This window comes from [Flexibacter] sp. ATCC 35208 (assembly GCF_001975825.1).
Taxonomy (GTDB): Bacteria; Bacteroidota; Bacteroidia; order Chitinophagales; family Chitinophagaceae; genus Chitinophaga.
In genome coordinates this window covers 1-51,839 of record NZ_MTKN01000057.1, presented here as the reverse complement: position 1 = coordinate 51,839, position 51,839 = coordinate 1, and the positions used below count along the sequence as shown (strand labels likewise).

Genomic DNA, 51,839 nt, shown 5'->3' with positions numbered 1-51,839 from the left:
GGCTTTCTTCCTACTCGATTGTAGCCTATATACAGGCCCGCTGTTCTATACTGTCAATTGTGCCTGTGGCAACTCGCACGCACCGCCTGCACAGGCGATCGCACCCAGGGTATTCACATCCACATAATCAGGTAATTCTTCTTTGTATTTGCTCCAGTCGATCATCTTTGCATTCTTCACGATCGTCATGTAGCGATAATAACGATGCACATCTTTCAATGCATAAGTCATCTTTTTCAGATCTTTCTTAAAGTAGTTCTTCGCAAACTTTTTTGCACGTCTGATCCAGTCTTTCTGGTAGAAGATCTTTTCACGGCTTCCTTCCAGCGGCAGGTTCCTGTCCAGCACATACATACATGCTTTCCACAGATCCTGGTCAAATGCATGCAGACCATCCACGATCAGACCTGATGCCATGATCACACCATCTCCATACATTTTGATCAGCTCCTCCGGTGTAAACACTTCTGAATAAGGTGCCTGATTGTATTCCAGTGAACCAGACATACCCAGCAGAGAAATACCTGCAAAGTATTGACGGTTGGCATAGATATAATCAGTTACATCTTCCCAGTTATCTACTGAAATTGTATTGGATACATTGTGTCTTACAGATGGTATTACACATCTTTCTATATTGGTACCCGGATACACCCAGTTTTCCATAATAAACTTCACGATCTCCAGGTGTTTCACACCATATACATCATGCTTGCTCATGGCCTTTGGTTCTGCTTCCATTGCAAAGCCGATAGCATAGTCACGACCATTGAAATCCCACACACTTTTCTCTACCAGTTCCGGATTCTGTGACTTGAAATACTCTACACCATATTCATCCGGATTCACCTGTACATAACGGATCCAGCGTTTGCCTTCCACCGGTTTTACGCCTGATGAGGAACCGAGTATGATAGCACCATTACCATCAGGTTTACTGAGGGTAGTACGTGCTGCATAATTGATACCTAATACAGCAGCCAGTTCCTTGTTGATATCTTTGATAAGTTGTACCCCCTCTGCCAATGTTTCTTTGTTCAGCAGTACATCAGGATTATCTAACCAACCTGATATAGCACAACCTAATAAGGCTTCGTTTTTAAAGATCTCTTCTGTTACACCACCTACGTAATCGAAGGTAGTATAACCTGCCTGCAATGTACCTAAGATAGCGAGTGCTTTACACATGCGCAGGAACGTCTTCTTATCTTTGCACATCGCACCGTTACCCGTTGTCAGGTTGCATCCCTGCCAGCCGGATACCCATCCATCTTCTGTTTTCAGCTTAGGCACCATCCCTACTTCCACACATGGGTTGTACAGAATTTCAAGATCATCCAGCCATACAAAACCGGGTTCACCATATTCTTTTACTGATTCCATAATGGACTGAAACTCTTCGTAAGTAGTTGCTGATTTCAGGAGAGCGACTGAGTTATTAGAGCGTGCACGTTGGGGTTGTGTGATATACCAGTTACCAGTTTTGGCATTCAGCATTTCTTCATCATCTTTGCTGAAGATACAGATGGTAGCGCTTCTTCTTACACCACCAGCCAGTACTGCATTTGAAGCATGCATCACGATGTCGTATGCAAGAATGCTTCTCATGGTACCACCCTGTGATTTCAGCCACTGTTCGATGATATCTTCTATTTTCTGAATCGCTGTTTTCAACGGATCAGAACCCGGCGCTTTGAACCCGGAAGAGATGTACGCACCCTTTGGTCTGATGAGGGAATAGTCCAGTCTTACTTCATATCCCCAATAGGTCTGGAACTTTTTGTCTGCCCTGAAATAGGATGCCAGCAATACGCCAATCGCATCTGCCCAACCTTCTATACTGTCTTCAATAATAAAGGTCTTGGTTCCTTTGTCACGTGCCTGTAATTCAGGGAGTTTTGCAATATGCTGCTGCTGTACTGAAAAACCCACTCCACAACCGCTCAACAGCCACCACATGGACTCTCTGAAGAATTCAGCCCTGTCGCAATAAGAGGTCAGACAGTTATACATCTTGGAGTTGTGACGCAGGATGGGGAACCCGCCAAATTGTAATGCCCGCTGAGAACCTAATACCAGTTTATCAACATAAGCATCTTCTGCAAAATCCATGTACTCCGACAACACCTTGTTATCAAGCAGGTGTGCGTATTTGTCACGGTGCATTTTCATGACCCGCTCCCGGATGGCTTCTTCCCAGGTTTCCTTCCTGCTTAATTCAGGACGGTACTTTAAATAGCCGGTCTGTAGCTTAAATTCTGATAAAAAGTTCTGCATGCTCTAAAAGTCTTGATTTTTAATGCCTAACAATGGTATTGGCTAGGAATAAACAGCGAAGTTTGGTGTTATGATAACACTACAAAGGTATTCGATTGGGGAGGATGGAGGGGAGAAAGTTAAACACATGTGTGCATAACTAATTGCCGCCTGAAATATAGTATTACTATATCGCTTTAAGGGTATCAAAAGGTCATCAAAAGAGCACCTTTTTATCCCCGGGATATTGAGGTACCCTTTGAGTGACGAATTGGTAGCGAAGCCGTACTATGGTCGTGCACTGGATTTCTTCAAGAGATTTATTTTTGTCCCCGGACTTAATTCAATTTATCTTCACATATAAAATTCACACTATTAGTACCAGACTTACCAAAGAAGAACGCTGGCCCTTATTCCGCGCGGCGCTTACCACCTCCCCGCTCATTGCGATGCTGCTGGTGACCCCCGTATTCCTGGTCAGAAATGTGAATATCAGTCATATGTGGCTCGCCTTTCCCGGTGCCACCGTCGGCATTTTTATGGCCTGGCTGTTTCATATTCTGCTCATCGGAAGAACACGCCTGCATAAAACCCGTTTTTTCATTTCTACATTCTTCATGATCTCCGTTACGAGTATTACCTATCTCGTAAGCAGGAGACATAATATGAATATATTTATATCCGAAACTTCTTTTTTCCTTTACAGGGTGGTCAATATCATTGCTGTCAATTCCATGGTATATATTATTTCCGTGGTTATATTATTAAACAGGACCAAAAAGAAACTGGACATTGAAAATGAACACCTAAAATTCGCTAACCTCCAATCCAGGTACGAACTACTGGTCAACCAGCTGAACCCTCACTTTCTTTTTAATGCCATTGGCACTGCCAAAGCCCTGATCCGGAAAGATCCCGCTATCGCAGATGAATACCTGGTGAAGTTATCCAGTTTTCTGCGCCTGGGATTAGAGAATAAACGATTTGATACCATCACCGTAGCAGAAGAACTGGCCCTCTGTAAGGACTATATCTCCCTGCAACAGATGCGGTTCGATACTGCCTTACAGTTCGATGCACAGATTGATAAAAAATTCTCTGACTATTATGTACCTTACTTCGCCATCCTTATTCTCGTGGAAAACGCAGTGAAACATAATGCCATGACAGAAGAAGAACCACTGAGAATAGCTGTCACCAATAATGATACTATGCTGCAGGTAACTAATAATATACAACCACGATTCCTACTGGAAGCGTCTTCCAGAACAGGGCTGCAAAACCTGGAAGAAAGATATCGTCTGCTATATAATGAAACCATCACGGTCGATAACGACGGGGAAACATTTAGTGTAAGTATAAAAATGATTCGCAAATGAATGTAGTGATCATTGAAGATGAAAAGAACCTGGCAGAAGAATTACAGCACTATATTCTCAGCGCACGTAAAGAATGGACCGTCGTAAAAATTCTCCCTTCTGTAAAACAAGCCCTGGCCTGGTTTGAAACCAATACCTGCCAGCTGGTCTTCAGTGATATTCAACTAGGTGACGGGCTGAGTTTTGAAATCTTCCATCATTTAAAACTCAATGTACCTGTCATCTTCTGCACCGCCTTTAATGAATACGCTATTCAGGCTTTTAAAAATAATGGTATTGATTATATCCTGAAACCTTATGGACAGACCCTGATCAATGATGCCATCGCGCATTATGAAAGCCTGCGGCAGAGTATTTCGCCGGATTATCACACCATTATTCAATTACTGCAAAAGCCTACCGCCACCTCCCGGCTGCTGGTGAGTCTGCGGGACAAGATCATTCCCATCAAAACGGAAGATATCGCCCTGTTCTATATCCACCATGGCCAGGTATCCCTCATCGATTTTGAACAACATAAATATATGATCAGTCAGCCGCTGGATGAACTGGAAGCAACTGTAGGACCCGGCTTTTACCGGGCAGATAGGCAGCACCTGGTGAACAGAAAGGCCATCCGCGATGTTTCTCAATCTTTGGGCAGGAAGCTTTTATTAAATCTCCTCGTGGAATACAATGAAGCTGTGATGATCAGGAAAGAGAAGGCTACAGAGTTCCTGGAATGGCTCATAAAAGACTAATCCATCCCCCAATTTGTCTAATTCAGCAAACCAGATTTTTACAGTTGCTAATTGTTTTGAATATTTGTTGTCGTAAACAATTGCCTGATGCGCCGGATTTTAATCATTTTTCTCATTAGTTGTAGTCTGACAGCAGGAGCCCAGAGCACCTTATCCTTTCGCTCGCTCAATGAAGTCTTTGTATACGCTGATGCGCATAGCGTCACTTTCAAAAACGCTACCCAACAGGTGCTGATGAATAAATATCAGACCCTGGCGGCAAAACTGGACAGATGGAAGCTCAAAGGTGATGCAAACCTCACAAGCACTGACAATACCAAACTAGGTGTCACCTTTATTCCTGCTGAGATCTTCGGAGGCCCTGCCGGTACCTACAGACAGGTGACCTTTGGACAGCAATATGTAACCAGCGCGAACTTTGCCCCGCAGATAGACATCCTCAATCCCTTTTCCATGGCGCAGGTCAGAACGGCCCGTGCCAGCGAACAGGTGACAAATGCCACGAACCTGCTCAATAAGAAAAGTTTGTACGAAAGTGTGGCCGGTGCATATTATAACATCCTCTCTTATCAGTGGCAGATAAAGGTTACGAAGAACAGCCTTGATAATGCAGATACGCTCACTGCCATCATGGTGAACAAACAACAGGAAGGCATTGCCAGACAGCAGGATGTGAACAATGCAAAAGCAAACCAGCTATCCATACAGGATAAACTGCAACAACTGGAAGTGAACCTGGAAGAACAATACAGCAGCCTGAAACTACTCTGTGATATGGATCCTGATACCCCCATCACTATTGAGGAAACCGCTGATCAGGGTAATTTCGATGCGAGCCTGACCGCTACCGGTTACCTCACCCAATTACAATCTGAGTGGCAGTTAAAATATCAGGAAGCAGACCTGCGTGCCAATAAACGCTGGTTCCTGCCTACGGTGACCCTCTTTAGCAGCCTGGGGTGGCAGCAGAACACCAACAACCATCCTTTTGATGGCAGCAGATGGATCAACAGTAGCTATGTAGGTGTGAAGGTGGCCATACCTATCCTCCCTGATGTAGGCAAGGTGGCAGCTGTGCGCTATGATCGTATCAATGTTGCTGTAGCGAAGAATAATTTTGAACATGCAGCCCGTCAGGATAGTGTGAACAACCAGCAATTGCAGCTCGAATATCAGAAGGCTTTCAAAAGCGCCCGGCTGGCGGGTGAAATCGCTGCGCTAAAAGAAGATTCCTACTACAAAAACCTGAATATCTATAAAGAAGGGATTCTCTCCGCCACGGACCTGTTCACCGCCTTTAACGACTGGTTGAACAACAGTCTGAATGCTGTATCCCAACAGGCTAACAGCGACTATGCAAAATCAAAGATCATGATTAATAATATTGTCAAATGAACATACAGCAAACTATTGGGATCTTCACTGCATGCCTGATCTTTTCTGCCTGTGGTCAGAAAACGGCGCCTGTCAAACCTGTGCACAAAGACCTGACTGAAATGGTATTTGCCTCCGGTGTGCTGGAAGCCGATGATCAGAACAACCTCACTGCACAAACAGATGGTTACCTCATCAAACTGGATTTTAAAGAAGGAGACATGGTCAATGCCGGTCAGCTACTGGCAGTCATTGACAACAGCCAGAACATCATCAATGCACAAAGCGCCGGCGCCCTCCACAACATTGCAAGAGAGAATACCCTGCCTACAGCGCCTGCTTTGCAACAGATCAGTGCCAATATCACTGCTGCCAGAGAAAAACTCCGTCTGGACCAGTTGCAGGCAGACAGGTACAAACGTCTCATGGAAAGCAACAGCGTATCTAAACTGGAATATGAAAATACCCAGCTCACCCTCGCTACTTCTCAGGCCAACCTGAAAGCACTGGAAGACCAGTATAATACACAGCTGGTAACTGCGAGACAACAGGAAGTTACACAGCGCTCCATGAGTGACGTGAACCGGGTGATCAAAGAACAGAACCTGATCAAAGCGGTGATCAGCGGACAGATATACGAGAAGAAAAAACAACTGGGTGATTATGTACGTAAAGGTGATGTGATCGCCGTGATCGCGAACCCACAGCTCATATACGCCCGCCTGAATGTGGATGAAACCAATATGGCAAAAGTAAAAGTAGGTGAAGAAGCCGCTATCCAGTTGAATACCAACAAAGGACATATTTACAAAGGCACTGTACACGAGATCCTGCCATCCTTTGAAACTTCCAGCCAGTCATTCATCGTAAAGGCATACTTTACAGACAGTCTTGATTTCAGGATCACCGGCACACAACTGGAAGCCAACATCATTGTCGGCGAAAAGAAAAATGCACTGGTTATACCCCGCAGCTATTTATCTTATGGCAATAAGGTCACGCTGAAAGGGAAAGGAGCTATCGTAGTTCAGACCGGCATCATATCCAACGACTGGGTAGAAGTGACCGGCGGCCTGACAGAAAATGATGAACTGGTACCTGAAAAAAAATAAGTGATGAGATACCGTCATAATATCAATTCTGAAATCTCCATGACCTACATCGTCACTAAGAAAAAGTTGACGTTGGTAGCGGCATTGGGTGTTACGATCGGGATTGCGATCTACATCTTCATGAACTCGATGATGGTGGGATTTGATAAGAAATCGACAGAGCTGGTATTCAGAAGTACGGCACATATCCGGGTGTATAAAGATGAGGTGATGAGTCTGCCTTTATTGCCAGAGAAGGGCAGCAACTTACCTGTGATCATCAATCCCAGTGTAGTGCCGGAGAGTGACAAGATCGTAGACCCTGAGAAAATTATATCCCTGCTCAGACAGCAGCCGGATGTAACGATGGTAACACCTCAGGTTACTGTCAGTGTATTTTACAATAACGGCAAATCCCAGATCACAGGTAGTTCCTATGGCGTAAGGATTGCAGAGGCAGATAAGATGTTCAATATTGGTACTACTGTGGTGGAAGGGTCTATCCAGGACCTGAAGAATACCCCCAATGGTATACTGCTGGGAGTGGGCATTGCAGCAAAGATGAGTGTGCGGCCGGGCGATAACATTACCATTACCTCTTCCCGGAATGTGACCAAGGTGATGAAGGTAGTGGGGCTTTTCCAGTCAAACAATTCCCAGATCGATAAGACCAAGTCTTACATTAATATCAGCGCCGCCCAGCAACTCCTGCAGGAAGGGGCCGGGTATGTAAGCGATATCAATGTTTCGGTCACTAACCCGGACAATGCCGCTAATTATTCAGCGAAGTTCTCTGACCTCACAGGGTATAAGGCAGAAGACTGGAAAGCTGCCAATGCCACACTGGTAGCGGCATCCAATATGCGCCGGATCATGATCACGGTCATTGCGCTCTCCATCCTGCTGGTGGCAGGGTTTGGTATTTACAATATCCTGAATATGACTATCACCCAGAAGATCAATGATATAGCTATTCTGAAAGCCATGGGTTTCCGGGGCAGGGATGTGGTACGCATATTTGTACAACAGGCTATGATCATTGGCATGATCGGTATTCTGATAGGTGTATTGCTGGCGGTATTGCTGGTATTCCAGTTGTCCAGGACCTATGTGGGCGGGGATATTGGTTATTTCCCCATTCGCTTTGAATGGCCCGTATTTTTCAGGGGGCTGATATTCGGACTGATCGTGACCCTGGGTGCCGGGTATATTCCGGCAAAGAAGGCGGCAAACGTAGACCCGGTATCTATTTTCAGGCGGTAAAAATTACGACTATGCAAAGAGAGCTCATGCTGGAAGCAGAAAATATCGGGAAGTATTTTTATGACCCGGTAAAATTTAGGGTGCTGAATGATATTTCTTTTAAAGTATATAGAGGAGAATTTGTAACATTGGTAGGAAAATCGGGGAGTGGAAAGTCCACTTTGCTGTATATTTTGAGCACGATGGATACTGATTATGAGGGTAAATTGCACATCCATGGGGAGGAAACCACCGGCCAAAGGCAAAATAACCTGGCCGCCCTGCGGAACGAGAAGATTGGATTTGTGTTTCAGTTCCATTATCTTTTACCCGAATTTAGCTGTCTGAAAAATGTGATGATACCGGCATTGCGGTTAGGAAAGTATTCCAGGCAGGAAATAGAGGATAGGGCTTACCAGAAACTGACCCTGCTGGGACTACAGGATCAGGCACTGAAACCTGCCTCCAAGTTATCAGGAGGCCAACAACAAAGGGTCGCCATTGCCAGGGCCCTGATCAATGATCCCCTGATTATAATGGGGGATGAGCCGACTGGAAACCTTGATTCAAAGAATTCACAAATCGTATTTGATACATTTAAACAACTGGCGCACGAATATAACCAGACGATCATAGCAGTAACGCACGACAATGATTTCGCAGAACGCTCTGACCGTACCATTGAGATGCAGGATGGCGCAATCATTTCTACCGCGAAGGAGTTTGGAAAATAGGAACTGCAACAGGAAGCCTTGTAAAAATAAAACCCGATAGGTAGTACTTCCGGACGCGGAAGCACTGCCACATAAATGAATATGAGTAAGCCTCTTATCATTACCTGTTGTGTGTTATTGTCATGTTTAGGAGCGATTGCACAGGCAAAATTTACTATCAGCGGAACCATCAGATCAAAAAAAACCGGGGAAACCATTATTGGTGCTACTGTGCACGTAGCGGGTCAATCCATCGGAACTGTCAGCAATGAGTATGGTTTTTATTCCCTCACGCTGCCCACAGGGACCTATACCATAGAATTCAGTACGGTGGGGTTGCAACCGGTACAGGAGGAGATTGCGCTGACACAGCATACGATCAGGAATATTGCGCTGGACGATGCTGCACAATCATTGAAGTCGGTGACGATTACGGCCAACACGAAGCAACGTAATCTAAGTACCCCCCAAATGGGTATGGAACAACTGACGACAAAGGAGATGAAGAATATTCCGGTATTGCTGGGAGAAAAGGATGTGTTGAAAACGATCCAGTTACTACCGGGTATTAAATCAGCCGGCGATGGCAACAGTGGGTTCTATGTACGGGGTGGTGGGGCAGACCAGAACCTGATTTTATTGGATGAAGCACCCGTGTACAATGCTTCACATCTGTTTGGTTTCTTTTCTACATTTAATTCTGATGCCATCAAAGATGTGACGGTATACAAGGGAGGCATGCCTGCTCAATACGGTGGCCGACTTTCGTCTGTACTGGATATTAAGATGAATGACGGCAATAACCAGGATTATAATGTAAGTGGCGGCATCGGGTTGATCTCTTCCAAAATAAATATCGAAGGACCTTTGCAAAAGGATAAGTCTTCTTTTCTGGTGTCTGCCAGAAGAACATATGTGGATCTTTTCCTTCGTTTATCAAATGACTCCTCTATCAGGAATAACAGCCTTTATTTTTATGACCTCAATGCCAAGCTGAATTACCAGCTGGGTAAAAGGGACCGTTTGTTTGCTTCCGGGTATTTCGGGGCGGATAACCTGGTCGTGGGAAATAACTTTGGATTGAAATGGGGAAATAGCACTGGTACCCTGAGATGGAACCATATTTACAGTAGCAAAATGTTCTCCAACACCTCCCTGATCTTTAGTAATTACAATTATAAGATCAATGTAAAGAGTGGGGCGAACGATGTGAATATCTTCTCGCAGATCCGTGACTGGAACCTGAAGGAAGAATTACAATATTATATCAGCCAGCGACATAACCTGCGTATTGGTTTCAATACCATTTATCATACTATGCGACCGGGAGAGATCACGTCTTCACAGTTATCTAATTTTAATTCATCCCGTTTGCAACAGCGGTATTCATGGGAGAATGCTGTGTATGTATCTGATGTGTGGAAAGCAACGGATAAATTAGATTTGTCTTATGGCGCACGCCTTACGGCATTCAGTATACTGGGTGCCGGTGATTTTTTTAATATAGATGCAGATGGGAATATACTGGATACACTGCATTATAAGAGTGGCGAGTTTGTAAAGACCTATATTAACCTGGAACCCCGGCTGGCAGCCAGTTATAAGCTCACGGATATTTCTTCAGTAAAAGCTTCTTATGCACGGAATGTGCAGAACCTGCACCTGATTTCAAACAGTACATCTTCCAGCCCTACAGATCGTTGGGTAGCGAGTACGAACATTATCAAACCGGAAATATCAGACCAGGTATCGTTGGGTTATTATAAAAACCTGGCGGGGAATAAGTATGAGTTGACAGTAGAAACCTATTATAAGACCATGCAGCACCAGATCGATTACCGGGATGGGGCAGATGTGCTGAATAATGATGCGATAGAAACACAATTGTTATTTGGGAAAGGCCGTGCGTATGGTATAGAGTGGCTGTTAAAAAAGAAGGCAGGCAGACTGACCGGATGGGTGAGTTATACATTGTCAAAGACACAAAGGAAGATAGATGGGATCAACAATGGGGAATGGTATAATGCGCGGCAGGACAGAACCCATGACATTGCAGTAGTGGGCATGTACCAGTTGAATGAGAAATGGTCCCTGAGTGCGAACTGGGTGTATTATACAGGAGATGCGGTAACTTTCCCCAGTGGTAAATACCTGATCAACAATACAGTGTATTATTACTATACAGAGCGGAATGGCTATCGTATGCCGGCTTATCACAGGTTGGATCTGGGAGCGACAAAACAGTTGCGCAAGCGGGGCAGGTATTCTTCAGAGCTGGCTTTCAGTTTGTATAATGCGTATGGCAGGGAGAATGCGTATACTATTACCTTCAGGCAAAGTAAGGACGATCCGAATAAGACAGAAGCCGTGAGGACGTCATTGTTCAGGTTTGTACCTTCTATTTCATACAACTTTAAATTCTAGTGGAGATGAAACAGTTGTTGTATATCGCGATCATAATTGTTTTTGGCGCCTGTCAGAAGGTGATAGATATTGATTTGAATAATGCAGCGAAGAAATATGTGATAGAGGGGGTGGTGACGGATGATGTGAATGGAGTGAGTGTGAAGATATCACAGACGATGGACTTTAATGAGGATAATACCTTTGAAGGAGTAAGTGGAGCTACGGTGACCATTACTGCTGATAATGCGACGGAGTATGAGTTGCAGGAAACAGCTACGGCCGGGGTGTATACAACCACGGGGTTCAAAGGAAAGGTGGGACATAGTTATAGTATGTATGTACAGATAGGTACGGATACATTTACGGCGGTATCCACAATGCCGCGGGAGGTGTATTTTGATAGTCTGGCTTTGGTAGATAGGGTGGTGTTTGGCGAGACCAGAAGGGTGCCGGCAGTGTATTATTCAGATCCGGAAGGGAAAGGGAATTCCTATCATTTTGTGGAGTGGCACAATGGGGTGCAGGAGAGTACCATATTTGTGAGGAATGATGAGAATACGGATGGGAAGAGTTTGAGTATACAACTGGTATCATTTAGTAGTGATAGTGATGATGATGATAAGCAGATAAAGGCAGGGGATACGGTCTCGGTGGAGATGCAGTGTATAGATCCTGTGGTGTATAAATACTGGTATAGTCTGGATGCGGGTGCAACAGGAGAGGGGCAGAGTGCTACGCCGGCGAACCCGGTGACGAATATAGTAGGGGGAGCGTTGGGGTATTTTAGTGCGCATAGTGTGCAGACGAGGACGATAGTGGCGGAGTAGAAAAAACCTTTCTCTCTTCCAATCAAATCCAGCCATTCGCTAACTGCAAAAAAATAAAACACTCGCTTGCAATCAAATCCGCTCATTCTGCGCCAGCCCCAAAGTAAATACCCCTTGCCTGCCGCCGCAGGCCGGAAAAATCTAACATGACTTTTATCATCCCCTCATAATGTAGATTTAGTAGCTTTGACCCGTAATAACTCATCGCGCCAATGAACGATTTTCTAGCAGCCAGATCACAAATGGCTTTATCGTTAGGTTTTCATATTGTCTTCTCCTGTATAGGCATGGTCATGCCATTCTTTATGGCCGTCGCTCACTTCCTTTACATCCGCACAGGCAATGATGTCTATAAGAATATCACCCGTGCATGGAGTAAGGGTGTCGCCATCTTCTTCGCCACTGGCGCTGTATCCGGTACCGTACTCTCTTTCGAACTCGGCCTTCTCTGGCCTGAATTCATGAAGCACGCCGGCCCGATCTTCGGCATGCCCTTCTCCTTAGAAGGTACCGCCTTTTTCATCGAAGCGATCGCCCTCGGTTTCTTCCTCTATGGCTGGGGACGATTCAATCCCTGGTTTCACTGGATCACCGGCGTAGTTGTAGGTATCAGCGGGTTAGTATCCGGTATACTGGTAGTTGCTGCCAATGCCTGGATGAACAGTCCGGCAGGATTCGATTTCGTAAATGGACAATACCTGAATATAGATCCGATCAAAGCAATGTTCAATGACGCCTGGTTTTCACAGGCTCTGCACATGTGTATTGCGGCATTTGCTGCTACCGGTTTTGCCGTAGCAGGTATCCATGCCCTCATGATCTTACGAAGAAGGAACATCGCCTTTCATACCACCGCTTTCAGAATACCTGCTTTATTCGCCTGCATAGCAGCCCTGCTGCAACCCCTGAGCGGAGATATCTCTGCAAAAGACGTTGCACACAGACAGCCTGCAAAACTGGCGGCTATGGAAGCACATTTTAAGACCGAAGCAGCTTCTCCGCTGGTAATCGGGGGTATTCCTGACCCAGTGGCAAAAGAGGTGAAATATGGGCTTGAAATACCCGGTTTACTGAGCTTTATGGTGTATGGTGATTTCCATACCCCTGTAACAGGGTTGGATCAGATACCTGAAAATGATCAGCCCCCGATTGCCATTACGCACTACGCCTTCCAGATCATGGTGGGATTGGGGATGGTGATGCTGTTGATTGCTGTTTGTTATTTCGTAGCCATCATTAAGAAGAAGAGCTGGCTCAGAATGCCATGGCTGCTACGGCTGTTCGTCATCGCCACACCGATGGGATTTATTGCCGTAGAAGCCGGTTGGACAGTGACAGAAGTCGGCAGACAACCATGGATCATCAATGGTGTGATGCGCACGGCTGATGCAGTTACCCCTATGCCGGGGATTGCGTATTCCTTCTACATCTTTACAGCTGTGTACATTTCATTGTCCCTGATCGTGACATTCCTGTTGTACAGACAGATCCGGATGGTACCTGAGATTTATGATATTCAAACGCCTGCTTTATGATATTTGTAGTAATGGCTTATTTATGGGCTGCCATCCTGTTGTATATATTGTTGGGAGGAGCTGATTTTGGTGCTGGGATCATAGAATTATTTACTTCGGAAAAGAACAAGGCATATACCCGCAATACCATGTACCAGGCCATCGGGCCTATCTGGGAAGCCAACCATATGTGGCTGATCATTGCCATCGTGGTATTGTTTGTAGGTTTTCCGGAAATCTATACGACAGTCTCCACACACCTGCATATACCACTGGTGATCATGCTGTTTGGCATCATTGCCCGTGGTACCGCCTTTACCTTCAGAAACTACGATGCTGTGAAGGATAATATGCAGAAGGTGTACAACCGCATCTTTGTATATTCCAGTTTTGTCACGCCTTTCTTTTTGGGGGTGATCGCGGGTAGTGCGGTATCTGGTAGGATAGATCCGGGGGCGAATGATTTTCTGAATGCGTATGTATATACCTGGTTCAATTGGTTCTCCGTTACAGTTGGATTTTTTACCGTAGCGATCTGTGGTTATCTCGCGGCTATATTCATCATAGGCGAAACTGATGACGATAAAAGTCGTGTACGTTTTATTAGAAAGGCCAAACAGATGAATGTAGCGGCAGCGGTATTTGGGGCATTGGTATTCTGGGCGGCACATGCAGAGAACATCCCTTTGGATAAATGGATGTTTGATAATCCAACCGGGATCATTGCCATTATCGCGGCGGTATTATCTCTTGTGCTATTATGGTATTTGTTGCTGCAAAAAGGTAAGGTTATCATCATTCGTGTACTGGCAGGTTTTCAGGTCACGATGATCTTACTGGCGATAACGATCCGACACTATCCGAATATTGTGATCTTAAAAGGAGGGAAGTATTTGTCTTTGCTGGAGCATGCAGGACAGGAGAAAACGATTCATTCACTGGGTATGGCGCTGTTGTTGGGAAGTATATTGATATTGCCTGCGTTATTTTATTTGTTGTATAGTTTCAGGAAGGGGGAAGCGATAGAACATTAAAAACTAAAAACGGGTGTATCAAAAGTTAGATACACCCATTTTTAGTTTGGATACCTGATGGCGCCAGATTCCAATTTATTCGATTCTCAGGAGTTTCATTTATTTTTGGTACATCCACATCTTTTTTATTTTGAAGTATCACTGACATTACAACCAGGATATTTCTTCCTTAACCGATCCAGCTCCAATTTCAATTGATCAGTATTTACATTGTTAGTTTTCTCTACATTGATCTTTGCATCAGGCAGTTTTAACCGGCCTATTGCCGCTTTTACTGCTACTTTATTACTTTTCTGAATATTGACCTTTATCGTTTGATCACCGCCTGTTACAAAGTTTGTGATACCAAACAATACCGTATCAGATTTTTCTCCCATTACAAGAATATAGGCTTTTTTATTAGGTGGTAACTGAACTTTACCATCTTCTTCCTTGAAATAGAAATAATGGTTATCTGATGAAGCTGCGCCTGCCTGGATTATTTTCAATGAAGGAACAACCAGTACAGGGTAAAGGGTAGATGAGACCAAGCCTTCCTGAATGACTTTTAGTGTCGTTATTTCGGTCTGTATATTATCAGCAAGAAACTGGTCTATATTGAACCAGCCAAAGGTAGAAATGTCAAATGAATAATAAGTTGGGGGTGGTGGTATCACTACGTTTGATATGACCGGTGAGGTGGTATCTGTTGCTACATTTATCACATTTGTCCCATTTGCCAGGTTATTTTTAATTGTATCTGTCGGTCTACCATAATAATTTATGCCGAAGCGGCCCTTACCCGCACTATAAAGAGAATATTCCAATTGATATATATAAAAACAACTGTCACATGAGGTATTGGTATATTCAGCAGGCATGCCACCCAATCGCTTCATCCCTTCCTCCTGTATATACAGGTACATATCATCCAGTTCTTCTTTCGTTAGGGTAGGAAAAGCCGGCATTGAGATCCTGTATTCATTATAAACACAAGTGGCCCGGGGATACTTTTGCATAGCTAGGGCGATATCTCTCGTGTATTCATATACAGCATTAGTATCATTTCCCCAACGCTGTATCGCACCAAAGAGTGGTGGACCCACGATTTTTTTTGTAACATCATGGCATTGATAGCAATTACTTGTCAATAACTTTTTCCCATGTGCGAGTCGGGCATCCATCTTACTCACTTCAAGTGGTTTTGGATCTACCCAGTTAATAGCAGCATCTACTACTTCCCCCCTGAACAGCTGCATACCCTCCTGTGTCTGATCAGCAGGTACAACCACTTTCATCGATTTTAATATCTTCACATCCTGACCTTCCTGCGGGGCAATATACAGCATCCCTCCACTAGCCAGCAGCTCCCCATTGCTACGCGTATATAAGCCTGCAGCAATCATTTGCTCAATAGTAAGCGCTTCTTTGATTTCCAGTTTTACAGAATCACCGTTGGCATTCTTTAACGCGTTCGCAGGTATTTGTATAATCGTACCACCGGATAAGCGGATGTTATTATCCCTGATAGTACTGATAGTGAACAGTTGCGAAGGGAGATTGTCGGATTTTAGTTTTCCATTTAACGGAGCGGTTTGTTTGCAACTGCTAAACGGTAACAGGAGTAGCAGGAATAGGGCTATTTGACGGAAATGCGAGTGGAACATTTGCAATTGTCATTAAAGGTTTTAATTGTTTGTTTGGTCGTATCAATACGTTTCTTCTCCTTATCACTAAATGCCGATATGATGGCATTTATCGCTTTTTCATTACTTCTTCCCGCACATATGTGAATATCTCCTTTAGCGAGTCTTCATCTAATTGATTATGTCTGCTCATCTGGGTATTATACTTCCTGCGTAAACAGCATGTATATTGGTCACTCACTAAGTCCTGAGCGAATCTGATATAATAAAACAGGTTGTTCGTATCATTACGCCAGCGATCTATTGCTCCCAATAAGGTAGGTGCCATAGTACCCACCGTATCTCCATGTTCCCCCTCTAATGCATGTGCGGGTATGCGCAAGGCTGTCCCTCCCTGCAATTGTACGACCGTATCTCTGTTCGTATTGATACTCACCTGCTGTGAAGCCAGGTTCTCGGGGTTGAAATGAGCCACTGGTGAAATACCCTGCTGGCAGCTATATAATAATACACCAATTGTCCCTAAAAGTAATGGTCGTTTCATAGGTGCCATAAAGCTATAAAAAAAGAGCGTGTATCAAAAAATACACGCTCTTTTTATTCGGGATACCGGTTTCCATTTATAAGCTGCCCGGCAATACATTTTACAAAAACATTCCCCCACTCGCCTCCACGCGCTGCGCATTCACCCATCTCGCCTGATCACTACACAAAAACGCCACTACTTCACCTATATCCTCTGCTACACCAGCCCTGCCCAATGCCGTATTAGCTGCCACCATCTTATTCAACGCTTCATTATCTCTCACCGCACCACCACCGAAATCCGTCTGTATCGCACCCGGTGCGATCGTATTCACACGAATCCCCCTGCTACCCAACTCCTTCGCCTGATAACGTGTCAATACTTCTATCGCTCCCTTCATCGCCGCATACGCACTACTACCCGGAATTGTAAACCGTGCCAGTCCTGTAGACACATTAATGATCACACCAGCATCAGCCAGCAGTGGCAGTAATTTCTGTGTGAGGAAAAACGGCCCTTTGAGATGAATATTCATAATCTCATCAAACTGCGCCTCCGTCGTTTCTGCAAAGCTGGCGTGCAGACCTATGCCCGCATTGTTAATCAGGTAATTGAATTGTGTAGCCTGAAAGGTATCTTTCAGTATAGCTGTAAATGTAGTGATGAAGTGATCAAAAGAACTAACAATCGCTGTATTCAATTGCAATACAGCTGCACGTTGTCCGATTTTTTGTATCTCAGCAGCTACAGCGTCTGCTTCTGTTTTATTACTGTTGTATGTAAGGATAATATCCACGCCTTTTTTAGCGAGGCTCAGTGCCATATCCTTCCCTAATCCACGGCTGCCGCCGGTGATAAATGCTATCATGATGTCGATTTTTGTAAAACAAAGGTATCAACAACCAGACCAGCGAAAATGATCAATACTTCAGTATTTTGCTTTTGCGATATTGCAGCGGGGTTATACCTGTGAGTTTTTTAAAGAAACGGTTGAAGTTGGTCGGCTCCGGAAACCCAAACGTATTCCCGATATCCGCTACGCTGAGTGTGGTGGCTTCCAGCATTTTCTTTGCCTCAAGAATGACCCTGTCTTCCATGATCTCACAGGGAGATGTATTCAATGTTAATTTGATGGTATTCGTCAGGTGTACCGGGGCAATATGCATACGGGCTGCAAAGTCACTCGGTTTGTACCGTTCTTCTGTCCGGCCCTGTAGCAGGTCATCCAAATGTGCATCCACCAGCTGCATAAACACTGCCGTGATTTCATCCTTGCGTGATAGTATTTTTTCAGGAATAGGCATGCTACAAAGTTATATATTTGTCTATCATGAAGCACGCTTTTCTCCTTTTCGTATTGGGAATATGCTCCCTCCATACCTTTGCCCAACAAAAAGACCCGCCAATGGGTGATTTCAGGACCATTATCGGCCAACAGGTTCCCTCCTTTTCCTTTGAGATAGAAAAGGGTAAAAAAGTCAATATCAGGGATTATAAAGGTAAATATGTACTGATCAACTTCTTTGCCACCTGGTGCCCTCCCTGCAACCAGGAACTGCCGCTTGCACAAAAGCAGATATGGGAAAAACACAAAGACAACCCGAAGTTTGCCTTTATCGTATTCGGTAGGGAAGAGGGCTGGGAAAAACTAGACCCGTTCAGGGAAAAGAAAGGATTTACTTTCCCCCTGCTCCCCGACCTGGACAGAAGTATCTTCTCCCTGTTCGCACCAAACGGTATTCCCAGGAATGTAGTCATTGATCCTGCAGGCAAGATCATCTACCAGAGCTTTGGCTATGAAGAAGCGGAGTTCGACAAACTAGTGAAACTGATCGACAGCAAACTATGATCTGTACTTATACCAGGACCCGGTATTAAACAACAACACATTTTCTCCTTCCTGTATCCAGCCATCTGCGATCAGGTGTTGCATGGCCATATAGGTCGCACTGCCCTCCGGCGATAATAACAACCCTTCTGTTGACGCAATATTGCGCATCCCGATGGTGATTTCGGTCTCTGTCACGGTGAGTGCTGTGCCATTGCTCTGTTGCAATACATCCATCATCAGGTCTTTGGCAAATGGCGTAGGCACTGCCAGCCCGTAGGCAATGGAAGGGGTAGCACTGAAATCGGTAGGGATAGCGCCCTGCCGGAACAGTTGTACCACCGGGTCACAATTCGCAGATTGTACCACCACCATCCGGGGGAGTTTGCCCGTTAGCCAGCCCAGTTGTTTCATTTCGGTAAATGCTTTCCACATGCCAATCAATCCGGTGCCGCCACCAGTAGGATAGATGATGACATCAGGCAGTAGCCAGTGCAACTGTTCGGCAATCTCGTATCCCATGGTTTTCTTGCCTTCCAGCCGGTAAGGCTCCTTCAGCGTCGACATATCAAAACCACCGGTTTGTGCCACCAGTTGCTGGGCGCGCCGCCCGCAATCACTGATCAGCCCATCCACAAGAATGAGCTCTGCGCCATACATGCGGCATTCTGTCTGCAGGGTGAGCGGCGTATGGCGGGGCATGACCACCGTCGCTTTCATGCCAGCTTTGGCACAATAAGCGCTCAGCGCTCCACCGGCATTGCCAGCTGTGGGAATAATACAATGTTTGATACCCAGCTCTTTGGCCTTGGATATGGCCACGCTGATACCCCTGGCTTTGAAGGAGCCGGTTGGGTTCACGCTTTCATCCTTGAGCTGGATGTTCACCTCATGCTGATGGCTGAGGGCAGAGAGGGTATACAAGGGAGTACCACCCTCGCCAAGACTAACTATATTTTGTTCCTCAAAAACGGGGAGTAAACGGTTGTATCGCCAGATGGTGTGGCAATTGATGTCAACAACCTGGTGCAAAGGCTGGTCCAGCCGGTAACGGGTAAAAAGCGGCTGATTACAGCAGGTAGCGTAAGATTGTACATCGCCGATGTTGTATAACCGCCCACAATTGGGGCACTGTAGTGCCGTAGCGAGCGAGGTGCTGTGTTGGGTTATATGCATAGACTTAACTTGGGGTATGGGTAACAAAGTAACAATGGTGTATCTTCTGACTAAAGTTATGCTGAAAGGCTGCAAATTGATTGCTGTTAACACAAAAAAAGCCCGGTCATGGTTGGATTTTCTTCCAACCATGACCGGGCTATACCCCCCTCTTTTAAGGAATAATTTCTACTGTTTCTCCCGGCTGCCAATACTTATCTTCCGGTTGATAATACAGGTAACCCGCACCTGCCTTACCCTGATAACTTCCCGGCACCTCTACTTTCAGATCCAGCGCTACTTTCTTCATTTCTTTTGCTTCCATACCTCTCCAATAGAATACCAGGTAGTTGTCAAATATTTCATAATAGGCCACCTGCTCTTTGTCCATCAATTCTTTCAACTGCCATGGTTGTAAGGATAATCCTCCGGGAATACCGATTTTTACCACAGCCATCCCTTGTGCCTCACGACTGGTATTGGTCACATTGATATGCATGCGCACGGTTTCACCTACCTTCCCGGTATGTGAACTGAGCATGGTTTGGAATTTCAATACCGCCTTGTCACTGGTAGGAGGCGTGTTGGTAAAATAATCACAGCGGAAAGTGTAAGGTATTCCTTCCGGACCGGGGTATTTCACAGAAAAGTTATTCTTATTACTCAGGTAGTTGGTAGATACGCTTGCAGCTGGTGTAACAGCATGTCCATTCAGGGTAAATGTGCCCTTCTCATCCCCACCTGATTTTTCCATATTACTGTAAGCCACCATTGCTGTCAATGCCATAATAGTACCTTGTGTAGAGCCAAATCCATAATAACTCTTTTTGGTAAGAATGGTGGAAATCAGTTGCGCAATCCGCGCCTTACGGGGTGCAGGCTCGCGCATCAATGCCATAGCGTACAGGGACATTGTTTCAACATATAGGGATATGCCCTGAGAACCGACAACAGTTGTGCGGGCGGTTACCTGGCCGTCTTTGAACAATTTATCCAATCGCTGCATCAGGTCATTAAAATCATCTGTTTTATGCAGGTTGGCTGCCGCCAGTGCCATGATGGCTAACTGATAGCCATCGTTGCTTGCCTGCGCGGCTTTCAGGGTTGTTGTATATTCTAATGGAATCTGCTTACCTGCATCTGTTTGTGACAGTGCATACACGATATAGGCATTGGCAACATCAGGTGGTACGGCACGGAATTGATCATAGCCTCCCGGAGAGGGTTTGAATGCTCCCTTGCCATCACGGTGGTCCAACAGGAACTTTTCTGTTCTGTTCAGCATCGCCTTGTCTACAGGTATAAACTCTTTCATGGCGGTGAATTCCATTAATCCATAGGCAGTGAGTGCCACATGTGCAGGCGCATGTCCAAACCATTCAAATCCGTTCTCATTTGTCTCGAAACTGATCAGTCGATCGTATCCTTTTTCCAGTAGTGCCCTTGCTGTCTTTTCCAGTTCATAATCCCGTTTGGCGGCATTTTTCAGTAACTGCAAAATGAGAATATTCGGATAGGTGCTGCTGGATGTTTGTTCAAAACAACCATATGGCTCACGCAGCATACTCTTTATACCATCCATGAGTTGTGCACCTACGGTATGTAGTTCAAGTGACATTTCCGGGTTGAAAAATCCTCCCACACCAGAAAAAGTGAAGGACGTATCCTTTGACTGATTTCCGGAGAAGACCACATGCATTGGGAATGCTTTTTCTTCGACCGTAAATGGCAGGAAGATCGCCTGGCTATCCACATTGATACGGATGTTGCCAGACATGGCATGTTTAGGTTTTACTTCGATATACAACCGGGCATCTCCATTTTTTGTCACAGGTACTTCTTTCAGCGTAGTATCTCCATCTACCTCACTAGGCAATTGGATACGTACACGCGCCACGATGTCATTGAAGCTATAGTTTTTTAACACGATGGGGATCTTCACATTGTCACCTGCATTGATGTAAGGAGGAATTTTTGCATCCACACTCACTGCATCGTGTACGGCATAGGTTTGTTCTGCCCTGCCAATAGCGCCATTGTAGCCAATGCCCTCCGTAATAGCTCTAAAGGTGGTGCTGGCATCTGAATTATAAAACTCAACAGAGGCTTTACCATTTCTGTCTGTTTGTATGGTAGGATTCCAGTAGATCGTTTCCCTGAAATCGTTTCTTTCATTCGTTTCCGGTGTGAGGTATTTAGGTGCATAGAAAACAGGTACCTGTGTAAAGATCTCATTGAGACGCGGAGTTTTAATTTTTTTAACGGAGTAGTTATTCGATTTTCCCAGTGATATACGAATCCTGTCTGCATACCTTTTATCTTTGGTCGTGATCAATATCACGCCATTTGCGCCCCTTGAACCATATATAGCTGTGGCGGAGGCATCTTTCAATACAGTGAGCGATTCTATATCATTTGGATTGAACTGGTTGATATTTGTCAGCTCGGTTGGTACACCATCCACGATGTACAAGGGAATACCATTCGGGTTTAAAGAATTGATGCCACGTATCTGGACGCTGGTTCCGTTTCCGGGATTGCCGGTGGCTGACTGAATATTTATACCTGCCGCTTTCCCATTCAATGCAGATGCTATTGAACCGGGAGTCATGAGTGCTTCCGCATTTATAATGCTGACGGAGTAGCCTAATGTCCTCTTTTCCTTACTGATACCTAATGCTGTTACCACCACCTCATTCAGGGCTTTGCTGTCATCTGCCCATTTCAGGTCGTTGATGACCAATGAAGGATATGCTGCAATACTTTCTTTCAATCCTGTTTTCAGCGGCTTTAACATGCCCGCTTCCTGTTTATTAAAACCAATACCATTTTGAGAAACATTGATATTGAGTGTATCTCTATGGTTCTCTGCTTCACCCATCAGGCAATAATCAGTGCCGGCGTCTACATCAGAGAAAAAGAATTGCCCGTTGGCCGAAGTCCTTCTCACTACACCGGTATGCCTGCTTAGATTAAACAAATAGAGTTTACTTTTTACAGGCATGCCTTTACTATCTGTCACCATACCACTCAGGATATTTAACTTGTCAGGTGTGAAAGCAAGCCTGTTACCGCTGTTGACGATATCTGTAAAAGCAAAGTAACGGTAACCCTGCGTCAGCATCAACATATCAAGGGCACTGTCAGCTTTGGGTTCATCCTGTTTGAAATAGAACTGGGGTTCTTCTACCTTACCACGTAGCTCACTGCTCATAAGCAACCAGGAGAGAATATGATCCTGCTTGTCATCAGCCATGGTCCAAAGCTTGTCGTCAATGACAGTCAGCGATAGATTAGCTGGTATAGCCAGTCCTTCGGCATTCGTAGTGGTAAGGGTCATTTTTACTTTTTCCCTTGGCTGGTAACTGCTTTTGTCTGTCGTGATGTTTACATGCAGCACATTGTATTTATTCAGAAATATCACTCTCTCTGCTACTTTGAGCCGACGGCTGTCACGCAGGGTGAAGCTGGCAATACCAGTCGGGAAATCTGCCGTATCGATTTTAATTAATTGTGCTCCGCTGTGTAAGGTGGCATTGGTGGTATAATAAACATGTTCCCGCACAGTGGCCGTGAGTGTGATGTCTTCGGCAGCAGTCGTACTTATTTTGGCATACAGTTGTCCATTCTTATGCAACATGTTGAGTACGATGCCATTCGGGGTGGACAACGGTAATGGATATTTTTTACCAGATACGAGTGCGTAATATTTTCTGCCCGCAGCAGGTGTAAAAGGGATACTGCCCATACCTCCGTGATAACTGGCAAATGTAGTCACCTGCTGGCCTTTGTCATCACAGATCGTACCGTGTACGTCTACAGGTTTGCCATATTCGTTAATCGCTTTGAATGCTAATATCGTAGGCAGGCCCGCCACAAAAGTGCCTCCCTCCGGCATGAACTGAAGGTCAATGTTATTCAGCACAATTGGGATACTCCTTGAAATAGATTCAGTAAAGCCACTGTTGGTGATCGTTACATTGAGCAATCCATCATTCGTGCTGAGTGATGCAGGCAGTACAGCCCTGATGGTCGCCTTGCCGGCGGTATCTGTTTTGAAATTATCCGCTTTGTACTGCTTATCTTCAATATTGATGGTGAACTGGCCGGTATAGTTTCGTAAAGGTTGATTGTCTGGCGTGCGTACGGAGAACTTTGCCCGGATGGTATCGCCCGGCCCATAGCCTTTTTCGGGGAAATCCAGTTTTAGCAGTAACCTTGGGGCGATCACCTTTTGCAGGGTAACAGATTTCGTAAACCAGGTACTGTCTTTTTCATTCTGCATCCAGGTGGTATATGCCTTTATCTTATAGATACCTCCGGGCAGATCTTCAGTAAATTTATACCCTCCTTCACAATAACCAATAGTAATAGGGTGTTTCAGTTGGGCCAGTACACTGCCTGCAGGACTAATGATATCTACATTGAGAATAGTACTGGTCAGTGTCGGTGTGTTTTTTTGCGCATCTACTACATAGGCTTTATAGAAGAGTGTTTCACCGGGTACAAAGTACACATGGTTCGTTTGCAGGTACACTTTTTCTTTGGTAGTTGCATAATCCTGTACCTGTGCCTGTACAGACAGGTGGAGCAGGCAAAATATAATGGAGCTTATTATTTTCTTCATGGTATCAGAATGAAATGGATGCTTCAATACCTGCGTTGGTAGTCGCTGGCAGGTTAAAAAAATCAAGGCCGGTGGTGTTGCCTGGTTCGAGCAATGACTGATCGGGGTCAACGCCTTTGTAGGGAGTCCAGATCAGCAGGTTACGCACAAATGCCGTTACCTTCAGTTTGTTCACATACCCTCTGAAACTGTGGTCCAGCGAAACGGAGATATTATTGATGCGGATAAAATCTGCACGTGCTATATAGTTCTCCGCTACAGGTGTTTGTGGCGTAGTTTCTGATTTCCGTTGTGCGGCAGAGCTGGCAGAGCGTCCGTAATAATCGAGCATGGCAGCTGTACCATTCCACTTTTCTCCTCCTTTTTCCCACATCCAGCTTAGGTTGAGCGAGAGCGATTTATAAGAGAGGTAATTGCTCATGCCCAACATGAATTCAGGGTTTGGATTGCCCAATACCCTGAGTTGAGGATCTACGACAGGATTGCCATCTGTGCCCGTCACAATCTGGTGATTGGCATCGCGCAGGTAAGCGCTACCCACGATCACATTGGAAGGGGCACCTGCCACAATAGCTGTATATACATCACTGAAACCCGCAGTAGGCGTATAGTTGTACCCATCGGTCACTGATTGAATACGGTTTTTATAGGTGCTGAGCGAAAGTGAATTCCGGTAATTGATCGTCTTACCACCAATCCGGAACCTGTTGCCATGTGCGAGTTGTATTTCCAATCCTTTGGTAACGTGATCCGCTACATTTTGGAGCAGGATCGTATTGTTACTGATCACGGGCAATACATCATGACGGGTAGCACGTATATAATAGGATGCATTCAGGTTGAAGGTGCCATAATTAACTTCCAGGTCATTGGACCATTCCCGGTGATAAACAGGTCGTAAACCAGTAAAGCGGCTCGCTTCCATGATGGGCAAAAAACCTGTTGCTGTCGTGGTGGAATAATTGAACAGGTTAATAGCCGCTACTGACTGATTGATGGGCAACTCGCTGTTGAAATGATGAAGCTTTGATGTTAATTTTGCTGAGGACCATTTGCTTCCGATCTTCATTGATTTCTTTGCGCTGAGAGCAGCAAGGGGCAGCCAATAACTTTGTTTGTCCGCAGTATTGGAGATGTATACTTTATTGCCCAGGTCCATGTTGAACTCCCAACCAGAATAGGTGCGTAGACCCGTACTATAACTCAGAATAGGTTCATGTGTGATACGCTTATATTTATATTCCGGCAATAATCCCAGGTACCTGATATCTGTGTGCACATTTACATAATCATAGCTTAGGTTAATCCAGGAATATGTCTGCTTATTCAGTATTGTTGGCAATTCAAATCTTACATTGCCCCTTGTCTGAAAAGTCAGGTCATTTTGTTGTCTGCGGGTAATATTGCCATTTGTAAACCCGGTAGTACCCGGTGCATAAGCTTCTGTATTGTTAGTACGATTGGCCTGAATAGATGGTGCCAGGCTGTATGAAATCCGTCCCGTGTTATTTTCCAGTTTAAAACTGGCATTGTGGAATCGTCTGGCATAATCATTATCATGATCCTGTAGTAAAAACAGTGGATTATCTGCACCGTTGCTATAGCTACGCTGCGTATTGCCGATCATGGTGCCTTGTTCATTCTGAAAACTCACTGGTGTCAATAGTGAATATTGATACACCCTGTTCAGCAATCTGTTCCTGTTAGCATAGTCAAACCGATCTACCCCATAATCATATTTGAGGGTGAGTTTATTATTATTCATCTCATGGCTGAGTGCCAGTCCTCCATGTTGGTGCAGGTTATCATTTTGACTGATAATACTTTTATCATTTTCCTGGCCGGCTTTTAAGTATAGGTCCCATGGTTGGCCCCTTAACGCGAAATAGCTTACTTTGACAGATATGTCGTTTGTAACGGCCATGCCTGTTCTCAGGATACTATTATTATATACATTAGCTGCCTTTCCGTTGCCGCTGCCTTTCATCACCAGTTGTCCGTTATTGTCCCAGGCGTAATGACTGCCATCATATTCAAGCGTAGAGATAGCGGGTCCGTAACTGAACAGGGTACCCGTTTCCGGACCTATATATTGATTATTGAGGCCTTGTGCATATTGTTGTTGCAGGGCGGGAAGACGGTTGGCCCAGCTCAGCGCTGCACTGGTTGTAAAATTGCCTGAAAAGGTGAGGCTTCTGGCCCTGCTGATCACAAATATCTGATTCCTGCCTACTGTAATCCTGCGCGTGGATGCAGGGTACGAAAGATCTCCCTGCACCTGCATCTGATCTCTGTTGGCACTGCTGTTGGGCAATGAAAAATAAGTACGTGGCGTATCCACCTTTTTCACCAGCCGGATATAATCCTCATTTGTCTGGGCGGTGGATATTATAGGTAGCAATAATAGGAGTAAAAAATATTTCAAGGTAGTCAGTTTGGAGGTATGATGCTGAAAAAAGCAGAATTGCATAAATGTAGGGAAAAAAATTCCGCACCTTTTCAGGCAGGGGTAAAACCTTTTTCAAACAGCGGCAAAACCTTTTCAGGTAGAGGTAACACCTTTTCAGGTTGGGGCAAAAAAAACTGCCTGTCGGTCGGACAGGCAGTTTGAAGCTTGTTGGGCATTGATTATGATCAGGGCTGTAACCATACTACTCTTACACCTTTGTGATCCGCAGTTTTATCCATTTTCAGGGTAATAAATCTGCCTTTATCACTGTCGTAGTCAGATACGCCCATCACCAGTGGGTGGCCATCATCATCCTTATTAATATTTAAACCGAACAGTGGTGTGTAATCCGGCAGCTCATTGTTAGCATCGCATATATAATAGTATCCATCGGTATCTCTCGCATTGTTGAACCCTTCTCCTTTCCCTTTGGCAGCTTTCTTCATGTTGGCTTCCGTATTGTTCATGGTCACATACACCCTGTCTTTATACTGGAAGCAGGCATAACCCCTGTATTGTTCACCTTTGATGAGCGGTTGGGCGCTACGGGATACTCTCTCTGTATTGAAGGCATTGATTTCCCAGTTACGCAACTCCGCATGTCTTGGTATCACGCAGCTATAGGTTGGTTGTCCGTTTACATCAAAAGATGCCACTGCCAGCCAGTCCTTCACACAATACAGATAAGAAGCGGCATTCAGTGGTTTTACCTCTCTGCGGGTCAGTTCTTCATAGATAATAGAGAAACCGCCATCGCTGCGTACAAAGATGTTCTGTGGCATACCTGTGAACGCTCTGCCTGCGAGGGCCATTGTCTTCTCATTGGCTTTGGCCGGGAAGATGTCTATTTCCTGATCAGGAATTTGTCTGGTAGGATCTACGAAACCAAATATACCTGCATATTTTTCTTCATCACCAGCTTCTGCATGTGCATAACCGATGAATAAGATCTTTTTGGTAACAGGGTTATACCTTACGAGTCCGCTATCGATCACTTTTTTTACACCGATATTCAGTTTGTCGAGTGTCAGTGTATCGACGGTTTTGGAAAGGGTGGCCATGATGAGCTGACCTTTTTTATCTCCTACCTGCGTCTGGTTGTAAAGATGTGCGAAGAGACATACTTTCTCATCGCCCAGTACAACCATATCCAGGTAGTTGATATTTTTATAGCGGGTATCGCTGTTCGCGTAATAGGCTCTTGAAATCTCCTTGTGGTTGCCGTTGTACCAGATCATTTCCAGGTTGCCGTTTACCGTTTGGTCATTGTTGTGCAGTATCACCAGTGCATAGTTATCACTGTTTGGATCTTTGCGCACAAAGAAGGAGGTAACAGGGTCGTACTGGGTGATGAATGGCTGGGCAAAGTAAGCGTACCGGTTTGTCATGGCCATTTTCTCATCTCTCCTGATATTGCCTGTATTACCATCAATCACAATGCGGTATAATACCGGTTGTCTGGATTCTATTTCTGAAATAAACAGCACGAGGTCGTTGTTCGTTTCAAATAATGCATTGACACAACTGCCAAGGAGCGTACCAAAGTTTGTACTCAGGTGAGTCTGGGCTTTGGGTTTATTGTCATCGTCATAGATGTCTACATACAGCCCATCTCTGCTGGTGATCTGCAGAAAAATCGTATTGCCATTTTTCATGTGCAGAATACGGGCGTAACCAGAAACCGGTTCTTTGAAAAGAGGGCTTTGGGATACGTTAGTTAATTGTGCAACGGCTGTTAAAGCCAGCATGATTACGAACTGGATAATCAGGAAAATTTTTTTCATTGTTTCATAGGTATGTGACAGGGTAAAGATAGATAGATTTATTTAATATGTGAAAGAAAAAGGCTTCTGCGGAAAGCAGAAGCCTTTGCTAAAGTGTTATTGTACAAGGATTTCGTCAGTAAATAACCACGAAGTGGACCCGACAAACAGGTACCCTTGCGGTATGGCCCCAAAGGCCTTGCCTGTTATCCGCACATATCTTGCATTTCCCTTCACCGGGATGCTAAACTGTTGTAAATAAGGCTCTCCCCGCACATTCTTAGTGTTATATATCTTACCTGCCAGTTTATATTTCTTCCCATCTTTGGATGTATATACCGCCACTTCTTTTGGCAGGAAAATGCCACTGTTAGGATCGCAGAGGAAACTGGTGATCACTCTTTTCATGGGTGTCGTACTACCCATATCTACAGTAGCATCCAGATCTTTGCCACTAAATCCCAGCCATTTACCACATTTGAAAGCCGTGGTGCCCATGGCGCCATCAGTGAGTGTACTATCGCCTGCAGCTGCATACTGAGGCGCATAAGGTTGTGCAATGGTCACTTTCCTGCCCAAAGCCAGGTTTACAGGCACAAAAGTATTGGAGCCTGCTATCTGTTTACCATGGTCAAAAATACCCGCCGAAATGGTGCCGGCTACATGCATATCCAATGGCTTCGTATACAAAGGTGACTGTGCATCCGGCAATTGATTGATGGCATACCGGATCTCTTTATTGGAATTAGTATTAATGTTCACCGTGGCCGTCCGGTCGTCATTTATCTGATAAGTGATCACCGGGTCAGGACTGGCTGTGAGCAGATCAAACCATGCGGTACCCTGCTGAATCAGTTCCAGCGTCAAAATTGCCGTGGTAGAAGATGCCGGTGCCTGGAAAGTGAAATTGTATGCTTCCCACTCAGGTGTGAGTGTATACGTATGATCCTGTTCCATGGCATCAATAGCAATGCGGAACGTCGGCATATGTTCCTGTGCTTTGGCTTTGGCCCTGATAGATACGGTATAGCTGTTACCTTTCGTCATCACCATCGGTATCAGCCTGATTTTATTACCCCCACTGTCCACAGGTGTGATCAGTCGCAGACTAAACATCCCATCTGCATGCTGACGGGGATCTACAAAAAATGAAGCGCCTACATCTGCTTTACGATGACTGGTGCTGGTCACATTGCTACCAATCGGTAACCCCGGACTCACAATCTTTTCAAAGCTGGGATTCAGGGTCATGTTATCCGCAGGAATAGCCGATACGGTATCCTTAAGAATTAAATAGACCCTTGTACCATATGCATCAATGATATCATGCACAACCCCATTTTCCAAAGCTACCTCCCTGTTTTCAAACCAGCACTGTGCAGTTTTTTGCTCCTGCAAAGAGGTGGTCAATGTATATGCTTTGGGTTTATTCTCATTATTCACAGCAATCAACAATGTATTTCCCTGATAACTGTACGCTTTCGTTAAGATCTTTGGATCATCTGCATGTATCGCAGGCGCCACATCAGCAGATAATAAGAAAGAGGTCATCTGTGCAGTTTCTACCGCCACATTGCTGGCAGCAGACCATGCAGATACTGACTGTGGATTCAGATTGCCCGGTGCATGTACATAGTATTGAATACCCTTTGCACCTCCAATCAATCCCATATAGGTCATCAGCCTGATCTCCGCACCTGTCGGCTCCCTGTTCCACATTTCCTGCCCGCCAAATGCCTGTGGCACCAGCCATACTGACTTTTCATACTGATAAGCAGTCGCATACTGGGTCAGATCGTCCATCACCTTATCAGCAGGACCCGGAATAGGATAGGGGTCAGTCATCGCTATATCCATCGTATTCCTGTAATCATTTGCTTTTTGCGGCATCATAAATACAATGGAAACAGGATGGTAAGGATCCAGCTCATGGATCAGCTGATACGCCGATTCCAGTATAGCAGGTGGACGCCCTTGTCCATCCGGTTCATCATTGATATAATATGATAACAGCGCAGGATGATCTTTGAATGCCAGCACTTCACTTTTTAATAATGCGAGTTTTTCTTCCTCCGTTTTATCCAGCCCTTTATCGCCGTTATGCCCACTGCCTACGAGGGAGTTGACACCATACTGTACCTTCACACCTACCTGTGCACAACGGTCCATATAACCTTTACGTTCTGCCAGTCCTTCAGGCAGGTTGCCCTGGTATACACCAATCATATTGAATCCATGTGTCACTTCTCTTTCAGGCAGATCGCCGGCAGGAACGCAATAAAATCCAAAGGGGAAAAAGGGCAATCCGTCGGCAATTAACCCGCCTGTGAGCTGGTCTATCTGTACCGCATTGGCTTTTGGTGCGAGTTTGACAATGTTAACGTCACCCTTCTGCACAGTAGCACCATCTTTCTCCAATACATAATGCAAAGCAGTGGTACCTGTTGGTAATGCATCCAGATTGAATTGAGCAGAAAGCCGCTGCCCTTCTGTTTTAGCAGTGGTGGCAAGTTTTTCGTTGCGTAGCGATAAATTGAGTTTGTAATTCGCCTGATCGGGCAATATGCAAATGATACTGCCTTCTTTTTCAGTGAGATAATAATTGTACCGGGTAAATACTTTGACCTGTGCATGTAATACCACCCCCCATATGCATAGGAGTGCACTCAGCATGACTTTCTTCATTGAGACCTGTTTTAAAAATGTATGGGTAAAGTATAAAAAAGATGATGATAAAAAAACATATTTTTGCGCTTCATATGAAACACATCACCAACTGATTACTACTACTTTGGCTGGAATGGTAGCAAATTGCTCCCGCTGCCCGGCAAGACCAACATCGTCGATGCAGGTGCATTTGCTTATACCGAAACACTGATCTTCCCAAAGGAAGTGAATGGCCAACCTGGTAAGATCCTGAAACTGAAAGTATCAGAAGAATATTGAGAAGATGGTGAAACGATGGAAAGCAAAAAAGTAGAAAGAGAAATCTATACCTGGGATGGCAGTAAAGCCACTAAACAATAACCTGCTTTTTTACGACTATTCGTAAAACTGTCAAAATCTACGAAATATCGTAAGCTTCCCTGCATATTTAAAATCCTAATTATCTAATTTACAACACTTTATTTACTGGAATGGCCTTTGTTTGCTTTTTCATGATTAATTGATATTCTCATGAAGCAAGGCAACATGATGGTGGAATTTCTTTTATCGCTCAGTAATGACATTGCCCTGATTCGTGACAAAGACGATTTTCTCAGGGTACTGCGGGAGCGGTTAAGAGAAGTGATCCATTTCAATGACATCGTCATCAATATTTTTGGTGACGATGGTAAGTCCCTGGTACCATATCTTTATTATTCGGAAGGCCGGCGCAGGCACCATCCTGCATTTCAATGCAGTGGACACAGTAAATTAGGCAGCGATCATATCTTCGAAGCTGTCATGGCTGCTGAACAACCACAGGTATTCAATGTACGAAAGCTCTTACAGGCTAAATCGCCTCCTGCTTATATTCCATTATTCCGGGAAACGGGTATCGTGGAATTTTCAGGCATCCGTTTGCGCAGCGCAACACAGGAAATTGGTTGCCTGTTTTTATTTTCAGAACAGACAGGCACCTTTCCCGACCCGGTTTTACAACTGATAAAAGGCGTTTCTCACCAGCTCTCCATCGCGCTGGCCAATATACTCGCTAATGAGCGCATAGCCTCCCAACTGAAAGAAATCGAAAGTTATAAGCAAAGACAGCACCTGCAAAAAGAAATAGCAGCTGTAGATATAATTGGTAACAGCCGCGAAATGCAACAGGTATTTCACCTCATATCACAGGTAGCGCCTGCAGACAGTACGGTGTTGATCCTCGGCGAAACAGGCACAGGCAAAGAACTCATTTCAAGAGCCATTCACAATCACTCTCCCCGAAAAGATAAACTGCTGGTGAAAGTGAATTGTGCCGCCCTCCCCATCCACCTCATTGAAAGTGAACTATTCGGACATGAAAAAGGTGCTTTTACCGGTGCCACTGAACGTCGTATCGGTAAGTTTGAAATAGCACACAATGGTACCCTGTTTTTAGACGAAATAGGAGAGCTGCCGCTGGCAATGCAATCTAAATTACTCCGCGTACTACAGGAGAAGGAAATAGAACGCATCGGTGGCAAAAGCCCTATCCAGATTGATTTCCGCATTATTGCCGCCACTAACCGCGACCTGAAGAAAGAAGTGGAAGCCGGCCGTTTCAGAAAAGACCTGTATTACAGGTTAGATGTATTTCCTATCCTAATACCTCCTTTAAGAGAACGGAAAGAGGAGATCCCTGAGCTGGCAGATTATTTTCTGCAACGCTTTACACAAAGGTCAGGCAAGCCTGCTATGCGACTGGGAGATACCGTTCGGGAAGAAATGATGACCTATCACTGGCCGGGCAATGTGCGGGAATTAGAACACCTGATGGAAAGAAGCGTGTTACTAACCAACGGCGCTGTAATTGAACAGCTATTTATCTGAAAAATCCATTAAACAGCCAACAAAAGGACGTGATTCTACAAACAACCATATCCTGATTCAACGCATCTTTGTCTGGTTCGCACAACCCACATGATTATGCTATACATCACAGATCAGTTCAACCATGTAAACCAGTTTTTCTTATTGCTGGATACGGCCATTGCAGATATCAGGTTTGCAGCACCTATCAGGATGAGAACAGTGAAGGAGTTTGCTGCCATTATGGAATTGCATCCCAATTATCTGAATACCCTGCTGAAGCGGCATACAGGAGAGAATGTGAGTTCACATATCAGGAAGCGGTTGCTGGAAGTGTCGAAGCATTTACTGTTGGAAACGAACTGGTACGTGCAGGATATCAGCTATTGTGTAGGGTTTTCTGACCAGCCGAATTTTAACATGTTTTTCAAGAAGAATGTGGGGTATACACCTTCTGAATTCAGGCGATTGAAACAATAACCCAAACGCTTTTGCGCAGACAAAAGCGTTTGGGCCGGGAGCAGACTATTCCTTTACACCAGGAATAAATATCTCTCCTGTATTCTTGTCCATATAACCTTTTTGTCCGTTCGGCATCTCTACCAGCAGGGCATTTCTGTCATGATCTTCATCCAGGATCGCTTTCAGCACCGGCTTTTTCAGTTCCTTCATAGTAGCCGCTACTACCACCCCTTTCTTATCGTCCAGGTAGGTTTCGATAAATGCATAACGACCCACCATATCTTCCCTGAAATGTACATCGTCATAGATAAAAGGTACAAGCACCTTACCGGTCATATCGATCACCCCTGTTTTACCATCCTTCACCGCTTTGATCTTGGAAGGGAAGCTCTTATCATTTGGATAATAAGACAGGTATTCCAGTTGGGTATACCCATTCAGGTCTGTACTATCCAGCCCTTTGTATTTACTGGTTTCACGGTTTTCGAGTACTACACGCCATTTACCATTACCCAGTTTATAGATGTACATGTCTTTGGCCTTCTTGTTCAGCACTTCGCCTTCTACCGGTATAACGGAAGTAGGTTTGTCCTGTACATTGCCCGGAGAAGCGGAGCGGAAGTTAGCATCGAAATAGAAAACCTTGTCATCGCCTTTTTTAGCGGCTACATACACGGTATTGCCCGCATATACTTCTTCAATATCTTCATATTCAGGTTTCAGGATTTCCCGGCCGCTACTTACATCTACCACGCCATAAGTGTCACCCATGGTGATGAGAGCAAATTGTTCCAGTGCGGGGTCGTTAAAGCCCGTTACCTGGTTGTAAGGTGCCTTGCCGTTCTGTAGTTTGCCGCTCAGTGCGTCAAAGATGCCCATTTTCCCGTCTTTATTCACGAAGTAATAACTACCCTTGGAATAGCTGGATCTTTCCGGTAAAACGTCTGTAAACATGCCGCCGATTGGCTTGTCAGTGCGGATATCTATGATCTGGTAGCCTTTGATATTTCTGGCAATGGCGGTGAAGTCCTGGAAGGCGTTGGTGATGTTGGCATAAGAAGGAGCGACCAACACAGCACCATTGGTATTGATCAGTCCTACCTTTTTACTGCTTTCTACACGGGCGTAGCCGTTTCTGAATACGTCAATGCTGTCAAATTGTGGTTTTAGCAGCACACTTTTGTTCTTATCAGTCAGGCCCCATTTGCCTTTTTCGGTATAGGGATAGGGTCCCTGCGCCTTACACCAGGCGCTTAATAACAGCACCGGTAAGAAATATGCGGTTTTCATAGGTATGTGATTGATTGTGTTGGAGTAAAAATAGGGAAAAATTATAATATAACTCAGCACTTATTGATGGCATACCATGCGGCGCCTGTCAACGCCGTTTTTTCATTGAGGATGATTTGTACGGGAATATCTTCCAGCAGGGGTTTTATTCTACCTTTTTCACGGAATGCTTTCATGAAAGCACCGTAATCAATTTTCTTTACATTTTTGGGGACGATGCCGCCGCCGATATAGATACCACCGGTGGCTTTCAGTTTCAGGGCGAGGTTACCGGCTTCCGTGGCGAGGTAGCGGAAAAAGATGCGCATGGTTTCTACACAGATGGCTACAGAATCGCCATTTTCACTGATCTCTGCAGCTACATCGTGTACGGCCATCCTGTCCAGCAGCCAGCCAGGGACGTCCATGTCTCTTTCTTCTTTCAGAAAGCTAAAGATATTCACGATGCCGGGGCCGCTGAGCACTCTTTCCCAGCTCACATGCCCGAATTTTCTGCGGAGGTATACCAGCAGGTCGTCATCCAGATCAGTAATGGGAGAGAAGTCACTGTGACCGCCTTCGGTGGCGAAAGGGTAGTAGTGGGTGCCATCCAGGAATAATCCGGCCTCGCCCAGACCTGTGCCGGGAGATATCAATGCAATATTCCCTTTTTGTGGCTGGCCGGTATGTAATGCGTGAATATCGATTTGTTCCAGGGTAGCGAGACCGTAAGCGTTTGCTTCAAGGTCGTTTACAATGAAGACAGGGTGTTTGTCAAATTGTGCGGATAGCTGTGCTGCATCTATTTCCCAGGGTACGTTTGTGATCTTTGCTTTTCCATCCTGCACAGGACCAGCTACGCCAAGGCAAATACGATCGGGGGTGGGGGCATTGCCAAGGAATTTTTTAATGAGTTCGCCGGGGCCATGAAGATCTTTGGTGGGGTATTTTTCTTCTTTTGTAAGGGCGAGCTTGCTGCCGTCGTAATTGTAAAGTGCCAGGTTTGATTTGGTACCGCCTATGTCAGCGGCGAGCAGGGTGTGGGGTGGGTGAGTGGATGGGCATGAATTGCCGGAGGATATGCCAATGGGTATCATTCGTTTTTCATTTTTTTACATAATTAAGTTAGTTTATTTTCATGGGATAGCAAGCCACCACCAGTTATGAACAAAGTCAATTTTAAAGCTCCCCCGCTCGCAGAGCGGGGGAGCTTTTCCGATTTAGATCTTATTGTAACCTCTAACTTAGAATATATTCGCAATCAGCTGCAATGCCCCATACTTCTTCTCCGGGTTGAACATCGCCGTCGCTGAAATAGGAATATGATATTTAAATATGGTCAGATCCCTATTCACCGTAATCCCTGCATTCACAATATTTGGATGGTTCCCATAAAAATTCTTATCTCCGCTAAATGAAAATCCACCACCCACAAACGCATGCACATTATACACATCATCCGCAAACAACACCTGATCCACCTGCACATAATGTGAATATGCATTCGCCAGACTACTATCCGCCTTGTAATAAGTATCTCTACCCAGCACAATCGTATTCCAGCTCAATGTAAGCGGCAACTTCATCTTCTGGAAAGTATAAGCCACACCTACATCCACAAAATGTGAAGTCGTTGCTTTATTATAATCAAACAGATCAGCATTTGGATAATTACTAAAGTTGTTAATATCCCAGATCGCCGCACTAAAACCCTTATTCATGTACTTCACATAGTAATCAAACTCCCTGTAATCACCAGTGAAACTTGCACCTCCCCAAAATCCTGCCTGCCAATGTCCATTCTTTGATTTGTAATACATATCCACATCAGAGATCGGTGAATTAGACACCTTGAATCCACGCCACAGGTATAAATTCCTCACCTGCAAATTTAATCCAAACGGTTCATATTTTTTCTCCTTCACTACCGTTGTATCTTTATCCTGTGCGCTTACATTTTGGACAAAGAATATCCCGCATGCAACCGTGAGGGTTGCAATCAATAACTTTCTCATAACGATTCTTATTTTAAATACATGAACAATAAAGCCGCCAGCGTTGCACCTAATGCAGGGGCCACCACCGGTATCCAGGCATAACCCCAGTCTGCACCAGCTTTAGATTTCTTAAATGGCAGCAAGGCATGTACAATCCTTGGTCCCAGGTCTCTTGCAGGATTGATCGCATAACCGGTAGTACCACCCAGTGACAGGCCAATCACCCATACCAGGAAGGCTACTGGCAAAGCACCCATAGAACCCATGCCGATAGTTTGTGTAGTATCTCCTATTTTTGGATCGGTAAAGTAGAGGATAGTGATCAGCAGTACGAATGTACCAATCACTTCACTGATGAAATTGCGGCCCAGGTTTCTCACAGCAGGCGCAGTACAAAATGCAGCCTGTTTGGTAGGTCCGTCTTCGGTCAGATCGAAATGGTCTTTATAAAATACCCATACCAGGAATGCGCCAAACATGGCACCCAGCATTTGTGCAGCCCAGTATACACCAGCTACTGCCAGGTTGATTTTTCCCAGTATTAACATGGTCAGCGTCACAGCCGGATTCAAATGCGCGCCGGTATAGGGACCTGCAACACACACACCAACGAATACGGCCAGGCCCCATGCTGTTGTAATCACAATCCATCCGCCTCCATTTCCTTTCGTGTCCTTTAACACGACATTGGCAACCACACCATTGCCCAGGAGAATGAGCAATGCTGTACCTATAAATTCTGCAATAAACGGTGTCATAACTTGATGATTAATTTAGTGGTGCTATTTCCTCTGAAACTATTGTGCAGGCTTTTTCATAAACAGGTCATCGCACACATTTTTTTCAAAGTGGAATAGGTGAAATTTAGTTAGTTTCAGTATAGCCTGCTCCGCAGGCAGATTACGGAGTCAGGCGCTCTTATTGATTATTCGTTAGCCCAGCCTCTGGTCCGTTCTACCGCTTTCTTCCAGTTGGCCAGCAGCTTTTCAGTGTTCTGTCTATCCAGCTCAGGCTTGAATATTCTGTCTTTAGACCATTGCTTCTTCACTTCGTCAATATTTTCCCAATAGCCTACAGCCAGACCTGCCAGGTATGCAGCACCCAGTGCAGTTGTTTCCAGCACTTTCGGACGTACTACATTACTGCCAAAGATATCTGCCTGGAACTGCATCAGTGCATTGTTCGCTACTGCACCACCATCTACTCTCAGCTCGGTACTCTGCTTGCCGGAGTCAGACTCCATGCTCTTCAGCAGGTCGTACACCTGGAATGCAATACCTTCCAGTGCTGCGCGGGCAATATGGCCGGCGGTTGTACCACGGGTAATGCCAAAGATGGCACCACGTGCATACTGATCCCAATAAGGAGCACCTAAACCTGTCAGTGCAGGTACAAAGTATACGCCACCGTTATCTTTTACAGAAGCAGCGAGCGTTTCACTATCAGAAGAGTTGTGAATGATACCTAATCCGTCGCGCAACCATTGAATGGCTGCACCACCTACGAACACGCTACCTTCCATCGCATATGTTACTTCGCCATTGATCTTCCAGGCAACGGTCGTGAGCAGGTTGTTTTTGGAATAAACAGGTTTGTTACCGGTGTTCATCAGCAGAAAACATCCTGTACCGTAAGTATTCTTTGCCATACCTTCTTCTACGCACATCTGTCCGAACAGGGCAGCCTGCTGGTCGCCGGCGATACCTGCAATAGGAATTTTAGATGCGAAGAGGGTAGTGGCAGTTTCGCCATATATTTCACTGCTCTGTTTTACTTCAGGCAGCATGCTTGCAGGAATAGTGAGAAGGTCCAGCAGTTCCTGGTCCCACTGCATGGTGTGGATATTGAAGAGCAGTGTACGCGAAGCGTTAGTAACATCGGTGATGTGCATATGACCACGGGTAAATTTCCATACCAGCCAGCTGTCGATCGTACCGAAACACAATTCACCTTTCTCTGCTTTTTCTCTTGCACCAGCTACGTTGTCGAGGATCCATTTTACTTTGGTACCTGAAAAGTAGGCATCGATCACCAGACCTGTTTTTTCACGGATCATACCGGTGTGGCCTTTCTCCTTCAGCTCATCACAGTATTTTGCTGTGCGGCGGTCCTGCCATACGATAGCATTGTAGATAGGTGTACCCGTCTCACGATCCCATACCACGGCGGTTTCACGCTGGTTGGTAATACCGATGGCGGCGATGTTGGTACCGTTCAGGTCCGCTTTCGCGACGGCTTCTGCCGCCACTGAAGATTGGGAGGCCCAGATTTCGTTTGCATCATGTTCCACCCATCCCGGTTGTGGAAATATCTGTTCAAAAGGTTTTTGTGCGATCGCTTTTATTTCTCCATTGTGATCGAAGATGATAGCGCGTGATGACGTGGTCCCCTGGTCGAGGGCCAGGATGAATTTTTCGTTCTTGTTCATACCTCAGTTTTTTAATTTTGTTCCAAAGTGGCGTGTAGCAAAGCTACCGCCTGGCTCCCTCGGGGGATGCTCTATAGTTGTATAAGTATAACGTGGTGAGGAATACGCTGATTAATTCAGCGTATATCCCTTCGCCAGTATTGTAAAATCGGCGAGTTCTGCCTGTATCCAGGCGGCATCTTTATTTAATTCTTTTGCCATTATTTGTGCTACGACTGGTGCAGCAGCTACGGCTGCATGTACATCCAGGAATAGTAAGCGAAGACGGCGTCCCAGCACATCTTCTACACGGCGTGCATACTCATTCCGAATGGCCCAGATGACCATTGCTTTATTATACGGGAAATTAGGCACCAGCAGGTCTCCCAGTGAATGGTCTTCAGCAACCAGTTTGTTGATTGCAGTCATATCTGCACCATAAAAACGCAGCGGATCATTCTCATCACTCATTGGTACATAGCCATGGATATGCAGGTGTTCTGTCTTACATTCCTTAGCGGTCAGCACGCCAGTTTCGATAGCTTTATCAATTGTATCCTGTGCCATCTTGCGGAAGGTGGTCCATTTACCACCAGTGATGGTGATCAGTCCTGATTCGGATACAATGATCTTATGACTACGTGATATTTCTTTTGTTTTAGCACCATCTTTACTTGGTGCAGCCAGTGGACGCAGACCGGCAAATACTGCCAGCACATCTTTGCGGGTAGGCTTTTTCACCAGGTATTTGGCAGCAGTATTGAGAATAAACTCAATTTCCTGCTCCAGTGCATGCGGTTCCAGTTCAGGATGATCGCGCAGGGTATCGGTTGTGCCTACGATCAGTTTACCATGCCATGGCACAGCAAATAATACGCGGCCGTCATCTGTTTCAGGGATCATGAGGGCATTGTCGCCAGGCAGGAAAGAATGATCCAGGGTGATGTGTACCCCCTGACTTGGTCTTACCATGTGTGGCGCATCCGGACGGTCCATATGCAGAATGTTATCTACATAAACCCCGGTAGCGTTGATCACTACCTTGCCTGTTGCTTCGTAAGTTTCGCCGGTTTCGATGTCCTTCGCTATAATCCCACTCACTTTCTTATTGTTATTTTTCAATAAGCCGGTTACTTTAATGTAGTTCAGTACGGTGGCGCCGTTTTCGATGGCGGTCTGGGCTATGTTCAGCGCCAGACGGCTATCGTCAAACTGGCCATCATGGTATACTACACCACCTTTCAGCCCTTCCTGTCTGATAGTAGGCAGGGCTTCGATGGTTTTCTTTTTGCCTATATATTTAGAAGCACCCAGGCTTAATTTACCGGCCAGTAAATCGTAAAATTTCAGACCAAGGGTATACTTAATGTTATTAAACCAGGAGTAATTCGGAATAACGAAAGTTTCGTTTTTTGTCAGGTGAGGTGCATTTTTCAGTAATAATCCCCTCTCGTGGCAGGCTTCTCTTACCAGGCCAAGGTCTCCCTGCGCCATGTAGCGCACTCCGCCATGTACGAGTTTGGTCGCTTTGCTCGAGGTGCCTTTCGAATAGTCTGCCTGCTCTACCAGCAAGGTCTTATACCCCCTGGTAGCAGCGTCCATCGCGATGCCAAGACCCGTTGCGCCGCCGCCAATAACAATAACATCCCATGACTTAGTGGAGGATAGGTCCGATATTAACTGCATTCTGTTCATAAAGTAAGGAGTTTAAACCCAAAGAAACTTTCTAAATGTTTCTTTTGCTTATATAAAGTTGTTTCGTTTTGTTTTCATTTCCAAATTTTTCTTGAGATTTAAGCTTTTTTTAGGAAAAAAGTCAACCTTGTATTACTTTTCAGTTACTATTTTACCAATTTAATACCAGGCCATAGTTATGAAATTCGAATCTATGTCACAACGGCACGCTTATATCCTGGAACGCCTGCAGGCAGAAGGGAATGTTCGGGTGGCCGATCTGTTTGAGGCGTTGGATGTTTCGGCGGTAACCATCCGTAAGGATCTTAAGATGTTGGAGGACAAGAAATTATTATTTCGCACACATGGAAATATCAGCAGGGCTAACCCCTATACAAAGGATAGGAATGTCAATGAAAAAGAGAACATCCTGGCGGATCAGAAGATCCTCATTGGCAAGCGGGCCGCAGAAATGATAGAGCCGGACGATGCGATCATTATCGCATCAGGCACCACTGTATTGCAGGTAGCGAAAGCGATTCCGCCGGAGTTGCGGGTCACAGTACTCACTTCCGCCATGAATATTTCCATGGCGCTGCTGGACAAACCCAATATAGAGATTGTGCAGCTGGGAGGGATCGTACGTAAAACATCTACTTCTGTTACAGGCACGTATGCCGAAGGAATCCTGGATCACTTTACCTGTAGTAAGTTGTTCCTGGGGGTAGATGGTATTGACATGGAACAGGGGTGTACCACTTCCAATATGATGGAAGCACTACTCAATAAGGCCATGATCCGCACGGCACAGAAGACCATTATAGTGACCGATTCTTCGAAGTTCGGCAAGCGTGGATTTGGGAAGATCTGCCCATTAGGGGATATAGATCAAATAATTACAGATGATGGAATTAGTCCTGCCATGATGCGGGACCTGGAAAACATGGGGGTGGAAGTAATTGTCGTATAGGGAGTATCCCTATAAAAAGATGAAGGCCAACCCGGGAAGGTGGCCTTCTATTGCGTTGCTTCCCGCTCTGATTCGGGTTGCTGCTTGTCGTAAAAAAGAGGGTTAACAAACGACGAAAGCTATATAATTGCCCTATGTTTCAGGGCAAGCGTGGTTATTATGAGGAACTATCTCGTTATCAATGAATGCTGAGGGTTTGCATAGGAGAAGGAGTTTTACAATATATGTATCACTCCATCTTTTGAAATATTATAAGACACTTCTTTGGTATCTGTCAATTGTTGTAACAGGTGGATAATCGGCTTGCTTTTATCCAGTATTACACCAATAAATTTCTTGCCGGCAGCAGATTTTTCTACAATCATTTTCACTTTCATATTTCTACCTACTACTTCTGCTATTCGTTCGATAGTGACATTGTCAGGAAACACGATAATACCATCTCGCCAGCTCAGTACTTCATCTGCATCAAATTCTCTGATGGAGATGGCCTGAGAGTCGATGGTAGCGGCCTTGCCCGGAACCAGGAGCGCATTGTTTTCGCCTTCGGCTACTTTTACGCGACCCTGTACTAGGCTAATTCTGGCGATACCGCTATCGTACGTATTGACGTTAAATTCTGTACCCAATACATCTACCTGCCTGTTGCGGGGAAGGCGTACGATAAAGGGCTGACCTGCCTTAGGGGCGACTTTGACATAAGCTTCTCCGTCTATACTGATTTCTCTTTTGGCCCCGTCGAATTTCAACGGGAAAGACAGGCGCGATGTATTATTTAATAATACTTCTGATCCGTCAGCCAGTATGACTTTATAATTGTTTTTGCCTTTTGGCACGGTCAACACGCCCAAATCGTGATTAGTACTATTCAAAGAGCTAAAGGTGAGCGAGCCGGTTTCCGGATGCAATGCTATACCGTTCACATTTGTGGGAGCATTGTTTTCCAGGTTAATTTCCTGCTGGCCTATTTTCAATAAAATGGTTTTACCATCTTCCCATGATGCCAGGGCTGTAGGTTGTTGCGGTGTCAATAAATAAAGAGACAATCCACCAACAAGACCAATCGAGCAGGCAGCGGCGGCAATTACGCGGATATACCGGTTGCGCACGCGCCTTTTGGCATTGATAATTAATTCTGCTGCTGAGATGCTGCCACCTGCGAAGGCGACCAGGTTCTCTTTTTCCATGTCTTCACGGATCTCATCATACAGCGACTGAAGCTCCGGCCGGTCGATTATCAACTTTTCCAGTTGAATTTTTTCATCCGGTGTGATCGTTCCCAGAATGTCTGCCACGATCAAGGTTTGTATGTCAATAGCTTCAATATCCATAGTTGATATAATTATAGACAATCCTAAAATCCAAAAAGTATGAGTGAAGGGAAAAAAATTATTTTAACTGTAGTTTATTGCGGATAATCTTCAGGGAGGAGTACAATTGAGTTTTCACGGTATTGACAGAAATACCTTCAATTTTGGCCACTTCTTTGTGCGGGCGGCCTTCCATATATACCATTTCCACTGTTCGGCGGCTTTTGTCAGGGAGTTCCTGCATAAGCCGGGTGATGTCTTCCATTTGTTCATTTTCAGGTTTTTCAGGGGACTGTACCTCTGTGTTCATGGCAGAGTACTGCTGGTTACGTTTGGTTAGATTGGTGTCATGCTTTATTTTGTTCAAACAACTGTTTGCAGCCATACGGGTGAGGTATCCCCTGACTGCGGTGTTCACTTCAATGTCTTTTCTTTTATTCCACAGGTTGATAAAGACTTCCTGGGTCACATCTTCTGCATCATGAATATTACGCAGGATGCGGAAGGCAGCCACGAATACATCTCTGCGATATTTGTTATATATCTCAGCGTATGCGAGTTCGTTTCCGTCTTTAATAAGCTGAAATAGCTTTACGTCCTGCTCTTGAATCATTATATTCGGATTTAGGTACAAGATTTACTTATCCTGATAGCTCTGGTTCATTATAATTTGGGGGTTTGTTTTGGTGGAATTATTCCTTCCAAAAATAGTTAAATTTTCAGAATGTCATAATGAGTATAAAAATGATTAATTTTCCACTCATATTATCATACTTTTTGGCGATCAGAGTTGTCTATTATGCCCCAGTGCTGTTGTCCAAATTATCTACCCTCTGATTTTTGCCAGAATGGTCCCTTATCAAATATGAGAAGAATTTTTGCGGCCAATGGTGCTTTTTATGTAGTACTATGCCTGCTATTCTTACTGAGAGCAAGCATACCTGCATTCGCGCAAACCCCGGGTCCATCTGATGTGAACGAGATGTTGAATAAGAGAATGGATCTTTCGGTATCTAACAAATCATTAAAAGCCATATTTAAGCTGATCAGTTCCACGACCGGCTTACACTTCATTGCTTCCGCAAATCAGCTGGATGTAACGGATCATTATTCTATTTACGCAAGTAACTTTTCAGTAACACAAATATTGTTTGAATTGTTGGGCAGACAGGGTTTTACCTGGACTTCCAGAGGGAATATGGTGGTATTTAGCCGGTCGGGACCATTGATTCCACTGCCACCGAATTCGATTGCAAAGAAAATTTCCAGCAAATTAAATGTCGTAACGGGTATTGTGATGGATGAGAAAGGGACGGCGTTGCCTGGAGCGACAGTAAGGATCAGTGGAACGAACCAGGGAGGTACGACAGATGAGACGGGGCGGTTTACTTTTCTGACGGAAAAGGAAGATGTGGTCCTTTATGCTACTTATACAGGATATATGCCTGCAGCGAAGGAGGCGAATATTGATGATTCTATCAGGATAAAATTAGTGTTGGCAAATAATGTGCTGGATGAGACGGTGATTATGGCCTATGGTATTACCACCCGCAGAACGAATACCGGCAGTATTGCCAAAGTATCTTCCAGCGAGATTTCCCGCCAGCCGGTGGTAAATTTATTAGGTGCTTTGGAAGCACGGGTTCCCGGATTGGCAGTGACACCGTCAAGTGGTGTGAATGGAACGAGCTTTACGGTGCAGATCAGGGGAAGGAATTCTTTTGCGAATGGTTCAGATCCTTTATATATCGTAGATCGGGTGCCTTACATTTCCAGCAAGACTATCAATCTGTTGGGATCGATTGCGGTGCAGAATTTTGATGCAGGCGGGATTAGTCCGTTTAATAATTTGAATAAGGAGGATATTGAAAGCATAGAGATTTTGAAGGATGCAGATGCGACGGCGATATATGGGAGTAGAGGTGCGAATGGGGTGATATTGATCACGACCAAGAGAGGAAAAGAAGGGAAGGCCACGTTGAATTTGAAATTGAGTACGGGGATAGGGAAGGTGCCTGGTATGGGCAATTTGCTATCCAAAGAGCAATATATGGCGATGAGGAAGGAAGCGTTTGCAAATGATGGGATCACGCCGGATAATCTGGAAGGGAGTGTGGGGTATGCGCCGGATCTGATGGCGTGGAATCAGAACCGGGCGAGGGATTGGCAGAAAATGATTATTGGTGGAACAGCCAACTTAACGAATTTGAATGTGGCGCTGAGTGGAGGGAGTAAGGTGATACAGTATCGGTTGAGTGGAAGTGTGTTGAAAGGGACGTCGGTGTTTCCAATAGATATGCCTTATTTGAGAGGGACAGGGGATGTGTCAGTGACGTATTTGTCTAAGAATAAGAGGTTGAGTGCGGATTTGAATGGGAAGTATGGGAAGGATCGGAATGAAATGTTCAATGGCAATTTGCTAGGTACGGTGGCGCCACCGAATGCACCTGGGCCCTGGGATGATAATGGGAAGTTGGTTTGGCAGGAGAATGGGGCGGAGTTTAGTAATCCTTTGGCAGATTTGTATAAGAAGTATACGATCAGGACCGGGAATTTGTTGGGGAGTATGAAATTAGGGTATAGGATTGTGGATAGTTTGAGTTTCCTGTTGTCGGCAGGGTTAAATAGGTATCGGGATAATGAGAATTCGCAGGTACCGACTTTTTCGATAAATCCGAGTTCAGATTCGGCATCAAATGGTTCAGCTTCGTTTGGGACGCAGGAGATAAAGAGTTATATTCTGGAACCTCAGTTGGATTATACTAAGACGTTTAAGTTTGGAAAGGTGAATGCGTTGATAGGAACTACATGGCAGTATAGTTCGAATACCAATATGGTGATAGATGCAGATGGGTTTACGGATGATGGAAGGTTGGATGATATATCGGCAGCTGGTAAAACAGCTATATTGAGTAAGTATTCCTCGAAATACAAGTATGCGGCCTTATTCGGACGTTTGATATACAATTATAAGGATCGCTATATTCTGAATTTTTCAGCGAGAAGAGATGGATCGAGTCGGTTTGGACCCGGAAAAAGATGGTCGAATTTTGGATCAATAGGAGGTGCATGGCTGTTTAGTAATGAAGATTTTGTAATGAATAATGTAAGATTTTTGGACTACGGAAAGTTGAGAGGTAGTTATGGGGTCACTGGTAATGATCAAATTGGGGATTACCGATATTTGGATACCTGGTCGTCTGGTGTCAACCCTAATCTATATCAAGGGATCATTCCATTAACTCCTGATGCTTTATTAAATACCAATTTTTCATGGGAGAGAAGTAAGAAAATTGAAACGGCTATCGAGCTTGGATTTTTGAAGAATAAGTTAATTACTACCATTGCCTATTTTAATAATACGAATGATAAACAAATAATAGCCTATAAATTACCTGCCCAAACCGGATTTATGAATGTTATCAAAAATGAAGGGGTCGTGGTAAGGAATTCAGGATGGGAATTTGATATGACGGCTGAAGTAATGAGGAGAGAATATTTTAGCTGGAGAGTAAATGCAAATATGACCTTTCCGAAGAACAGGTTAATGGTATTCCCTGATATAAGTCATTATGATTATGACCTCTATTATTCGGTAGGATATCCATTGAATGTATTGAAACATTATCATAATTTGGGTGTGGATAAAACTGACGGCCTTTATAAATTTGAAGATGTTAACAAGGATGGAGCACTGGGTGCTCCGGATTATAAAAATGAAGGAAATCTTGACCCCACATTCTATGGTGGTATTGGAAACGCATTTCAGTATAAAGCATTCAGGTTAGATATATTTCTCACTGTGAGAAAACAGACGGTGCCTAATTATTTCTACTCTGCATATTTTAATATGCTTGCACCAGGTGTGTTGGCAAATCAGCCTAAATGGGTACTGGATAGATGGCAGCATCCCGGAGATGAGACCAAGGTTCAACGATTTGTGACTGCTAATATTCTGAATGGAGATATCCAAAGCTATAATATTTATACTTCTGATGCGGTCTATGAGAATAATTTTTATATAAAGGTGAAGAATATTTCATTCTATTACACAATGAATAAGAATGTGGTAAAGAAATTGAAATTGTCGGATCTTAAATTTTATTTGCAAGGCCAAAATTTATTTACTTTGACTAAGTATAAAGGATTAGATCCTGAAACACCATATTATTTCTCATTACCAACATTACGGATAGTAACAGCAGGATTGGAAGTGCAGTTTTAATAAATTCCCCATGATGAAAAAGTATATTGTAATACTGTTAGCGATATGGCTCCTTAGTTGTAATAAATTGATTGATGTGGGAGATCCGGATAATAGTGTAGTTGGGGGAAATGTATTTACCCATGATACATCTGCATTATCTGCTGTCAGTGGTGTTTACGCTAAAATTATGGCGTCCTTTCCCAATATGTTAAATGGAGGCCTATCCATTTGTGGTGGTCTGTCTGCCGATGAAATAGAGCCCAATAACCAGACCAATACGATGCTGGAATTTTATAACAATTCAATATCAACTACAAGCACATTTAATAGATTATACTTATGGTATTTTGGATATAGCTTGCTTTACCAGACAAATGCTATTATTGATGGAATAACCAATAGCACTTCCATGTCAGTAGATGTAAGTAATCAATTGTTGGGAGAATCCTATTTTATAAGATCTCTGATTTACTTGCAGATGGTACAGCTATTTGGTGATGTGCCGTTGGTGACCTCGATCGATTATAAGGCAAATGCAAAATTGAAGAGAACTGCAACGAGTGTTATTTTTTCACAGATAAAACAAGATTTACTAAAATCGACAGGATTGCTGAATGAAAATTATCCAAGTAATGGAAGGGTACGGGTTAACAAATGGGCAGCTAAAGCGCTGCTCGCAAAATTATATCTGTATGAAGAAGATTGGGTAGATGCAGAAAGTGCTTCGTCGCAGGTTATTAATGCCGGCCCTTATGGATTAGAAAACGATCTTAACAGGGTATTCCTCTTAGATAGTAAGGAAGCTATATTACAGTTTATGCCTGTTGAAGTTGGATATAATACATCCGAAGGTGCTCAGTTCGTACCTAGCCCCAATGGTACTTCATTACCGCAATATAGCGTCTCGGATTATTTGCTGAATGCTTTTGAAGCTGGCGATAAAAGAGCAAGTAGCTGGATTGGTACGAAGGTAGTGAATGGAGTTACTTACACCTTTCCGTATAAATATAAGTTACGGATAAATTTTAGTTCTAACTATGTAGTAAGTGAATATACAATGGTGCTCCGTCTTGCTGAGCAATATTTAATCCGTGCAGAAGCAAGGACTCATTTAAGTGATTTGCCGGGAGCTATAGCAGATGTAGACAGTATTAGAAATAGGGCAGGGTTGCCAATGATATCGGCTATAAATCCTGGTATTGACGGTAATAGTTTGTTGATAGCCATTCAAAAAGAACGGCAAATAGAATTGTTTGCAGAATGGGGAAATCGTTGGTTTGATCTCAAACGTAATAAAACTGCAACAAGCATTTTGTTAAACAGGAAGCCAGCGTGGACGGATGAAGATACGCTTTATCCAATTCCAGATGCGGAGATTATGTTAGATTCAAACCTTACACAAAATCCTGGATATAATTAATTGGGGATGTATCCTAAATAAAACTTCTGATCATCGCATACATACGAACATTGTCTTACCAGGTAGCCGAATGAAAAGAGCGTGGATCTTAATTGATACACGCTCTTTTTGTAAGTCCCTTATTAGTTTGATCTGGTTGCTACAAGATTGGGATTGTCTAATGCTTTTAAACAGGTAATGCCTGAGCCCGGGCAATTTACTTCAGCCTGTGCCGTCGTCCCATATAATACTGTCGTTCCTCCAATCGTAATCCAATAATGATTCTCTGCTCTTACATCGGGTTTGATTTTAGTCGCATATGCTGCTCCCACACCAATTAAAGCAGCCAGTGCTGCGAATGCTAATTTCATTTTGTTCATAAGATTTAATATTTAAAGTGATAGAAAAACGTCAAGCTGTAATTAGTATCAGACTTACCCATCCCTATCCGAACCGAAATCCAGACCGTGATAGTCATTCCAATCTAATACTCTTTTATTGGTTACCGGGAGAATATATTCATCTTCCTAATCAGTAGGATAGCAACTAGTCCAATTGAAACAAAAAACAAATTAAAATACAAATGTTGTACCCACGTGAACTGAACAATGGCGCCGCCACATGAGCAAGGTATCTCCCCAAAATATCTTAACTCTATCAGGATAATATACCCCGTAAAAAGTATCATCATTCCCGTCGCAATCTTCAGCCCCGTAAATCGGGTCTTCTCCAACATCAATAACAATGATACACATAACTCGGTGAAAGGGATCCCCCATACCAACAGGGGCAACAACTGAGCAGGAAACGGCTGTTTATGCATCTGGGAAACAAATACATTAAAATCCATCCACTTGCTTACAGCCGCGTACACAAACATAGTAATAAACAGTAGGCATACTGTATTAAAGAACAGCATTCTAGTTTTCATAGTCTTTATTTATACCAGTTCTATCTTCCCCGGTATGTCGCCTGTCTTTAATAAGGTTATTATTGAGGAAAGAGTCGGTCTGTTGCTAGGAGCAGGGTCCAGGCAATTAGTAACTACATCTAATAAAACTGCTTCTAATCCTGCATTTACCAGCGCATTATAAATATTTCCTGAAAAGCTCTCCTGATCAACAGGATTTAAAATCATAAATGCTAATACAACCCCCATTGAATAAATATCATCCCCCGGTTCCGGCTGCTCACTCCGCCTTTGCTGTGGCGACATAAACATCGCCGTTCCATAGCCAAAAGGTGGATCCGGTGTACCCGCCGGCATATAATACGCTAACTCAAAATCCAGCAGGTATACTTTATCTTCCTTGATTATAAAATTATTAATCTGAACATCTCTATGTAAATATCCAAGCTCATGTAATCGTTTAAGGATTTCCGTTATCTGCAAAAAATAACCTAAGATCTTAACTTTGTCGGCTACACCCAATTCACGCCAGATGCGATCCCTGTAAACATCTTTCAAGCGCTCCGGCAATACCTGTCCGTTTATATAACTCGTCACTAAATAATGATCTTCCCCCTTACTGCAAAAATCTATGACCTGTGGTACCGGCAATTCATGTTGTATGGCTTCCAGTACTGATTTCTGCCAGAATAACTTATGCGCCGATTCCCGCCCATACCTATCTATAAATGACGCCGCTCTTGCCTGCTTAATGATACAATGTGAAAATGCAAACTGCTTTATATTCACCCCCAAATAGATATCCCCCTTGGGATTAAATCGTAATAACTTTGTCGGTATATAATACTTCCCGATAATCCCCTTGCGCCGCTTATTCCGGTAGGCCACAGGTATATGGTACCTGATACCGGTATCCAATGCTGTATATAAAACCTTGCCTATTCGAAGACTATCATAGGGGGTAATACCCTGAAAGGCACTCGTTACGCTTTCCAGCTCCCGGACCAGTTGTATCGCCTGTTTCGCCTGCTTTGGATAGATCTCGATGATCCTGCCCGCTTCTTTGATACCCAGCGTCAATCCATTACTCTGATCCACCAGTCTGTTGTTTTTTAACAACCGGTACGATACAGCATACCCCTCCAACACAGGGATTACCTGATGTAATAAAGATTGGACCTGTTGCGAAAGCACCGAAATATACAGCGTGAAATTATTCCGCAATTCACAATCGCCTACCTCCAGCCAATGCTCAGATTCCTGGTAAGGTATACCATATGATGACAGATCGCTTGCAAACTCTTTTACTTCGTGTGTACTCAAAGAATACCCGTTATTCAGTTGAAAAACTGACATAAATAGCAGTTATGTATTAGCTCGTCCTTGACCTGTGTGCGCGTACAGGCTTTTATAAAGTAGTTTTAAATATCATGGATATAAGAATAAAGTAAAATGCACTTTGTCCTCTGAGTATAGTATGATATTATTATTATTATTATTATTTGTCCCCAATTTGAAATATTAGTCGAAAGACCAATTGTATGGAATGTATAACAGGAACTTTAAAAAAAAGTTCGGGGAATTTCATAAAATTTTTTTTATTGAATTGTTTTTTATGTTAATGTAATTATTTATCTCATTCTCCGGAGCTGTTGGGGTTTTTGAAGCATGATCTGCTAACTGACAGGTATACACACTTTTAGGTAATGTTATCTTGATAATGCCGGCCAGTAATCGGGGCATAGTTAAAGGGTAATCGGGTCGTTTTCAGGGTATAGCTATAGTACAGCTATACTATTATAAGTACACCATAAGGGCATCAACAGGGCACCTTAATATTTAAGGGATATGAAGGTGCCCTGTTGATGATGGAATGGTAATGAATCTACACTATGGCCCGACTATACCCCAACTACCCCTTTATAAGCCCGGGTTCACCTTGTGGCATGGTTTTATCAGTATGGACCCGTATGAAAGATTTACATAAGATAGTGACCAAAAAACGCCTGGGTTGCAATATTCTCGGCATTATCAGCTTTGTTTTGATATCTGTACAGATCGTTTTCGTAGTACTAATCATGTATAATAGGGTGCAAATCTGATAAAAATGGGGCCTTGTATCCTTAAATAAAACATTCATGAAAAGGAAATTCGCCAACGGGGAAAGAAAACCTTTTTCAGAAAAAACCCTCAT

39 protein-coding genes are annotated in these 51,839 nt (G+C 44.2%); 18 read left to right on the top strand and 21 right to left on the bottom strand.

The window, feature by feature from the left end; translation table 11 throughout:
* Positions 1-45 precede the first annotated feature (45 nt).
* Positions 46-2,277, bottom strand: coding sequence for a hypothetical protein (locus BW716_RS27220; protein WP_083728945.1), 2,232 nt, complete (start codon positions 2,275-2,277; stop codon positions 46-48).
* 305 nt (positions 2,278-2,582) lie between these two features.
* Here BW716_RS27220 and BW716_RS27215 point away from each other — a divergent pair, with 305 nt between their 5' ends.
* The 10 genes from BW716_RS27215 to BW716_RS27170 all read left to right on the top strand — a co-directional run bounded on the left by BW716_RS27215 (position 2,583) and on the right by BW716_RS27170 (position 14,576).
* Entirely contained in the window at positions 2,583-3,635 is a 1,053-nt protein-coding gene (locus BW716_RS27215) for a sensor histidine kinase (RefSeq protein ID WP_179091290.1), read from the top strand.
* Complete coding sequence (locus BW716_RS27210; RefSeq protein WP_083728941.1) at positions 3,632-4,375, top strand: LytTR family DNA-binding domain-containing protein; 744 nt, start codon at positions 3,632-3,634, stop codon at positions 4,373-4,375. Before BW716_RS27215 ends, BW716_RS27210 begins: the two co-directional genes overlap by 4 nt.
* Before the next feature lie 87 nt (positions 4,376-4,462).
* Entirely contained in the window at positions 4,463-5,770 is a 1,308-nt protein-coding gene (locus tag BW716_RS27205; RefSeq protein WP_083728939.1) for a TolC family protein, read from the top strand.
* Positions 5,767-6,861 carry an efflux RND transporter periplasmic adaptor subunit gene (locus BW716_RS27200; protein ID WP_083728937.1) on the top strand — a complete coding sequence of 365 codons (1,095 nt, stop codon included), beginning with the start codon at positions 5,767-5,769 and terminating at the stop codon, positions 6,859-6,861. The genes BW716_RS27205 and BW716_RS27200 overlap by 4 nt, the downstream gene beginning before the upstream one ends.
* A 3-nt stretch (positions 6,862-6,864) precedes the next feature.
* On the top strand, positions 6,865-8,103 hold the full coding sequence (locus BW716_RS27195) for an FtsX-like permease family protein (RefSeq protein ID WP_083728935.1): 1,239 nt from the start codon (positions 6,865-6,867) through the stop codon (positions 8,101-8,103).
* An 11-nt stretch (positions 8,104-8,114) separates the two neighbouring features.
* Positions 8,115-8,816 carry an ABC transporter ATP-binding protein gene (locus BW716_RS27190; RefSeq protein WP_083728933.1) on the top strand — a complete coding sequence of 234 codons (702 nt, stop codon included), beginning with the start codon at positions 8,115-8,117 and terminating at the stop codon, positions 8,814-8,816.
* 81 nt (positions 8,817-8,897) lie between these two features.
* Complete coding sequence (locus BW716_RS27185) at positions 8,898-11,219, top strand: TonB-dependent receptor (RefSeq protein ID WP_083728947.1); 2,322 nt, start codon at positions 8,898-8,900, stop codon at positions 11,217-11,219.
* A gap of 5 nt (positions 11,220-11,224) precedes the next feature.
* Positions 11,225-12,028: a DUF4249 family protein gene (locus tag BW716_RS27180; protein ID WP_083728931.1), complete on the top strand. Its 804-nt coding sequence runs from the start codon at positions 11,225-11,227 to the stop codon at positions 12,026-12,028.
* Between the two features lie 212 nt (positions 12,029-12,240).
* On the top strand, positions 12,241-13,563 hold the full coding sequence (locus BW716_RS27175; RefSeq protein ID WP_083728929.1) for a cytochrome ubiquinol oxidase subunit I: 1,323 nt from the start codon (positions 12,241-12,243) through the stop codon (positions 13,561-13,563).
* Positions 13,560-14,576 carry a cytochrome d ubiquinol oxidase subunit II gene (locus BW716_RS27170; RefSeq protein ID WP_083728927.1) on the top strand — a complete coding sequence of 339 codons (1,017 nt, stop codon included), beginning with the start codon at positions 13,560-13,562 and terminating at the stop codon, positions 14,574-14,576. The genes BW716_RS27175 and BW716_RS27170 overlap by 4 nt, the downstream gene beginning before the upstream one ends.
* 125 nt (positions 14,577-14,701) lie before the next feature.
* On the opposite strand, the gene BW716_RS27165 is transcribed toward BW716_RS27170, so the two are convergent.
* The 4 genes from BW716_RS27165 to BW716_RS27150 form a co-directional block, all read right to left on the bottom strand.
* On the bottom strand, positions 14,702-16,222 hold the full coding sequence (locus tag BW716_RS27165) for a c-type cytochrome (protein ID WP_083728925.1): 1,521 nt from the start codon (positions 16,220-16,222) through the stop codon (positions 14,702-14,704).
* Positions 16,223-16,310: 88 nt separating this feature from the next.
* Entirely contained in the window at positions 16,311-16,745 is a 435-nt protein-coding gene (locus BW716_RS27160; protein WP_143709062.1) for a hypothetical protein, read from the bottom strand.
* 100 nt (positions 16,746-16,845) lie between these two features.
* A complete protein-coding gene (locus tag BW716_RS27155) occupies positions 16,846-17,595 on the bottom strand; it encodes an SDR family NAD(P)-dependent oxidoreductase (protein ID WP_083728921.1) in 750 nt (249 codons plus the stop codon).
* 52 nt (positions 17,596-17,647) lie between these two features.
* Positions 17,648-18,031 carry an AraC family transcriptional regulator gene (locus tag BW716_RS27150; protein ID WP_083728919.1) on the bottom strand — a complete coding sequence of 128 codons (384 nt, stop codon included), beginning with the start codon at positions 18,029-18,031 and terminating at the stop codon, positions 17,648-17,650.
* A gap of 26 nt (positions 18,032-18,057) precedes the next feature.
* Between BW716_RS27150 and BW716_RS27145 the strand changes: the two genes are divergently transcribed.
* Positions 18,058-18,576: a TlpA disulfide reductase family protein gene (locus BW716_RS27145; protein ID WP_083728917.1), complete on the top strand. Its 519-nt coding sequence runs from the start codon at positions 18,058-18,060 to the stop codon at positions 18,574-18,576.
* Here BW716_RS27145 and BW716_RS27140 read toward each other — a convergent pair.
* The 3 genes from BW716_RS27140 to BW716_RS27130 all read right to left on the bottom strand — a co-directional run bounded on the left by BW716_RS27140 (position 18,571) and on the right by BW716_RS27130 (position 26,762).
* Complete coding sequence (locus BW716_RS27140; RefSeq protein ID WP_083728915.1) at positions 18,571-19,731, bottom strand: threonine synthase; 1,161 nt, start codon at positions 19,729-19,731, stop codon at positions 18,571-18,573. The two genes, BW716_RS27145 and BW716_RS27140, sit on opposite strands and share 6 nt — an antisense overlap.
* A gap of 154 nt (positions 19,732-19,885) precedes the next feature.
* Positions 19,886-24,337, bottom strand: coding sequence for a TonB-dependent receptor plug domain-containing protein (locus tag BW716_RS27135; RefSeq protein ID WP_143709061.1), 4,452 nt, complete (start codon positions 24,335-24,337; stop codon positions 19,886-19,888).
* Positions 24,338-24,341: 4 nt separating this feature from the next.
* On the bottom strand, positions 24,342-26,762 hold the full coding sequence (locus BW716_RS27130; protein WP_083728911.1) for a hypothetical protein: 2,421 nt from the start codon (positions 26,760-26,762) through the stop codon (positions 24,342-24,344).
* An 18-nt stretch (positions 26,763-26,780) separates the two neighbouring features.
* On the opposite strand from BW716_RS27130, the gene BW716_RS37745 reads away from it, so the two are divergent.
* Positions 26,781-26,948, top strand: a complete 168-nt coding sequence (locus BW716_RS37745) for a hypothetical protein (protein ID WP_220388842.1) — start codon at positions 26,781-26,783, stop codon at positions 26,946-26,948.
* Positions 26,949-26,971: 23 nt separating this feature from the next.
* On the opposite strand, the gene BW716_RS27125 is transcribed toward BW716_RS37745, so the two are convergent.
* Together BW716_RS27125 and BW716_RS27120 are read right to left on the bottom strand one after the other, a co-directional pair.
* Complete coding sequence (locus BW716_RS27125; protein ID WP_083728909.1) at positions 26,972-28,570, bottom strand: hypothetical protein; 1,599 nt, start codon at positions 28,568-28,570, stop codon at positions 26,972-26,974.
* 96 nt (positions 28,571-28,666) lie between these two features.
* Positions 28,667-31,234: a discoidin domain-containing protein gene (locus BW716_RS27120; RefSeq protein ID WP_083728907.1), complete on the bottom strand. Its 2,568-nt coding sequence runs from the start codon at positions 31,232-31,234 to the stop codon at positions 28,667-28,669.
* A 126-nt stretch (positions 31,235-31,360) separates the two neighbouring features.
* On the opposite strand from BW716_RS27120, the gene BW716_RS38525 reads away from it, so the two are divergent.
* The 3 genes from BW716_RS38525 to BW716_RS27110 all read left to right on the top strand — a co-directional run bounded on the left by BW716_RS38525 (position 31,361) and on the right by BW716_RS27110 (position 33,520).
* The gene (locus BW716_RS38525) at positions 31,361-31,495 is read left to right on the top strand and encodes a hypothetical protein (protein WP_255373909.1); all 135 of its coding nucleotides are present in this window, start codon (positions 31,361-31,363) and stop codon (positions 31,493-31,495) included.
* Positions 31,496-31,726: 231 nt separating this feature from the next.
* On the top strand, positions 31,727-33,061 hold the full coding sequence (locus BW716_RS27115) for a sigma 54-interacting transcriptional regulator (RefSeq protein WP_083728905.1): 1,335 nt from the start codon (positions 31,727-31,729) through the stop codon (positions 33,059-33,061).
* 96 nt (positions 33,062-33,157) lie between these two features.
* Positions 33,158-33,520 (top strand): helix-turn-helix transcriptional regulator, encoded by a 363-nt coding sequence (locus BW716_RS27110; RefSeq protein ID WP_179091289.1) that lies wholly within the window; start codon positions 33,158-33,160, stop codon positions 33,518-33,520.
* A 45-nt stretch (positions 33,521-33,565) separates the two neighbouring features.
* Here BW716_RS27110 and BW716_RS27105 read toward each other — a convergent pair whose 3' ends face one another.
* The 6 genes from BW716_RS27105 to BW716_RS27080 form a co-directional block, all read right to left on the bottom strand.
* Entirely contained in the window at positions 33,566-34,792 is a 1,227-nt protein-coding gene (locus BW716_RS27105) for a WG repeat-containing protein (RefSeq protein ID WP_083728901.1), read from the bottom strand.
* Between the two features lie 53 nt (positions 34,793-34,845).
* On the bottom strand, positions 34,846-35,868 hold the full coding sequence (gene glk, locus BW716_RS27100) for a glucokinase (protein WP_083728899.1): 1,023 nt from the start codon (positions 35,866-35,868) through the stop codon (positions 34,846-34,848).
* A 147-nt stretch (positions 35,869-36,015) separates the two neighbouring features.
* Entirely contained in the window at positions 36,016-36,786 is a 771-nt protein-coding gene (locus tag BW716_RS27095) for a hypothetical protein (RefSeq protein ID WP_083728897.1), read from the bottom strand.
* 8 nt (positions 36,787-36,794) lie between these two features.
* Positions 36,795-37,526 (bottom strand): MIP/aquaporin family protein, encoded by a 732-nt coding sequence (locus BW716_RS27090; protein ID WP_083728895.1) that lies wholly within the window; start codon positions 37,524-37,526, stop codon positions 36,795-36,797.
* Positions 37,527-37,693: 167 nt separating this feature from the next.
* Positions 37,694-39,196: a glycerol kinase GlpK gene (glpK, locus tag BW716_RS27085; RefSeq protein ID WP_083728893.1), complete on the bottom strand. Its 1,503-nt coding sequence runs from the start codon at positions 39,194-39,196 to the stop codon at positions 37,694-37,696.
* 111 nt (positions 39,197-39,307) lie between these two features.
* A complete protein-coding gene (locus tag BW716_RS27080; RefSeq protein WP_083728891.1) occupies positions 39,308-40,870 on the bottom strand; it encodes a glycerol-3-phosphate dehydrogenase/oxidase in 1,563 nt (520 codons plus the stop codon).
* Between the two features lie 193 nt (positions 40,871-41,063).
* Between BW716_RS27080 and BW716_RS27075 the strand changes: the two genes are divergently transcribed.
* Positions 41,064-41,819 (top strand): DeoR/GlpR family DNA-binding transcription regulator, encoded by a 756-nt coding sequence (locus tag BW716_RS27075; protein ID WP_235643958.1) that lies wholly within the window; start codon positions 41,064-41,066, stop codon positions 41,817-41,819.
* A 215-nt stretch (positions 41,820-42,034) separates the two neighbouring features.
* On the opposite strand, the gene BW716_RS27070 is transcribed toward BW716_RS27075, so the two are convergent.
* Positions 42,035-43,150, bottom strand: coding sequence for a FecR family protein (locus BW716_RS27070; RefSeq protein ID WP_083728887.1), 1,116 nt, complete (start codon positions 43,148-43,150; stop codon positions 42,035-42,037).
* 58 nt (positions 43,151-43,208) lie between these two features.
* Positions 43,209-43,742, bottom strand: coding sequence for an RNA polymerase sigma factor (locus BW716_RS27065; protein ID WP_083728885.1), 534 nt, complete (start codon positions 43,740-43,742; stop codon positions 43,209-43,211).
* A gap of 252 nt (positions 43,743-43,994) precedes the next feature.
* On the opposite strand from BW716_RS27065, the gene BW716_RS27060 reads away from it, so the two are divergent.
* Positions 43,995-47,354: a SusC/RagA family TonB-linked outer membrane protein gene (locus tag BW716_RS27060; protein WP_179091288.1), complete on the top strand. Its 3,360-nt coding sequence runs from the start codon at positions 43,995-43,997 to the stop codon at positions 47,352-47,354.
* A gap of 10 nt (positions 47,355-47,364) precedes the next feature.
* Positions 47,365-48,756: a RagB/SusD family nutrient uptake outer membrane protein gene (locus BW716_RS27055; protein WP_083728881.1), complete on the top strand. Its 1,392-nt coding sequence runs from the start codon at positions 47,365-47,367 to the stop codon at positions 48,754-48,756.
* Positions 48,757-48,878: 122 nt separating this feature from the next.
* Here the strand turns inward: BW716_RS27055 and BW716_RS27050 are convergent, their stop codons facing one another.
* From BW716_RS27050 to BW716_RS27040, 3 genes are all read right to left on the bottom strand, one after another.
* Positions 48,879-49,106 carry a hypothetical protein gene (locus BW716_RS27050; RefSeq protein WP_143709060.1) on the bottom strand — a complete coding sequence of 76 codons (228 nt, stop codon included), beginning with the start codon at positions 49,104-49,106 and terminating at the stop codon, positions 48,879-48,881.
* 131 nt (positions 49,107-49,237) lie between these two features.
* Positions 49,238-49,654: a MauE/DoxX family redox-associated membrane protein gene (locus BW716_RS39095; RefSeq protein ID WP_368677976.1), complete on the bottom strand. Its 417-nt coding sequence runs from the start codon at positions 49,652-49,654 to the stop codon at positions 49,238-49,240.
* A 21-nt stretch (positions 49,655-49,675) separates the two neighbouring features.
* On the bottom strand, positions 49,676-51,001 hold the full coding sequence (locus tag BW716_RS27040; protein WP_083728875.1) for a protein kinase: 1,326 nt from the start codon (positions 50,999-51,001) through the stop codon (positions 49,676-49,678).
* Positions 51,002-51,839 lie beyond the last annotated feature (838 nt).

Bases quoted from the DNA above. Each gene is read 5' to 3' on its own strand.
- glpK (WP_083728893.1), bottom strand. From the start codon at position 39,196: ATGAACAAGAACGAAAAATTCATCCTGGCCCTCGACCAGGGGACCACG.
- BW716_RS27210 (WP_083728941.1), top strand. From the start codon at position 3,632: ATGAATGTAGTGATCATTGAAGATGAAAAGAACCTGGCAGAAGAATTA.
- BW716_RS27115 (WP_083728905.1), top strand. From the start codon at position 31,727: ATGAAGCAAGGCAACATGATGGTGGAATTTCTTTTATCGCTCAGTAAT.
- BW716_RS37745 (WP_220388842.1), top strand. From the start codon at position 26,781: ATGATGCTGAAAAAAGCAGAATTGCATAAATGTAGGGAAAAAAATTCC.
- BW716_RS27110 (WP_179091289.1), top strand. From the start codon at position 33,158: ATGCTATACATCACAGATCAGTTCAACCATGTAAACCAGTTTTTCTTA.
- BW716_RS27185 (WP_083728947.1), top strand. From the start codon at position 8,898: ATGAGTAAGCCTCTTATCATTACCTGTTGTGTGTTATTGTCATGTTTA.
- BW716_RS27200 (WP_083728937.1), top strand. From the start codon at position 5,767: ATGAACATACAGCAAACTATTGGGATCTTCACTGCATGCCTGATCTTT.
- glk (WP_083728899.1), bottom strand. From the start codon at position 35,868: ATGATACCCATTGGCATATCCTCCGGCAATTCATGCCCATCCACTCAC.
- BW716_RS27190 (WP_083728933.1), top strand. From the start codon at position 8,115: ATGCAAAGAGAGCTCATGCTGGAAGCAGAAAATATCGGGAAGTATTTT.
- BW716_RS27120 (WP_083728907.1), bottom strand. From the start codon at position 31,234: ATGAAGAAAGTCATGCTGAGTGCACTCCTATGCATATGGGGGGTGGTA.
- BW716_RS27175 (WP_083728929.1), top strand. From the start codon at position 12,241: ATGAACGATTTTCTAGCAGCCAGATCACAAATGGCTTTATCGTTAGGT.
- BW716_RS27070 (WP_083728887.1), bottom strand. From the start codon at position 43,150: ATGGATATTGAAGCTATTGACATACAAACCTTGATCGTGGCAGACATT.
- BW716_RS27075 (WP_235643958.1), top strand. From the start codon at position 41,064: ATGTCACAACGGCACGCTTATATCCTGGAACGCCTGCAGGCAGAAGGG.
- BW716_RS27080 (WP_083728891.1), bottom strand. From the start codon at position 40,870: ATGAACAGAATGCAGTTAATATCGGACCTATCCTCCACTAAGTCATGG.
- BW716_RS27055 (WP_083728881.1), top strand. From the start codon at position 47,365: ATGATGAAAAAGTATATTGTAATACTGTTAGCGATATGGCTCCTTAGT.
- BW716_RS39095 (WP_368677976.1), bottom strand. From the start codon at position 49,654: ATGCTGTTCTTTAATACAGTATGCCTACTGTTTATTACTATGTTTGTG.
- BW716_RS27125 (WP_083728909.1), bottom strand. From the start codon at position 28,570: ATGAAAAAAATTTTCCTGATTATCCAGTTCGTAATCATGCTGGCTTTA.
- BW716_RS27170 (WP_083728927.1), top strand. From the start codon at position 13,560: ATGATATTTGTAGTAATGGCTTATTTATGGGCTGCCATCCTGTTGTAT.
- BW716_RS27195 (WP_083728935.1), top strand. From the start codon at position 6,865: ATGAGATACCGTCATAATATCAATTCTGAAATCTCCATGACCTACATC.
- BW716_RS27205 (WP_083728939.1), top strand. From the start codon at position 4,463: ATGCGCCGGATTTTAATCATTTTTCTCATTAGTTGTAGTCTGACAGCA.
- BW716_RS27160 (WP_143709062.1), bottom strand. From the start codon at position 16,745: ATGAAACGACCATTACTTTTAGGGACAATTGGTGTATTATTATATAGC.
- BW716_RS27095 (WP_083728897.1), bottom strand. From the start codon at position 36,786: ATGAGAAAGTTATTGATTGCAACCCTCACGGTTGCATGCGGGATATTC.
- BW716_RS27180 (WP_083728931.1), top strand. From the start codon at position 11,225: ATGAAACAGTTGTTGTATATCGCGATCATAATTGTTTTTGGCGCCTGT.
- BW716_RS27145 (WP_083728917.1), top strand. From the start codon at position 18,058: ATGAAGCACGCTTTTCTCCTTTTCGTATTGGGAATATGCTCCCTCCAT.
- BW716_RS27155 (WP_083728921.1), bottom strand. From the start codon at position 17,595: ATGATAGCATTTATCACCGGCGGCAGCCGTGGATTAGGGAAGGATATG.
- BW716_RS27040 (WP_083728875.1), bottom strand. From the start codon at position 51,001: ATGTCAGTTTTTCAACTGAATAACGGGTATTCTTTGAGTACACACGAA.
- BW716_RS27065 (WP_083728885.1), bottom strand. From the start codon at position 43,742: ATGATTCAAGAGCAGGACGTAAAGCTATTTCAGCTTATTAAAGACGGA.
- BW716_RS27140 (WP_083728915.1), bottom strand. From the start codon at position 19,731: ATGCATATAACCCAACACAGCACCTCGCTCGCTACGGCACTACAGTGC.
- BW716_RS27165 (WP_083728925.1), bottom strand. From the start codon at position 16,222: ATGTTCCACTCGCATTTCCGTCAAATAGCCCTATTCCTGCTACTCCTG.
- BW716_RS27090 (WP_083728895.1), bottom strand. From the start codon at position 37,526: ATGACACCGTTTATTGCAGAATTTATAGGTACAGCATTGCTCATTCTC.
- BW716_RS27135 (WP_143709061.1), bottom strand. From the start codon at position 24,337: ATGAAGAAAATAATAAGCTCCATTATATTTTGCCTGCTCCACCTGTCT.
- BW716_RS27060 (WP_179091288.1), top strand. From the start codon at position 43,995: ATGAGAAGAATTTTTGCGGCCAATGGTGCTTTTTATGTAGTACTATGC.
- BW716_RS27220 (WP_083728945.1), bottom strand. From the start codon at position 2,277: ATGCAGAACTTTTTATCAGAATTTAAGCTACAGACCGGCTATTTAAAG.
- BW716_RS27150 (WP_083728919.1), bottom strand. From the start codon at position 18,031: ATGCCTATTCCTGAAAAAATACTATCACGCAAGGATGAAATCACGGCA.
- BW716_RS27105 (WP_083728901.1), bottom strand. From the start codon at position 34,792: ATGAAAACCGCATATTTCTTACCGGTGCTGTTATTAAGCGCCTGGTGT.
- BW716_RS27050 (WP_143709060.1), bottom strand. From the start codon at position 49,106: ATGAAATTAGCATTCGCAGCACTGGCTGCTTTAATTGGTGTGGGAGCA.